Below are 57,011 nucleotides of genomic sequence, written 5' to 3'. Positions count from 1 at the left end.
GATTCGCTCGGTAGGCGGCCGATGTTGCTGGGGGCCATCGCTTTCGGTCTTGTCAGTGCCGTGGTGTTCGTGACTGCGGATTCACTGACGGCCCTGGTGATCGGGCGGGTGTTGTCCGGTCTCTCGGCCGGGATCTTCGTGGGTACCGCCACGGTGACCCTGCTCGAGTTGGTTCCCGACAGGTGGCGTGATCGGGCTCCGGCGATCGCCACTGCTGCCAACATCGGAGGTCTGGGTCTCGGACCGCTGGTGGCCGGTCTGCTGGCGGAATACCTGCCGCAGCCCTTGCGGCTGACGTTCTTCGTCGACATCGCCCTGTTGGTCGTCGCGGGTGTGGCGGTGTTCTTCGCGCCGGAGACCGTTCGGGTCGCCGCCGGAGCGCGTCCCCACATGCAGCGACTGTCCGTTCCGATCGAGGTCCGTGGCACTTTTCTGCGGGCTTCCATCGGTGGCTTCGCGGGGTTCGCGGTGCTCGGCCTCTTCACCGCGGTGTCACCGGGCTTCATCGGGGGTGTGCTGGAGATCGACAACCACGCGGTCACCGGGGCCGTGGTGTTCTCCGTCTTCGCTGCATCGGCCGTTGCCCAGATCGCCCTGCGCCGGGCCGATCCGGTGTCGGCGCAACGATGGGGCTGCCTCGTGTTGATGCTCGGGTTGGTGGTCCTGGCACTGTCTCTGCTCGTGGTCTCGCTGCCGGTTCTGGTGATCGCAGCCCTGCTGTGCGGAGTCGGGCAGGGCGTGACGTTCAGCAACGGGATGTCGACCATCGACGCCGGACTTCCGGCCGAACGTCGAGCAGAAGTGACCTCCACCTTCTTCGTGGTGCTGTACATCGCCATCTCGGTGCCGGTCATCGGGGCCGGGTCCGTGGCGAACGAATGGGGACTGGTGACCGCGGGAGTGGTGTTCTCCGTGATCATCGCGGCGCTCGCGGCGGTCGCGTTCGTACTGTTGACTCTCGACGGCAGGAAGGTCGGAGCGATCCGCCCGTCCTGAAGCGATTCGCCGTGCGCCGGAATCGATTCGCCGCGGTACTCGGTCGACCACCAAGTAACTCGAGGGCGCTGAGCGAGTCACCCGAGGTTTGTCGGTGGCCCGACGTAGGGTCTGAGACCGTGATCATCGTGAGTACGGACGGCTCGTGTCTGCGTAACCCCGGCGGAGCAATCGGGTGGGCGTGGGTAAATCACACGGGGCCGAGCAACTCCGGTGGTGAGCCCTCGGGCACCAATCAGGTAGCCGAACTCCGTGCCCTGCTCGAGGCAGTTCTGGCCCACCCCGGCCCCGAACCGTTGCTGATCGAGTCCGATTCTCAGTACGCAATCAAATGTGCGTCCGAGTGGCTCGCCGGCTGGAAGCGCAAGGGATGGAAGACGGCGAGCGGCACCCCGGTACGCAACCTCGAGCTCGTGCAGAACATCGAGCGGGCCATCACCGACCGTGAAGGGCCGGTCCGGTTCCGGTGGGTCCGCGGACACGTCGGCAATCACTTCAACGAAGCAGCCGACGCCTTGGCCGGCGAAGCTGCCCGGGCCATCGCAGCCGCAGGAGCCAACGCCGGATCCAGGCCTGCCGAGACCGCACCCACCGAGAAAGAGCCGGCTCGGAGCGCTGCGCCACAGTCCTCGGAGCCGGAGATCGCGACGCTGTTCTGACGGTTCTGCTCGGCAGTCAGCCGCGAGGTTTCATGCGGGCGTTCGGAAGTTCGGGCGCATGGAGCCGCGGGCCGGGGTAGCCCTCGACGGTGCCGAATTGGCCGTTCTCGGCCTCGTAGGCCGCGCGATACTCGACGACGTCGTCGTGACTGCGGCCGACGAAGTTCCACCACATCACGATCTGCTCGCCGAACGGCGGACCGCCCAGTAGCAGGAACCGAACCGGATCCTGCGTCGAATTGTGCAGGTGCAGTTCGTGTTCACCGGGTTCGACATAACCCAGTTCGGCAGGACTCAGCTCGGTGTCGGCCAGGGTCATCGATCCTCGGTCCACGATGATCCCGTGCTCGAACGTCGGGTCGACCTCGAGAGTCACCCGCGCACCGGCGTCGAGCACCATCTCTGCCCCGAGCAACGGGGTGAACGTCGACACCGGGGAGGTCTCGCCCAGCACGGTGCCGAGGAACACCCGGGCGGTGAGGCCGGGTGCAGTGACCGGCTCGGGCACATAGTGCTCGAATGTCGGCGCAACGAAACGGGACACGGCCGGAAGAGCGACCCACAACTGCATGCCGTGCAGGATGTCGGTCTGCGGTGTGGATACCTCGGAGTGACTGATGCCGCGACCGGCCGTCATCAGGTTCAGTTCGCCTGGCCGGACCATAGCGTGCGAACCGACACTGTCGCGGTGCTCGATCTCGCCCGAGAACAGCCAGCTGACCGTCTGCAATCCGGTGTGCGGGTGCGGTGCGACGTCCATACGCGAGCGTTCCGGGCCGTAGTGATCGGCGAAACACCATGCACCGATAAGGGATCGGTCCTTGTGGGGCAGGGTGCGACGAACTTTCATGGCGCGGGGACCGCCGAGTGGAACTTCGCGAGGGGTGAGGACCTGGATCATGTGTGCTCCCGATGTCTACTGGACGAGCGATGCGGTTCCGCTGAGCAACCGCACGTCGTAGGACTCGGCCACACCGTGCTGCTCGGAGGACCCGCCGTGCACGGTGTACAGCACTGCGTAGGAGGTGAAGGTGACGGATTGGCTGTCATCGGCGTCGATGGTGACGCGAGGCAACACGACCAGCAGGTGTGTCCGGTTGCCGTCCGAGAGGGTCTGCACGAGGGTGCGCACCTCGAACCCCAGATCGGAACGGGTGACGTCGGTCGATTCGAGCGTCTCACCACTGAGTACGAGTTGCGCCGCCCAGACTCCGGCGGATCTGTGGGCGTCGACGGTCCCGGCCATGTCGTCGCCACTGAAGTCGTAGTGGTTCGCTGCTGTGAAAGGCATGGTCACAGGCTATGCCCAGGCGGGCCGAAAAACTTCGAAAGAATTTCCCATCCGGACCCATCCACCCTGTGGAGGGCAGCGAATGCAAGGTGAGACACCCGCTGCTGCTGTCGCCCCCGACCGCCGTCAGTAGTGGGTGTCTCCCTTATTTTGCGAGGTGAGTGCCCACGGACCTCGGCGCGGATCCTCGCCCGCATTCGGCCAATGGGGACATGTCGATCCGAGCAATGTTCGTACCGCCGCCCGTCGAGGCGCTTCGCCCGATCTGTCGGCGTAACTCACCAGGTAACCGGCGATTTCTATGCCCAAACGACCAGTTTCGTCGCTGAACGAAACGCGGATCGGTAGGCTGCGTCAGCGGGGCCAATTCGTTTCACCAGGGGGAGCCCTCATGCGCAAAGACTTCCGACTGCCCGCCTCGCGGCACAATCCATCGCCGGTTGATCGAACCGATGGTTCTGTTCGGGTTCATGGCAAGACACGCAGTCGGCACCGCGCACGATCGATCTCGGCGTCGCGGCCGAGATCGATCTCTGGCCTCGTCACTCCTGCGCTCGGCCCCGAACCCAGCGCTGCACAAGTAGTTCGCCACTGGTTCGTCACTCCGCACGACTTCGACTGGGTCTTCGTGCACAAGTCGACCCGTCCCCTGCACCGTTTGCTCCGAGTCGTGTTCGCCGGCTGTGTCGCGCTGTATGCCGCCGTGTCGATTCTCATGTTGGGCTCGCCGAACGGTCCGACCGGTACGGGTCCCGTCGCCTACGTGATTTTCGTCCTGGTTCTGCAGGTCGCCGTGATCGTGTGGTTGCTGGTCGGCCCATTGCCCGACCGCAAGTGGCAGTTGGTCGCGTTCCTGGTGTTCGGCGATGTGGGCCTTGCGTCCGTGATCCTCCTCGATGTGCCCACGTCGGCGTTGATCGGCACGTTCCTCTTTGCGATGACCGGGTCGATGTGCACCTTCTTCCTCGGCCCGAAACTGCTTGTCGCGCATCTCGTATTCGCCAACTTGGTGATCCTCTACATCGGTGCGGCCGCGTACGTGCAGGGTCTATGGGGTCCGTGGGATGCGATCGCCGCCGTGCTGGTCGCGTCGGGTGCCACGTCGGGTGTCCCGATCTTCGCGCAGATCGCGTGGTCGTTGGTGTCCGAGGATGCACGACAATCCGAGGTCGATCCGCTGACCCGAGCGAAGAACAGACGCGGTCTGCAGAACGCGATCGAAGATCTGTGGGCCGTCGCTCATGGCAAGCAATTGGCGTTCGCTCTCGTTCTCGTGGACATCGATCGGTTCAAGGCCGTCAACGACCGTTACGGACACGACCAGGGCGACGCCGTCATCGTGTTGGTCGCCGAGAGACTCTGCAGCCACGTCGGAACGTCGGGGGTGGTAGCTCGAACAGGCGGTGAGGAGTTCGTTGCCGTCCTCGTCGGTGAGACGGAACAATTGTGCGCGCTGGCGCTCGAGGTCAGCGAGACCCTGACTCATCGGTCGGACCCGATACCGGTGACGGTGAGTGCGGGTGCAGTGGTGCTCCCTCCAGGTTCCGCTGCCTGGAAATCAGGGTTGAAAGTGGTCAATGCCGCTACGCGTGCGGCTGATTCGCACATGTACCGCGCGAAGTCGTCGGGCGGAAACCGAACGATGCTGGAGACGATGTAGACGGGGACCGTTGTGTGGACCATGTTCGGCCGTCGGACATCGAAGGACGTTGCGGCGCTGCGGCATCCGATCGCCGTCTACCTCGCGGGTGCCGGGAATTCACTGCGCGGGAACTCACTGGACACCGATCTCCCGTAGCCTCGCCGACCATGCGATTCGTGAGATACATGGCTGTGGCATGCGTTTCCGCTCTGGCTCTGACCGCGTGCGGAACCGAATCGACCACAGACCCGGCATTGCCGGAAAGTGGCTCGGCACCACTCGGCTCGTTCGACCTGCAGGCGCATCGCGGCGGCCTGGGCCTGGTCACCGAGAGCACGATCGAATCGTTCTCCAATGCACTGCAACTCGGAGTCAGCACCCTCGAACTGGACACTCAGATCACCGAGGACGGCGTCGCGATCGTCACGCACGACCGCAAGGTTTCCGACAAGAAGTGCATCGACACCGGTGCATCCACGCCGGGAGACCCGGACTTTCCGTACGTCGGAAAGTTCGTCAACACACTGACTCTCGCGCAGATCCGCACACTCGATTGCGGTGCGTTGCCGCTCGCGGACTACCCGGAGCAACGACGCGTGCCCGGTGCTCGCATGCCGACGCTCACCGAGGTGCTGGATCTGGTGAAGTCGGTCGACGCGCCGGACGTGAAGCTGAACGTCGAAACAAAGGTCGAGGCAGGCAGCCCGACCGAAACCGCTCCACGCGAACAGTTCGTCGACACCGTGCTGGGGACGATCGAGGAAGCAGGCATGCTGGACCGGATCACTGTGCAGAGCTTCGACTGGGGCGCACTGAAACTGGTTCGAGACGACGAGCCCGAGGTGCCGGTGGTCGCGCTGACCAATGGCGACTTCTTGCAGGTCGGCCAGGACGGTGCTTCACCCTGGCTCGGCGGACTGGACATCGACGATTTCGGTGGAGACGCGATCGCCGCGATCGATTCGTTCGGAGCGTCCGCCTACTCGCCGGTGCAGGGAAACCCGCAAAGCGGCAAGGTCGGCGACCCCGACTTCGATCTCTTTGTCACGCAGGCAATGGTCGACGCCGCCCACGAGCGCGGAATCCGAGTAATCCCCTGGACCGTCGACGACCCCGACACGATGCGTGCCTTGATGGACCTGGGCGTCGACGGGCTGATCACCGACTACCCCGACCGCGTGCGCACCGTCATGAGCGAGCGCGGACTTCCGCTGCCAGAACCCGCGCGGTGAGTGCGCGGCGGGAGACTTACAGCGGGTAGCCGACCCCGGTCAACTTCTCGCTGACGTCCCACAGCTTTGCCGCGAGAGCGGGATCCTGTGCCATGCGAGTCATCGACGCCGGGCCTGGCTTGCCCCGTGATTCGAACAGCGATGTGGGGCCGCTGTAGGTGCCGCCGCCCGCGACGTCGACGGCATAGATCGTCGGAAGTGATCCGGCACGGGCAGATTGCGAGATGAACTTCAATCCGATGGGTGCCAGTGCCCCCAGGATCTTGTTGCTGCCCAAGCCGTCCGGGCTCGTGTACAGCTCGGTCGAGGAGATACCGGGGTGCGCAGCATTGCTGGTCACTTTCGATCCGGCTTTGTCGATCCGGCGCTGTAGTTCCAGCGCGAACAGGATGTTCGCGAGCTTGGAGTTCGCGTACCCACGCTGAGCGTTGTAGCCCCGCTCGAGCTGGAGATTGTCGAAGTCCAGTTTAGGGCGCTGACGGTGCGCGACGGAGGCGATGGTGGTGATCTTCGCGTCGTCGGCGAGCTTGGGAAACAGCAGGCCGGTCAGGGCGAAGTGACCGAGGTGATTGGTGCCGAGCTGCAGCTCGAATCCGTCCTCGGTCTCGGTCCGAGAGGCCGGCATCATGACGCCTGCGTTGTTGATCAGTACGTCGATCGACTCGGGAGCCGAATCGGCATAGGTCCGCACCGAGGCCAGGTCGGCGAGATTCAGAGTTGCCGTGTCGACGGTTCCGTTCGGTGCCTCCGCTCGGATCTTCGCCGCTGCGGACTCGGCTTTCTCCTGGTTACGGCACGCCAGCGTCACATGGTCGCCACGTTTCGCGAACTCCAAGGCGGTGAAGTAGCCGATACCGGTGTTCGCTCCGGTGATGACAACGCGTCTCTGCTTGGTTTCAGGCACGGCGTCAGGCTACCGGTCTGCTCTAGGATCCGCCTGTGAGCACAGCAGAATCCGACGAACATCCGGACTTTCCGAAGGGGACCGGAAATCCTGCGTCCCGGGCGTTCCGTGCGGCCGGTTATCGGTGTCTCGACGACCTCGCAGGTGTGTCGGCGGCAGAGTTGAGAACACTGCACGGGGTAGGCCCGAAGGCGCTCGCGGTCGTCCAGGCAGCACTCGAGCAGACCGGTAGATCACTCGGCTGAGGGTCCGTCCCAGTGACTCGGACCGGTCAGGGATCGGGGCAGTCGAGTTGCTCGATCACCCCGTGCCGCATCGATCTGGAACTGGGTGGCATAGATGCTGCCGCGCAGGTCTGCGCCACGGAGGTCGGCACCCCGAAGGTCCGCGCCGATCACATCGGCGAGCCGCAGGTCGGCTCTGCGTAGGTCGGCTCCGATGAGATACGTGCCGCGTAAGCTCGCGCCGCGCAGATCGGCATCGGCCAGCTTTGCGCCGATCAGGTCGCGTCCACGGTAGTTCGGCTTCTTGCCCGATACCTCGGCGCGCACCAGATCGCTTGCGTCCAGCAGTACTTCGTTGATTCGTGAGCGCATGGCGGAGACGTCGACCGACATCAGGATGTCGGGAGTCGCCGACGTGAGCGAATCCAGTTCGTCGTACTCGCTGGTGAGCCGGGTATGCAGGCTGCCGGTCGACTGTCGGCTACGCGCATCCGCCAGATACCAGAGCAGTTCGTGCAGATCACGCATCACCGGGAAAACCGCGAACATCTCCGACGCGTTCGACGGCTGCTGCCGCCAGTCCCGTCCCTCGAACGTCGACTGCGACACTTTCTGGCCCGCACCGAAGCAGTCGTAGACCGTGCACCCGGGAAAACCCTTCTCCCGGAGCGACGAGTGAATGCCGCAACGCGAATCCTCGAGGAGGTTGCGGCACGGCTCCCCGGCGGCCTTGTCCATTGCGAAATCCGACGACTTCGAGAAGGGTAATGCGACGCAACAGAGCCCGAAACAACTGCCGCAATCGGCCAGCAAGTTCTCGGGCGCATGCATACGTCCACTCTGTCCCTCGACGCAAGGCCGGGTCAAACGAGATTCACTCGGGTGGATCGAGAAGCGCGATCAGTTTCTTCGGTGCCCTGGTGCAGTAACTCTCGGTGATCAGCTCGCCGAGTTCGACGCGGTCCACGGAGCCGTCGAGTTTCATGCCGATGATCTCCGGACCCCAACCTGGAGCGAAGAAGCCGTGTCGATTCGACAATGCGTCGAGTTCTGTTCCGCGGGAACGGAAAACGAGGACGGTGGCCGGGCCGTCGGTACCTGCGGCCTTCGCGAACGCCGGCGGACCACCGTCGCGAATCTCGAGCAGGTGGGCAAACGTCCGACCGCGTATCCGCCAGCGGGTACCGACCCAGGCTTGCTCTTCGTACGTCTCGGGCAGCGCCAGGCATATTCGACGGACTGTGAAATCCCAGTTCATCGACCTCTCCTCTCCTGCCACATACCGGGCTACAGTATTTCAACGGGGCAGCTGGGCGCACAGCAATCCAGGAGGTCGTCCGCGGTGGAACCAGGGTTCGACGAGGTGGTGTCCGCGTTGCGCGCTGCCGGGTGTGTGTTCGCCGAGGAGGAAGCCGAGGTCCTCGTCGAGTCCGCCTCGAACCCGGGAGAGCTCGTAGAAATGCTGAGGCGTCGCATCGCCGGTGAACCGCTGGAGCACGTCGTCGGGTGGGTGTGGTTCTGTGGTCGACGCATCGCCGTCGAACCGGGCGTGTTCGTTCCCCGTCGCCGCACCGAGTTCCTCGTCGAATGTGTTGCCGCACTGCATCCTTCGGCGCTCCTCGACCTGTGTTGTGGGTCCGGTGCGATCGGGCTGTCGGTCCCTGGCGTCATCGAGTTGCATGCGGCCGATGTCGACGCCGCGGCGGTGGAGTGCGCCGAACGAAACCTCGATGCCGTCGGAGGCACCGTGTACCGCGGCGACCTGTTCGACGCGCTGCCGCAGGAACTGCACCACAGATTCGACGCGATAGTCGTCAACGCCCCGTATGTCCCGACGGGCGAGATCGGGCTGATGCCGAGGGAGGCGCGACTCCACGAGCCGCACGTCGCGCTCGACGGCGGCGTGGACGGTGCTCATCTCCATCGCCGTGTTGCAGCGCAGGCCCATGTGTGGCTGGCTCCGCATGGCAGTTTGCTCATCGAAACCAGCGCGCTACTGGCGAATTCGACGATACAGGCATTTTCGGAGGCGGGGTTCGCGGCCAGTACCAGCCAATCCGAGACGTTCGATGCCGTCGTGGTGATCGGTTCGATCAGCGAATAGTGATCCAACTCGTGTTTCGATAGCGGGTCTTGGTGGCATTCCCGGCCCATGACTACATTGCTGTTCGCTGTAACCGCTGCCGACCACTGGACCCTGAACGACGGAAGCAAGCATCCCACCGGGTACTGGGCCGAAGAGCTCGTCGAATCTCACCGCACCTTCGTGGACGCAGGATGGGACATAACCGTGGCCACGCCGGGCGGTAAAGCACCGGTCGTCGACGAGGGCAGCCTGGCAGTCGACGCCAACGGCGGTGACGAGCAGAAGGTCGCGGATCAGAAGAGCTACCTCGCGTCGATCGAGTCGATCCTGTCCTCGCCCGCCGTGCTGGAGGATCAGAAGGCCTCGGACTTCGACGTCGTGTTCGTCCCCGGCGGCCACGGCCCGATGGAGGATCTCGCCGTGTCGACAAGCTTCGGCGCGCTCGTGGTCGACTTCCTCGACGCGAACAAGGTGGTCTCCGCGGTGTGCCACGCGCCCGCCGCCCTGCTGCCCGCCGTGCGCTCCGATGGATCCTGGGCCTTCGACGGGTACGAGCTCACCGGTTTCACCGACGAGGAAGAGACCCAGGCCGGCCTTGCCGACAAGGCTCCGTGGCTTCTCGAGACCCGGCTGCGGGACAACGGTGCCAAGTTCGAGAACGCCGATGCGTGGTCGCCGCACGTGGTCGTCGACCGGAACCTCTACACCGGACAGAACCCGGCCTCGACGCGGCCGCTCGCGGAAAAGCTGGTCAGCTCGCTGAAGTAGTCCTCCCGGCGGCCGGTGTTCTGCCCACGGAGAACACCGGTCAGCGGCGGGAACATCACTACTGCTTTCGAAGTTGAGTCCGGATAGCTCAATCTTTGGAGGAGAAGTGACCGAAACCGTTCGAGTCCCCGTACTGTTCCTGACCGATCCGATAGTCCTGCCTGGAATGGTGGTGCCCGTCGAACTCGACGAGGCCGCACGCGCCGCCGTCGACGCAGCGAAGGCAAGCAACGACGGGACTTTGCTAGTCGCGCCCCGACTCGAAGATCGTTACGCCGCCTACGGCGTTCTTGCCACCATCGTGCAGATGGGACGCCTGGCCGACGGAAGGCCGGCGGCCGTCATCAAGGCCACGCGCCGCGCACACATCGGCCACGGGGTCAGTGGTCCCGGTGCTGCCCTGTGGGTGGAGGCCGAGACCGTCGTAGACGAAGCCGCGAGTGAGGAACTCAAAGCCCTTGCGGCGGAATACAAGCAGCTGGTAGTCGCGATGCTGCAACGCCGTGACGCCTGGCAGGTGATCGACTCGGTCAACAAGCTCACCGATCCGAGCGCGATCGCCGATACCGCGGGTTATGCGTCGTACCTCACCGACGTTCAGAAGCGCGACCTTCTCGAAACACCGGACGTGGCAACTCGATTGACGTCGCTCATCGACTGGACCAAGGCCCATCTGGCCGAGGTCGAGGTGAACGACAAGATCTCCGGTGATGTCCGCGAGGGGATGGAGAAGACTCAGAAGGAGTTCTTGCTCCGCCAGCAATTGGCTGCCATTCGCAAGGAACTCGGCGAGGACGAGCCCGACGGTGCCGACGACTACCGAGGCCGCGTCGAGGCTGCCGACCTGCCAGAGAAGGTGCGCGAACAGGCCCTGCGCGAGGTCGGCAAGTTGGAGCGTGCCAGTGATCAAAGTCCGGAATCTGGCTGGATTCGAACCTGGCTCGACACCGTGCTCGACCTACCGTGGAGCAACACCACGACCGACAACACCGATATCGATTCTGCCCGTGCAGTTCTCGACGCGGATCATCACGGACTCGACGATGTGAAGGATCGCATCGTGGAGTATCTGGCCGTCCGTGCGCGCCGCTCCGAACGAGGTCTGCAGTCCGTCGGCGGCCGCGGATCCGGCGCTGTCATGGTGCTCGCGGGCCCGCCCGGGGTAGGTAAGACCTCGTTGGGCGAGTCCGTTGCACGCGCGCTCGGCCGCACCTTCGTGCGCGTCGCTCTCGGTGGTGTTCGTGACGAGGCCGAGATCCGTGGGCACCGCCGCACCTACGTCGGCGCACTGCCGGGCCGAATCGTACGGGCCATCGGCGAGGCGGGGTCGATGAATCCCGTTGTGTTGCTGGACGAAATCGACAAGGTCGGATCCGATTACCGCGGTGACCCCAGTGCCGCTCTGCTCGAGGTGCTGGACCCGGCGCAGAACCACACGTTCCGTGATCACTACCTCGACCTCGATCTCGACCTGTCCGACGTGGTGTTCCTCGCCACGGCCAACGTGATCGACCAGATTCCCGGCCCGTTGCTCGATCGTATGGAACTGGTGACCATCGACGGATACACCGAGGACGACAAGGTCGTCATCGCCCGGAACTATCTGCTTCCCCGTCAGATGGACAGGGCTGCGGTCACGTCCGAGGAGGTGACGGTGACCGACGCCGCACTGCGGAAGATCGCTGCCGACTACACCCGCGAGCCCGGCGTGCGGCAACTGGAGCGTTTGTTGGCAAAGGCCCTACGCAAGGTGGCTACGAAACTCGTGGGTACCGCCGACGTGCTGCAGATCGACGAGCCGGATCTGGTGACCTACCTCGGTCGTCCTCGCTTCACCCCCGAGGCACACGAGCGGACCGAAGTGCCCGGTGTGGCAACGGGTCTGGCGGTCACTGGACTCGGCGGTGATGTGCTGTTCATAGAGGCGGCCTCGACGGACGGCGATCCCGGGTTGAAGCTCACCGGTCAGCTGGGCGACGTGATGAAGGAATCTGCGCAGATCGCGTTGTCGTACGTGCGCTCGCACGCAGCACAATTCGGTGTCACACCCGAATCGCTCGATCGCAGCATCCACGTGCACGTTCCGGCGGGCGCGGTGCCGAAGGACGGTCCGTCGGCGGGCGTGACCATGGTGACGGCGCTGGTGTCGATGGCCACCGGACGGCCGGTGCGATCGGACGTCGGCATGACCGGTGAGGTCACGTTGAACGGCCGGGTGCTGCCGATCGGCGGGGTGAAGCAGAAGTTGCTCGCTGCGCAACGAGCGGGGCTGAAGACGGTGTTCATCCCGGCGCGCAACGAACCGGATCTGGACGATGTGCCCGCAGAAGTGCTGGAAGCGTTGGACGTCCGTCCGATGACCGATGTCGCCGACATCCTGGCGCTCGCGCTGGAGCCCGCGTCAGCAGCCGCGGCGGCGTGAGACTGCACTACCCGTGGCCGGCCCCGAGTGCGACTCGGGGCCGGCTGCACGCCCAGTCCTGGTAAGGGCACCCGGGCTTGACCTCGAGCTATGTCGAGGTTCTACGTTGACGATATGAGGGCGACGACATGAGGGCGAACATATGAGGGTGAAGACATGAGCATGGAGATGACCGCCTGGAACCAGATGTATCGGTCGATGAACAGGCCCGATACTCGGTCGTCGTTCTCGAAGGAGACGGCTCGCAGGATTCTGACGTTCGCAGCACCACATCGCCGCGCTCTCGGCGGGTTCCTGGTGCTCAGCGTGGCATCCGCCGTGCTCGCGGTGGCCACGCCGGTACTGGCCGGCCGGGTGGTGAACGCCATCGTCGACGGACGAGAGTTGCGCGTGGTGGTGCTGCTGGCGATCGCAATCGCGGCGATTGCTCTGGTGGACGCCGTGGTCGGTCTGATCAATCGGTGGCTCTCGGCGAACATCGGCGAAAGCTTGATCCTGGATCTGCGGACCGCAGTGTTCGACCATGTCCAACGCATGCCGATCGCCTTCTTCACGCGAACGCGTACCGGTGCGCTCGTGAGTCGGCTGAACAACGACGTGATCGGAGCGCAGCGCGCATTCAGCACCACGCTCTCGGGAGTCGTCAGCAACCTGGTGACGTTGGCGCTGACCCTGGTGGTGATGATCGGAATATCCTGGCAGATCACGCTTCTCGCGTTGATTCTGCTGCCGGTGTTCGTGCTTCCCGCTCGCCGGATGGGCCGACGCCTCGCACGGTTGCAACGTGAAGCGGCCGCGCACAATTCGGCGATGAGCACGCAGATGACCGAGCGTTTCTCGGCTCCCGGGGCGACGCTGGTCAAGCTGTTCGGTCATCCCGAGCAGGAATCGGTCGAGTTCGCGGTCCGCGCCCGGCGTGTGCGCGATATCGGCGTCCGAAGTGCCATGGTGCAAACAGTCTTCGTGACGGCGCTGACCTTGGTCTCGGCGCTCGCTCTGGCCGTGGTGTACGGCTTGGGCGGCTTCTATGCCCTCCGGGGGTCACTCGATCCGGGTTCGGTTGTAGCACTGTCGCTTCTGCTCGCGCGGCTCTACTCACCACTGACCGCGCTGGCGAGCGCACGCGTGGAGGTGATGAGCGCTCTGGTGAGTTTCGAGCGGGTTTTCGAGGTGCTCGATCTCGTCCCGCTCATCACCGACAAGCCCGATGCCAAGACTCTGCCTGCGGGTCCGGTGGCCGTCGAACTCGACGATGTTCGGTTCGCGTACCCCTCGGCGGACAAGGTCTCGCTTGCCTCGCTGGAAGAGGTGGCGACCTTGGATTCGCGCGGCGGAGAACAGGTTCTGCACGGTGTATCGTTCCGCGCCGAGCCGGGTCAGATGGTGGCGCTGGTCGGGTCCTCCGGTGCCGGCAAGTCCACGATTGCGCAGATGATCGCTCGTCTGTACGACGTCGACGGTGGTGCCGTCCGGCTCGGCGGTATCGACGTGCGCGATCTGACGGCCGAATCCGTCCGCGGCACAGTCGGAATGGTGACCCAAGACGGTCACCTGTTCCACGAGAGCATCCGGTCCAACCTGGTATTGCCGAGGCCCGGTGCGACCGACGACGAAGTGTGGGATGCCCTGTCCAGGGCCAGGCTCGCGGATCTCGTGCGTTCCCTGCCCGACGGCCTGGACACGGTCGTCGGAGAACGTGGATATCGGCTCTCCGGTGGTGAGCGTCAGCGCCTGACAATTGCGCGGTTGCTGATCGCGCAGCCACGGGTCGTCATTCTCGACGAGGCCACGGCGTCACTCGATTCCACCTCCGAGGCCGCGGTGCAGGCGGCGTTGGCCGAGGCGTTGGATGGGAAAACCTCGGTGGTGATCGCGCACCGATTGTCGACCATCAGGGCAGCAGATGTGATCCTGGTGATCGAGGACGGGCGAATCGCGGAGCGAGGCACGCACGACGAGCTCCTCGCGGCGGGAGGCCGCTACGAGGAGCTGCATCGGACGCAGTTCGCACAGTCGGGAAGGTCGGATCAGACCTTTCAGGGTGCCGGCACGACGGTGGACGGGTCGTCGTCGGTTGCCGCGGCGAGCATCGGGGTGAATCCGTCGATCGCGTAGTCCAGCGACAGCGGGCTCGAATAGCCCAGCGCCGAGGGTAGATCGGTGCTGAAGGAGCCGATGTAGACGGTTCGATCCTGCTTCACGACGTCGAGGGCCGCGATCAATGGGTTCGCCTGGAGTTGCTCGCGGCTCTGGCCGGCGATGACGAGGACGTCGGTGTCGAGACGCCCGAGGTTCTCGGGACTGATCGTCTCGGATGCGTCGGGAATCTCGAAGCCGAGGTCGGTGAAGAACAGCGCGCGGATGTCATCCTTGCCGAGCAGCAGGTAGCTGCCGTCGTCCATGACGAACGCGAGAGACAGTGACTTGCCGGTGAACTGGGGGTTGTCGGACTCGGTGGTGGCGAACTTCTGCTCGAGCGCGGCCGTCTGGTCCTGCGCTTCCTGACTCTTGCCGAGGGCTTCGCCGACGACCGCGAACTCCTCTTGCCAGGTTGCCGCGGGCACATTGTCGTAGCCGCCGATGTCGGCGATCGTCGGAGCCATTCCCGAAAGCTGGTCGTACTGGCCCTGATCGATGAACGAGTACGGCCCGAGGATCAGATCGGGTGCCTGCGCGGCGATCTGTTCGAGGTTGAGGTCGGTGCTGCCGACCTCGGGAATCTCGGTGCCGCCGAGCGCCTCCTGGGCCCACGGGCGCTGCCGGTAGTCGTAGCTCAGGTTGCCGCGCGTCGCGACGGGCTTGACCCCCAGCGCAAGCGCGAAGTCCTGCTCGTTGAACCCGATGGTCACCACGCGGGTGGGCTCGGCGTCGACGACCGTCTCACCGAACTTGTGCTCGATGGTGACGGGGAAACCCGCGTCGCTTCCGGAACCACCGGATGTGGCGGTCGTATTGTCCGACGAACAGCCGACCGCCAGTGCCAGAACTGAGGCACCGGCGGCGACGAGCTGTACTGACTTCTTCATGTGATCTCCTCGCACGGAAACTTAGCGAGGTTAGCCTAACCGATCCTTTTGGGTTGTGATCATGAGCCCGGGTCGGACTGGGCAATCAGCAGTTGGTCGTGGCAGGTACTCCTGCGAATCGCTGATCGATCCATTCGAGTGCCTGCGGTAATCCGAGTACTGCAGCGGTCAGGTGGTCGTTGCTCGGCACCTTCACCTCGGTTACCAGTACTCCGGCGCGGCAGTAACGGTCAATCGTGTTGTCGATGGCACTGACCGGGATCAATGCGTCGGAGGGGCTGTGCCACTCGAAGAACGGTGCCTTCGGAACGCCCGGGTACATCTCGACGCTGTTCTCGTTGACGGCGGCGAGCGCCTCCGGACTGTTGATCAGGTCCAGCGTTCCGGCGACCTCCATGGCGCTCTTGCCGGCACCCGCGGCGATGATGTCGTTGGTGCACCCGTTCTGCATCTTGCGCTCGATGTCCTTCCCCACCGCGTTCAGCTGAGAACTGATCGGGATGCGGCTGGGGTACTCGCGTTCGATGCCGAGTGCGGCGGCGAACGCCAGTCCGAACATCGGGTGTGGAGCGAAACCGAGATCACGTGCCATGCGCTCGAGGTTCATCGGCGCGCCACCGGCGGCGCTACCGACGATGTTCAGCTCCGGTGCGTAGTCGTTCTGCAACGCCGCGGCCCATGCCGTCGCCATGCCGCCACCGGAGTAGCCGGCCAGGGCAACTCGGCTGTCTCGAACCTGGATAGGATCGAAACGCTGCGTGGCACGAATGCTGTCGAGCACGATCTGACCGCCGAGCTTGGCGGCACCGTAGGCGCTTCTGGGTCCGAGGTGATCAGCGATAGCGACGGTCCAACCGCGCTGCAGTACAGCGTTCAGGGCCGGAGCTTCGCGAATCGCAAGGTTGGGGTCGTTGGTCCAGAGTGCTTGTGAAGGTGCACATTCGAGACCGAGCGCATTGATGATGTGTTGGTAAGAAAGCAACGGGCCATTGGGCGCTTTGTTGCGCGGAACCAGAATGGTGTTGATCGCCGCAATGGGATCACCCGCCGAATCGGTCGAGCGGAACTTGAGCTGCCACACGTCGACGTCGAAGAATCCGGGCGGGGGCGGCATCGGCCGACTGGAGATGACGTCGCCCGGTTGCAGAGCCGAAAGATCTGCGGGCGGTGCACCGAATCCGTCTGCGATAGGGGTCGGCATCAGCGGGTCGGCCGCGGCCTGACCTGCACCGACGAGCGATGAACACAACACGGCCACAGCCGTTATCGTGGCAGCGCCTGCCAATTTGAAAACCCGCATGTAGTAATCCCCTCCGTGCCTGAATCAGAACGACGTGCGCTCCGATGACCCGGCAAGCTCCCGAAGAGCCGGCCCGCAAATCGATATAGCTGACAAAGCGTGACGCGTTACGCTCCCCCCGGAAACGATAGAACGAACGGTACGCACTCGGCGATTCTATGGCAACAGAAGAACGGTCTCGGTGCCGGTTTTCTGGAAACATGCGAGAAGCTGTGCCGCGCGGATGTAGCACTACTCGAGAATTACGTCGTTCGGTGCCTTGTCCGGACGCAACCCGCGCCAACTCGGATGTCGTAGGTGCCCTGATTCGGTGGCTTCGTAGAACCGGACTTCGCCGACGAGAGTCGGTTCCACCCACACCGCACCCTTCCTGTCGGCGGTGGGCAGCACCGAGGAGAACGGACTCTCCGAACTTTCGAGAGGCGCGAGAAGGGCCGCAAGAGTGTCGAGTGCACGGTCGTCGAACCCAGTGCCGACGCGACCCACGTAGCGAAGGCGTTTCCCGTCGGGGATTCCCATCAACAACGAGCCGAATCCGCCCGCGCGACGACCTTGGCCCCGACGCCACCCACCGATCACGACTTCCTGCGTCCGCCAGTTTTTGTGTTTGATCCACGTGTGGGCGCGCTTGCCGGGTTGATAGACGGAGTCGGTTCGCTTGGCGACGACGCCTTCCCACCCACGTTCTCGGCTTTCGGCAATGGCGTCTTCGGCGGAGCCGATCAGTCGCGGGGGCACCAGCACCGAGTCGAGTCCGGTGGTGAGGAGTTCGAGGAGCCGTCGACGATCGGAGTACTTCTTGCGCAGCAGTGAGGTGCCGTCGAGGTAGAGCAGGTCGAAGGCGATGAATCGGATGTCGTCACGGTTCGCGTTCTGCAGCATCTCGAAGCTGCTGATGCCGTTGTCGTCGAACACGACGACCTCTCCGTCGACGACGGCGTCGTGATCGGCAAGGTCGTCCGCCAGAGACTGGAGCGCACCGAACTGCTCGGTGTAATCGTTACCGCTGCGGGTGCGAAGCGTCATGGACCCGTGCATGAGTTCTGCGACGATGCGGAACCCGTCCCACTTGCCCTCGAACGACCACTCTTCGCCGTCCAGATTCAGGATGTCGCCGGCGGTGGCGAGCATCGGCGAGATGTTCTTGGGTGGGGGATTGTCGCTGGCCGCATCTTCGGTCGTTGCGCTGGTGTCGGGTGCGTCCTTCATCAGATGCATGAGCCATTGATTGCCCTTGGTGCGAATCAGAGCGAACCTGCCGCGAGCCTTCGATCCACTCAGGACGACTATGACTTCGTCGTCGCGCCACTTCTCCAGCTCGTACATTCCGCTGTCCCAGATGGAGACGTCGCCACCGCCGTACTCGCCCTTCGGTATCCGACCGGAGAACGTCGCGTACTCGAGTGGATGGTCCTCGGTGTGAACCGCCAGACGATTCTGCTTCGGGTCGTCCGGGATGTTCTTGGGGACGGCCCACGAGACCAGGACGCCGTCGTGTTCGAGTCGGAAGTCGTAGTGCAGGCGTCGGGCATGATGCTCTTGGATGACGAAGGTGTCGTTGTTTCCCTGCGGCTCGGCGGTCGCGGGCACCGGCTCGGGTGTCCGGTCCGCGCTTCGCATGCTGCGGTACTTGGCGAGTTTGTCTGTGCTGGAGCCGCTTTCGGATCTCTTTTTCTCTACGTGCAGGGCGGGATCGAGGTCGGCAAGGTGGTCGCCGGTGTCGGTCAGTCGCTCGAGGACTTCCTCGAACCGAAGCTGTTGCAGTCCCGAGGATTCGAGCTCCTCCCAAGTGCGCGGTGCCGCAACTGTGGGAAGTGTTCGTCCCCGGAGCGAATACGGGGCGACCGTCGTCTTCTTGCCGTTGTTCTGGCTCCAGTCGACGAACACTCGGCCGGTGCGCTTCGCCTTGGCCATGGTGGCGGTCACCCGATCCGGTGAGCGCTCTTCGAGAAGTGTGGCAACACGTTTGGCGACGGTGGACGCGCCCGACGTCGACAACGGCTTCTCGAGCGGAACGTACAGGTGAATTCCCTTACTGCCGCTGGTGACGGGATATGCCGTCATGCCGATATCGCCGATCAGGTCTCTTATCTCGCAGGCGACTTCGGCGCATCGGGCGAGGTCGACGTCATCACCGGGATCGAGATCGAAGACCATGCGGGTGGCGGGGCCGGGCTCGGTGCCGTCGAATCGCCACTGCGGCACATGTGCTTCGATGGCTGCCTGTTGGCCCAGCCACGCCAGATCTGCTGCGGTGGAGAAGAGCGGATAGGTGACAACGCGATCGGAATGCTGCATCGACCGGCGATCGAGCCAGTCGGGTGCAGACGCGGCGAGGTTCTTCTCGAAGAACGACGACTGGTCGACACCGTTCGGCCAACGTTTGCGAGTGACGGCACGGCCGACGAGGTGCGGCAACATCGCATGCGCAACGGCGACGTAGTACTCGATGATGTCGCCCTTGGTGGTGCCGGTTTCGGGGAACAGCACCTTGTCGAGGTTGGTGACGGAGACCTTCCGGCCTTCGATCTCGAGCGTGGCCATCGTCTCAGGTTAGTGGTCGCCGTCTGAACCTGCGAGCAAGTTGTGACAGGCTCGATCCTATGGCGACGATCAGTGTCTCGGTACAGATGCCCGAGAGTCCGCAGGGCGCGTGGGACAAGGCTTCCGCGCTCGACCGGTTCGACGAGTGGATGACCATCCACGGCGGGTGGTGCAGCCCACCACCCAAGAAGGTCGGCAAGGGCACCGAAGTGGAGTCGCTGGTAAAGGTCAAGGGCTTCAAGAACACGATCAAATGGACCTTCACGCAATACGAAGAGCCCAAGCTGATCGAGATGTCCGGCCGCGGCAAGGGCGGAGTGAGAATCTCGCTCACCGTTCACGTGCGTGAGGCGGAGGGTGGTTCGGAGCTGACGCTCGACGCGAAATTCGGTGGGGGTGTGCTCTTCGGTCCGGTGGGATCGGTGGTGGCACGGGCTCTCGACACCGATGTCAAGAAATCCGTTGCGAACCTGGCGGCGTTGAAGTGAGTTATCTCTTGCTGAAGTAGTTGCACGACAATCTTTTCCAGCCCCGCACCGTGTTCTCGGTGCGGGGCTGGATTGTTTTACGTGGGCTCAAGCGATGTGGGGGCCGGCTCGGGCGTGGGATTGTCGGGGTTGTCGGTACGGGTCGACGGTGGCCGGCGGGATGAACCACGGGTGGTTGTCGGTACCGATGAAGACTTCCCAGTCGCTGTGGTGGATGAGGCGGTGGTGGAATCCGCAGAGCAGCACGAGGTTGTTCATGTCGGTGGGTCCGCCGTCGGTCCAATGCCAGATGTGGTGGCCTTCGGTCCAGGCGGCGGGTTTGCCGCAGCCGGGGAACGCGCAGCCATGATCGCGGGCAGTGAGGGCGCGTTTCTGTTTCGCGTTGACGGTGCGGGCGGTGCGGGCGAGGTTGATCGGGGAGCCGTTCTCGTCCATGACGATGGCGGTGAGGATGCAGTCGCAGGCGAGTTGGCGGGAGGTCTCGCGGGACAGCGGTCCCATCCAGGGGAGCCATCCGACGGTGGTGCCGTCGCCGAACAAGTCGCGATACGCGCCACGATCCGCTGAGGGGCCAGTCGAACTGCCGCCATCATCGCCGCTGCCGCTGCCGCAATCATCGCTGCTGCTGCCGTCGCCATCATCATCATCATCATCATCACCGCCGCCGCTGCAGTCGGATTCGGTTGCGGTGCTGCCGTTCTCGTAGCTCGTTGTGTCAGTGTCAGTGTCAGAGTCGCTGCCGCTGTCGGCGTTCATGGTGCGGCGCAGGTTGGTGAGATCACGCAACGTGATGTGGAGGTTGACGTGCGGTTTTTCTCCGCCTTCGGTGGGTCGGTTGCTGGAGGCGAGGTAGCGGTCGAGGATGTGTGCGAAGGCGTCGGCTCGGCGTTTGGCGGGGCTTCGTTCGTCTTGGGTGCCGTCGGCGGCGGGTTGGGGTTCGGTCAACGGTGAGAGGGCGGTGAGGAGCTTTTCTCCGGTGACGGCATCGAAATCCATCTTCGCCACGAGGCGTCCGTTGAGGGTTGTGGAGGCGAAGAGTTCGTTGCGGTCGGTGTCGTCGGGTGGTTTCTTGTCGCCGTAGGTGTCGTGGAGTGTGGTGATCGCGGCGCGCAGTGGTCCGGTGCGGGCTTCGGGTCCGGTGGCGGCGGTCAGCAGTGCTGCTCGGGCGAGGTCCTGGCCTTCTTGGGGGAGGTTTTTCGGTGGGGTTTCGGCGAAGGTGAGGATCAGGGCGGCGTGGTCGATGGAGATGCTGCCGGTGTTGACGGCGTCGGCGATGTCGGGGAAGTTCGTCAGTCCGCGGGCGAGGGCGACGATCTTGGTGGCGTTGCTGGGGCTGAGCAGGGTGGTGGAGGTGAGCCAGCCGGCGGGTCCGGGGAAGCCGAGTTTCTCCCGGCTGACGCGGGTGTCGATTTCGGCGACGAGGGCGATGCGGCGGGCTTCGAGCAACTGTATGTGGTGGGAGACATCAGCAGCGTCGGCGAGGAGTTGCGCCTCGCTCAGTTGCCAGATCTCCGTCGTCATGGATCAAGTGTATCGAACGCGTGTTCGATACACAATGATCGTAGAATCGAAAACTATTGTCCTGCATAAGGATTCAGGAGGGCAGGCCTGTCGGTGGCCTGTGGTAGGGCTCTTGGCACAGCGTTTCAGGCCCCGTCGGGGTGTAACGGAAGTCGACCTCGGAGACGCATAGTGGCGTCGCAGTAGAGATCAATATCAACGTCGAAGCCGAGGTGTTCCGCGGATGCACCGAGCCGGGTTTCGAGGTCTGTGGGCCGTTGGTGGTCTCGAGTGCGTCAGCTGGCCGTCGCACTGCACGCTCCGCGAGCTTGGGTCGCGCGCTGCTAGGGAAGAGAACAAGTGATCAGTCGACGGTCAGGCTTACTGCTGTCGAGTCTTTCGCAGCCACCACAGTCCCGCGATGGGGAGCACCACTGGGATGAAGACGTATCCGGATCCGAAGTGCGACCACACCGTCGGCTCCGGGAAGTCCTGGGGCTGGATGTAGCTGAGTGTGCCGATGCCGATGACTCCGACGAGTTCGATGATGCAGGACACCGTCACCACGCGCCGGGATGCTTCGGTTGCCCTTGCCAGTCCCACCGTCGCGATGATGTAGACCACCGCAGCGAAGGCCGATAGGAGATACGCCACTGGGGCGTTGTCGAATCGGGTGGTGAGCTGCACGATCGAGCGTGATGTGGCGGCGACGGCGAACACCGCGTAGACGGCGATGAGGAAGCGCCCGAAGCCGGTGCGCGTCGCTTGCTGGAGGTTGTCAGGCATATCCGGCCCAAATCTGGCTCAGGCGCAGCACCATGGCTGCGAGGGTGAGGACGGCGACTAGCAGTACCGCTGTGCCGCCGCGGGAACGGTCGCCCAGGGACCACCACGTTCCCAAAGGAAGCAGGAACAGCAGTCCGACGAGATACGAGCCGAACGTCAAGCGGTGTATCTCGCGATCCGTGGTGAACATCATGACGAACCCGATCACGGCCTGAAGCGCTACGACGGCCTCGGTGGCGGCGATCGTCCAGAACAGTGCTCGGTCGGCCTTGTTCTTGAGCAGAACGGGTCGGTTCGTGGCGAGCTTCACGAGCACCCAGATGCCCACTACCAGGGACAACGCGTACAACAAGCCGGTGACGGCGCCGATCATCGTGTTCCTCGTCCTGCTCGCAATGGATGGGTGGACCGGCCTTCACAGTAGCCGCGTAACACCACGTCAACACTGTGAGGCCCTCGAAACACGGCGTTGTTCCGAGCGTGACCAACCGGAAATGGATGGGGCTTGTACTTGTTCCATGGCCGAAGAGGATCTGCTCTCTCGCCGGACATGACCTCTCTTCCTCAGGTGGCCATAGACGCCCACCGCATCCAGCCCGCTCTGCGAACCTCAGGAGACACCAGTGTCAGAACTCGACCAGTCCATCGCCGAGAACATCAAGAAGTCCCTCGAAGAGATCCCGCACCCTTCACTTCCCAAGGGCAGCAACATCTACGGCTCCACCAAGATCTTCCCCGACTACAAGGCCGAGAACGGCGAAAGCTACTTCACGCTGGTGCACGGTATCGCCCACGAATCCTCGGTCTCGTTCGTCGCGGTACTCCAGGCGACGCGTGCCCTGCGCAAGGGCTTCGAGTCGGCCATGTACTTCTACGGCCCCGGTGCCATCAATTGCCTTGCTACTCGCGGCTTCCCGACCACCGGTGACTCCGGATTCCCGGGCGAGCAGAACATCAACGACTCCCTTGCGACGTTCATCGCCGAAGGTGGCACCGTGTTCTGCTGCCGCTTCGGGCTCGCGCTGCACGGTGGCCGTGAAGAGGACCTCATCGAAGGTGTCATCCCGGCCCACCCCCTCGACGTGCAGGACGCGCTGATCCACTACGCGCGCAAGGGTGCCATCATCAACTCGACCTACATGGTCTAGGAGTTCGTCATGTCGGTCAGTACGCGTGTAGATCTGGCGTTGCTCGGAATCCGAGGATCCACGCCGGTCTCGAGAACGGCAGGCGCCGGGCCGAGCGACGACGGGCATGTCACCATCGATGGCCTCGGCGCAGCCATCCCCCGCAACCCGCTCAGCCCGTACGTGCTCGAAGAAGGCCGAGTATTGTTCGACGGCAACGACATCGGCCTCGATGTTCAGGCCGTCGACCGTCCGAAGTTCTACGACCTCGCCACCGCCGACGGAATCGGCTACGAGAAGATAGCGAAGCTCCACGGTTCCAGCGTTCTCGCGACGACCGTGGTGCAGACCTGCATCCGTTACGACGCTGATCAACGCTGCCGCTTCTGCTCCATCGAGGCCTCGCTCGAGGCCGGCGACACCATTGCCGTCAAGACCCCGGCGCAACTGGCCGAGGTGGCAGAGGCGGCGGTACGGCTCGACGGCGTCACCCAAATGGTCATGACAACAGGCACTTCGGCCGCGAAGGACCGCGGTGCCCGTCATCTGGCCCGATGTGTGCGCGCCATCAAGGCCGTCGTTCCTGACCTGCCGATTCAGGTGCAGTGCGAACCTCCGGGTGATCTGCAGACGATTCAGGATCTGTACGACGCCGGAGCCGAATCCATCGGCATCCACGTCGAATCTCTCGACGACGAGGTTCGACGCCGGTGGATGCCGGGCAAGGCGTCGGTATCGATGGACGAGTACCGCGCCGCCTGGAAAGAGGCAGTCCGGATTTTCGGACGCAACCAGGTCTCGACCTACATTCTGGTCGGCCTCGGTGAGAATCCGGACGAGTTGGTTTCCGGTGCTGCCGAACTCATCGATATGGGCGTGTATCCCTTCGTCGTTCCGTTCCGTCCACTTGCCGGCACTTTGGCAGTGGATGTCGATCGTGCGACGGCCCCCAGCCCAGACGTACTGGAAAGCGTCACCCGACGCGTCGCCAAGGAACTCCAGGCAGCAGCGATGCTCGGCTCCGATCAGAAGGCAGGCTGCGCGGCATGCGGTGCGTGCAGCGTCCTGCAGAATGCGGGAGGCTGAGATGTACAGGGTGGACGCGCAGGATCTTGCCGGATTGTCTGGCGCTGCAACCACTGTCGTGGAGCCCGAGTTCATGGTCCAACCGTGCGACAGCCCGGCGCAACTGAGCGCGTACCGAGTGCTACGCAGGGCGACGTTCGTTGCCGAACAGGGCCTGTTCTCGGGCACCGATCAGGACGATATCGATGACGACCATCGCACTGTCGTTCTGATCGCCACCGATCGAGACGGCACCGTACTCGGGGGCGTACGACTGGCACCCTGCACGGCAACGGATCTGGGCTGGTGGGCCGGTAGTCGACTGGTGGTGGGGGCTTCGGCGCGCACCTCCGGCGTCGGGCCTGCACTGGTTCGCGCAGCCTGTGCGCATGCCGAGAGCCGGGGCGTACTTCGTTTTGATGCCACCGTGCAGAAGCGCAACGAGAAATTGTTCACCGGTCTCGGGTGGATCAGACGCGGCGACGTCGAAGTGGCAGGTGCCCCACATGTGGCCATGTATTGGCCCATCGACCGAATCGAACGGCTGGTGTCGTCGACGAAAGCCATGCTCGCCGGGGTGCTCGCACCCTTGAAGGCGCAGCCACTCGGGCTCGGGGCGAGAGGCTTTCGAGGCGACGACGGGGTACCGGTGCCGGGCAGCGACATGATCGCGGCCTGCGATGCAATCATTCCGTCGATGGTCGATCGCGACCCGGAATGGGCGGGGTGGTGCGCGGCCCTGGTCAATCTGAACGACCTGTCTGCCATGGGAGCCCGTGCAGTCGGGATGCTCGATTCCGTCGGTGCCCCTACACAGTCCCGGTTGACTCGTATCATTCGCGGACTCGCCAATGCCTCTGCGGCATGGCAAGTCCCGGTGCTCGGTGGCCACACCCAGGCCGGGGTGCCGTCCTCGCTGTCGGTCACTGCTCTGGGACGCACAGCGAGCCCGGTGCGGGCCGGCGGCGGCAACGTCGGCGACCGGCTGACGCTCACCGCGGATATCGAAGGCGAATGGCGACGCGGATACTCCGGTCAGCAATGGGATTCGTCTTCGCGACGCAACACCGACGAGCTGATGGCAATGGCGTCGTTCGTCGCCCGCACCGCGCCCAAAGCAGCCAAGGACGTCTCGATGGCCGGCCTGGCCGGCACTACCGGGATGCTGGCCGAGGCAAGCGGAACCGGTGCAGTACTGGACATCTCCTCGATCCCGAAGCCCGGCACCGCGTCGATGGGCGAGTGGATCACGTGTTTTCCTGGGTTCGCGATGATCACCGCGGACCGTCCCGGTGCACATATTGCACCGTCCGGACCTGCACTGTCCGCAGTCTGCGGAGAGCTCACCGATATTCCGGGCGTCGCGTTGCGATGGCCCGACGGAATCACCACTCGCGCGGTCACGTCCACCGTGACCGGATTGGGAGAAGCATGAACAACATCACCATATCCGTCGCTGCAGCCGAATTCGGACGAGACATGGAACAGGCCTACGCCACCATCGCCGCATTGCTCGAGGAAGCGCGTAATCGTGGCAGTCAACTGCTCGTCCTGCCCGAGGCGTGCCTCGGCGGCTACCTGCCGAGCCTCGGTGGAGGCGACGAGACCGAGGAATCGCGACAGCGTCGACTGAAAGCACTGCCTCCGGCCCTCGAACTCGACGGACCCGAGATCAGGCGCGTCATCGACATGGCGGGTGACACCGTCGTCACCTTCGGCTTCTGCGAGAAGGACGGCGACACCCGCTACAACGCGGCAGTGACGGTCGACGGCAGCGGAATCCTCGGCTCGTACCGCAAGGTGCACCAGCCGCTCGGTGAAAACCTCTGCTACGACGCGGGAGACAGCTATTCGGCCTTCGATACTCCTGTCGGCCGAATGGGCATGCAGATCTGCTACGACAAGGGATTCCCCGAGGCGGCCCGCGAACTCGCCCTCGACGGTGCCGAGATCGTCGCCTCCATCTCGGCATGGCCGACTGCACGTACCGCGACGACCCCGAACATGGAGGAGGACCGCTGGAAGCAGCGCTTCGACATCTACGATCGCGCACGTGCGCTCGAGAACCAGATCATCTGGGTCGCGGCCAATCAGGCCGGCACCTTCGGATCCTTACGATTCGTCTGCAGCGCCAAGATCGTCGGGCCCGGTGGGGAAATTCTCGCCGGCACCGGCGTCGAACCGGGCCTGGCGACGGCCACCGTCGACGTCGATGCGCTCATCGGGGCGGCGCGTGGCGGCGGTATGTACAACCTGCGTGATCGTCGGCCGTCGGTCTATCGGACCATCACCAAGGAGCCGGTCCATGCCTGAGATGTCGTTTGTCGTTCGCTGGCCCGACGGACGCGAACAGTCCTGCTATTCACCCTCACTGGTGATGCACGACTATCTGACGCCCGGTGCGGAGTACCCGGTCGCGGAGTTCGTCGAGCGCACATCCGAGGCGCTGACGGTGGCGAGTGACCGAGTTCTCGCGAAGTTCGGTATGCGGTGCACGTCGGCCGCACAACAGATGGAAGAGATTCACGGTGTCAGTGCCTCGTATCAGGTCGGTGCCGTTCGCGTACTGAGTATGTCGGGGGCTGAATTGCTATGACCGATAATCGCAGTGCAGTAGAACACCACTCCGTGATCGTCATCGGCGGCGGGCAAGCGGGCCTCTCGATCAGTTGGCATCTGACGCAACGCGGCATCGAACATGTTGTGTTGGAGCGCGATAGGATCGCGCACGAGTGGAAGGACTCCCGCTGGGACAACTTCACTCTGGTGACGCCGAACTGGCAGTGCGCACTTCCCGGATACTCGTACGACGGTGACGATCCCGACGGATTCATGCAGCGCGACGAGGTGTACGCCTTTGTGCGCCGTTACGCCGAGAGCTTCGATGCACCGGTGCGAGAGCATGTTTCGGTGAATCAGGCCTTGCAATCAGCGGCGGGTGGCTTCGATCTGCAGACCTCTGCCGGAGCGATGCATGCCGACCAGATCGTCGTTGCAGTCGGCGGATACCACATCCCCACTATCCCGCGATTCGCCGAGAAGTTGCCCCGTGACATCGTCCAGATCCACTCCTCCGAATACCGCGGGTCGCATCAGTTCCCCGACGGCGACGTATTGGTCGTCGGCACCGGCCAGTCCGGCGCGCAGATTGCTGAGGATCTGCACCTCGACGGACGCCGCGTTCACCTGGTCGCCGGCACCGCTCCCCGTGTCGCGCGTTTCTACCGCGGCCGCGACTGTGTCGCCTGGCTGCACGACATGGGCGTCTACGATGTCTCCATCGAAGATCAACCCGGTGGCGTCGGCAAACGCGAGAACACGAACCACTACGTCACCGGACGTGACGGTGGTCGAGACATCGACCTGCGTGCATTCGCCACCGAAGGGATGCGGCTCTACGGTCGCTTGCTCGGAGTCGAGGACGGCGTGTTGCAGTTCGCGCCCACGCTCGAGGCGTCCCTCGATGCTGCGGACCGCGTTGCCGAAAGCATCAAGGACAACATCGACGCCTACATCGAGCGCGAGGGCATCAGTGCGCCCACCGAGGAGCGCTACGTACCGGTGTGGCGTCCCGACGCCGAGGCGACCGAACTGGATCTTGCTACCACCGACATCACAGCGGTGGTGTGGTCGGTCGGCTTCCGTACCGACTATCGCTGGCTGAAGGTAGGGGCGTTCGACGGCGAGGGGCACCCGACGCACAACCGCGGCGTCACATCCGTTCCCGGCCTGTATTTCCTTGGCCTGCCCTGGCAGCACACGTGGGGTTCGGGGCGTTTCGCCTCGGTGGCCCGGGATGCTGCATTCCTGGCCGATCAGATCGGCCTCGAGATCAGCGCCGCGAAGTCGCAGACATCGGTGCAACCCCAGAGCCAGATGGCCTGATCGGTCGTGGCCCCCATCAAGATCGGAGCGCTGGCAGCGCATTTCGGCAGAGATGTCGACCGGGCCGTACTGAAGATCACCACGATCATCTCCAGTGCGGCCCGAGAGGGTATCGATCTCCTGGTGCTGCCCGACGCCTCCCTCGGGGGCTACATCGACAGTCTGAGCAATCCGGATCCCGCAGAGTTGCCGCCGACGCTCGATCCGGATGGTCCTGAGCTGGCCGCGATCATGGCCGCGGCAGGGGACATGACCGTCTGCATCGGCTACACCGAGTTGTCGAAAGGCCTGCGGTACAACGCTGCTGCATGCCTGACGGGAGACGGGATTCTCGGTAGTCACCGCAAGGTGCATCAGCCACTCGGAGAGTCCTTGGCCTATGCGGCCGGTGACCGGTTCGAGGCCTTCGATACTCCGGTCGGGCGGATGGGCATGCTGATCGACTACGACAAGACGTTTCCGGAATCGGCGCGGGCATTGGCGCTCGACGGCGCGAGAATCATTGCTGCACTGTCGGCATGGCCTGCCAGCGTCACCGATCGGGCGTCCTCACTCCCGAACGACCGGCAGTCTCGCCTGTTCGATCTGTACGACGCCGCCAGGGCCGCGGAGAATCAGGTGGTGCTGGTGTCGTCGAACCAGACCGGGGTGATGGGGTCGCTACGCTTCCTGGGTCAAGCGAAGATCGTCGGACCCGGTGGTGACGTACTCGCAAAAACGTGGTCCAAAGGCGGCCTGGCCGTGCACGAGATCGATGTCGACGCCGAAGTGGATCGAGCCCGCCGAGGGCTGCACCACCTCGCCGAACGTCGCGTCGACGCCTACCCCAATTTGTTGCAGGAGAAGCCGGATCAGTGAAGATCGCCCTGTTGACCTACTCGTCCAAACCCCGCGGTGGTGTTGTGCACACACTGGCCTTGGCCGAGGCGCTGGCGCGCTCAGGGCAGGACGTGTCGGTGTGGTCCCTCGGCCGCGGCGGCGACAGTGAGTTCTTTCGTACGGTCGACTCGGCCGTCACGGTGCGGATGGTGCCGTTCTCTCATCGGGAGAACGAGAGTGTCGGTCAGCGGATCCTGCGGTCGATAGACGTTCTGCGACAGGCGTTCACACCGGAAGAATACGATATCGTCCACGCTCAGGACTGCATCTCCGCAAACGCTGTCGGCCGGTGTATCAGGACCATCCATCATCTCGACGAGTTCACCACCCCCGAGCTGGCAGCGTGTCACGAACGCGCGATCACCGCGCCCTACGCGCGAATCTGTGTATCGGCAGCGGTGGCGAGCGATGTTCATCGAGGATGGGGACTCGAACCCACGGTCATCCCCAACGGCGTCGCAGCCGAGAGGTTCACTGCCGCAGCGCAGTCCGGTCGAACTCACTGGCGTGACGAACTCGGCCGATACGTGCTGGCCGTCGGCGGTATCGAACCACGCAAGGGCAGTCTCGATCTGCTCGACGCATTCGCAGGTCTGCCCGAGCGCAACGTGAAACTGGTATTCGCGGGCGGCGAGACGCTGTTCGACTATCGCGACTATCGGGCCGAATTCGATCGTCGCGCAGCAGAACTTGGTATCGAGCCGGTGATACTCGGAACCGTCGACGATGACGAGCTGCCGCACCTCGTGGCGCAGGCCGCTGTGCTGCCGTTCTTCTCCACGAAGGAAGGCTTCGGCCTCGCTGCCATGGAGGCGCTGGCCGCGTCGATTCCGGTGGTGGCGCGTGATCTGCCGGTACTGCGTGAAGTGTTCGGAGACAGCGTGATCTACGCGTCGTCCGTGGCGGCCATGTCGAGGGAGCTGGAACGTGCCCTGCGCGAACCGCTGGATCCACTACCGGGACTGGCGCTGGCGCACAGCCTCACCTGGGACGAGGCTGCGCGTCGACACATCGAGTTCTACTCCTCGGTCTTGTGACGGCCTCGTTTGTTGCGTTCGAGTCGATGAGGCTTGAGCTTGTGAAAACCCTTGACCCTCAGTGAGCGAACCGATTTCAGGTAGAACTCGGAATCGGGGCGCAGCTCCTCCGTCATGACCGTGTCGACCAGCGTCGTTCCGGGATAGGCAGAACTGGTCAGCCGCGCGGCCATATTCACCACCGAGCCGTACAGATCGCCGTACCGGGCCAGAACCGGGCCCCAGGCCAGCCCGACCCGCAGGTCCGGCATGTCTTCCTGTTCGTTGAACGCGTCCTGGAGGTCGAGCGCGATGTGGGCGGCGTCCTCGGGGGTCTGCGCGCTGAACATCACCTCGTCACCGACGTTCTTGATCACCGAACCACGGCCGCGCGCAATGATATTGGTGGCCAGAGACTCGAACTCCTCGAGCAGCGTCGTCAACTCGCCGATGTCGAGCCGACGTGTCAGGCTGGTGTAGCCCACCATGTCGGCGAACCCGACCGCCATCGTGGGGCTTTCGGTGGCGTCGTCGGGCGCGGCAATGGATCGACCGGCGGCAGCGGCGAGGTGGCGCCGCCAGGTGTATCCCTGGAGAGCTTCGAGGGTGGGGACGGTCTCTGCGGCGATGGCTCGGGCATTGCGCCGGATCGCATCGATGTCGTTCCGGTCGTCGTCGCTGTCTATGATCCGTTCGAGTATGTGAGAGTTCACAACGCCCACTTGCCATTCCGCGAGCCTGGACATGGATTGGCCGAGCGTCCGTGCGATCGCGACCTCCATCTCGGGCTTGATCACCTTCTGCGCGGTGAGCGCAGTGATCAGCTTCAGAGCTTCCAGATCGGCGTCGGTGTAGACGAGTGCCTCGGTGTCGGTTTGGACAGGGAAACCCATGCCGATCCACAGGGCGATGACCCGCTCGAGTGGAATGCCGGACTTCTCGACGATGTCCGCACGGGTGTACTTGGGCTCGCCGCCCAGAAGATTCCGTTCGATCTCCGTCTGTACCACCGAGTTGATCTGGTTCTCAGGCATATCCCAACGTTCTGTCGAAATAGGAACGAACATCGTCCACGTACTCGTCGATCTTGTCGGGCTCCCAGTCCGTGGTGGGGATGGGCTCGCCGACGGTGACCTTGACCGTACCGGAGTGGACGGTGAAATCCTTTTTCCACATCACGTCACCCGCATTGTGGATGACGATGGGCACGATGGGCACACCCGCCTGCATAGCCAGGTGGAAGCCGCCCTTCTTGAATCGGCCGAGACGTGACGTCGGCATACGCGTCCCCTCGGGTGCGATGGCGACGGAGATACCGCTGTGGAGTTTGTCGATTGCGGGACGCATCGCCTCGCGCGCTTGTGAGGGATCACCACGATCGACGTAGGCGACGTCGAAGATCCTGCCCAGCAGTGCAAATCGTGGGTCGCGCTCGAGCTCGCGCTTCGCCACGGCGGTGATGTCTCGCCGCAGGATGGACGTGACGATGATCGAGTCGGCGGTGCTCTGGTGGTTGAACATGAAGACGGCCGGCCGGGCCGACCACGCATTTTCGGTACCGGTGACGTCGAGCTTCACGCCGGCGATGGTCAGTGCGATATCCGGAGCGATGGTGCTGGTGATGTTCGCGCCGTTGCGCCTGCTCCGGGTCAGAATGCCCAGCCCCAGTCCGATGGACGCGCTCGCCAGTACCGAACCCAGAGCGGCAGTGCTCCGGACGGCCGACGTCAGGTCGGTACCGCGCTTGGGCTGGTCCAACGTCAGCGACGGCCATTTCTTCTTGGCGGCATAGCGCGCGAGATCGGGGTCGGGGTTGAGGGCGACGGGTCGTCCCACGGCCTCGAGCAGCGGGACGTCCTCACCGCCATTGGAGTAGGCGAAGCAGCCCGCCAGGGCGATGCCCTCGCGTTCGGCGTAGTCGATCGCTGCCTGAGCTTTGCGCGGACCCCACAGTGAATCGCCGACGAGTTCGCCGGTGAGAATGCCGTCGGTGACCACCGGCGTCGTGCACAGCAACTCCTCGAACATCATGTCCTGCTGCACCGGCAAGGCCTGGTACGGCGTGGCCGAGGTAGCCATCACCAGGCGGTGCCCGGCATGCCGGTGCGCCTCGACGAGAGCGCGGGCCTGAGGGTAGATCATCGGCGCAATCTCGTTGCGGAACAGCGTGTATGCCTGTTCCATCAGATCGTCCTCCCGACGGCCCTCCAGGCCACGGACGGCCTTGCCCATCAGGTTGTCGACGGGGGAGTTACGCATCCGCATCTCGACGACGGCACTGGAGATCTCCCACAGCTCCTTCACCGTCACGTCGAGGGTCTTGAGACGTTCGAGAAAGACTGCGCGGGCCGAGAATCCGTTGATCAGGGTGCCATCGAGATCGAAGAATGCCACGGTGTCTCGGCCCGGTGGTGCGGCGGCGATCGCGATCAATCGATCGTCGAACTCGGTCATGAATTGTTCTCCTCGGGGGCCGAGATCGGTTCAACCGCTCGCAGCATCTGGTGGGCCATGTCTCGGATGGTGCGAACCTTGCGGGCCCACTCGTCGATCTCGAGTGCGAAGTCTCTGCGCCGGCGTGCGACACCGTCGGCGCTCGAGTCGACGAGATCCCGGTTCTCGGCCAATTGCAGTGCAGTGTCGAACAATTCGCCGGAAATGGCCTCGCTGTGATCGAGTTGCTGACGCAATCGCCTGGCCTGAGCGGCACCGAGGCATTCCGCGATGAACTTGGGCTTGTCGAACTCGCCGCTCTGCGGCAGCAGCATCAGCTGATCTGCCACCACCTGGTACGCCTCGAAGATCGGCTGCAATACGCGGTGCGCCAGATGCAGATCCTGTGACTGCAGTTGGTGCGCAGCATAATCGGGGTCACTGATCTTGGTTCGCCAGTCCGGGTCGATCAGGTCGACCTCGGACTCCAGTCGTTGCCCGAAGTCCTTCTTGTCGCCGAAGAAGAACTCGAACTTGAGCAGATCGCGCAATTGGAGCGCCGACTGCCACAGCGACTCCTCCGTCAGAGGTGCCGAGTCGCCGCTGGTCGGTAGTACCACCAGTTCTCCGATGGCACGCATGACGAAGAAGTGAATCGCGTTGTTGCGGAAGAACGCTGCGACGAGATGCTTGTCCTGTGCCAGATAGAACAGTGGCTCGGGACCATCGTCGAAACGCTTCACCACGTTGGCGTTGACCTGAGCGACGACGGCCGAACGCACCACGTCGACGTCGGCGATGTCGACGCCGCCCGCGGTGGGCAGGTTGCGACGCTTGATGTAACGGGCGAGCGGGGCGATGATGGCCCACATCTCGTTGACGTTGAGTGCGCGATCTTCGATGCCCAGCAGTGCCATCGTGACCAGGGCAGCCGGGGTCACCGGGGTGGCGTCGTTGATCGCATGAGAAACGCCGAGTGCGATCTTCTGGACCGCGACGCGCTTGTCGGGGTTCTCGGCGACGATCGACGCCACCGACATCGGTTCGCCGAAGTTCAGATACACGTTGCCGCGCAACGTGCCCTGCGCACGGATGTACCCGATGGCCATCCGAATGCCCTCGGCCTGCTTCTTCGCCCCGTGCGATTCCTCGGCCATCGCGCCGACCTCGTGCAGACGGTCGTAGGTGATCGACGTCGGAACCAGATAGACGTCCTCTGCGTCGCTCGACTCGAGGGCGTCGACCAGATAGGTGAGCAGTCCGAACCTCGGGGGACGCAGCTTGCCGGTGCGGCTGCGTCCGCCTTCGATGTACCACTCGAGGTTGAACCGCTTGCTCAGCAGAAAACTCATGTACTGACGCAGCGTCCACTTGTAGATCGCGTCGGAGAACTTGCGCTGAATGAGTACGACGCCACTGCGTTTGGCGATCGGACCCAGCGGCCAGAAGCCGACGTTGATACCGCCCATGACGTGATTGAGCGGCAGGCCCTCGGCCAGCAGCGCCGGGCGTAGCACGAGTGGGTCGAGGTAGGAACGGTGATTGGGGAGGAACACCAACGGATAGTTCTTGTTGAGTTCACGGACTTTCTGCAACTGATCGCGATCGACGTCCACCTTGTACGCCCGCGAGAAATATGCCCCGAGGGTGCCCCACATCTCCACTGCTCTGCGGGTCTCGGTTGCGACCATCTCGCCGAGAATGTCGTTGACGCGCTTGTCGACTGCATCGCGGTCCTGGCCGACCTCGTCCGCTAGCGCGGTGATGCCGTCGCGGAACTTCTTCTGCTCCGTCATGTCCTCGACGACGAACCGCGGAATCTTGTACTCGGAGCCGATGACGCCACGCTCGGCCTTGTCCAACGCCAGACTGGCCTGGCGCAGGATGAACGACGAGAGCGAGGTGCCGCCGCCCCGTTCGAAGCGATCCTGCAGATCGCGGAGAGTCGCGGGTTCGCCGACCAACACCGCCGAATGGTCGGGATCGTCGTTCGCCACCCACCGCTGCCATACCTGGGTGGGCTTAGACCGACCACGCGGAGCGAAGATGCGGTGCAGAATGCCGTTCTTACGATCGGACAACGTCACGCGCAACGGTATGAGGAGTGGATCGTCGGCGTATCCGCGAACGCTTTCCGCCAGTGAGGTTCTCGCTTCACCGGACAATACGACCGACGGCGGCCTGGGCTCGCCGTCGGGGGTGGTCGCATCGATCCACTGATTCAGAGCCTGAACCTCGAGGGTGGATTTGGCGTCGAGCAAATACACGTGCGGACCGTCGCTGACCGACTGTTCGTCCGCGTCGAGGTGGTACATCGAGGCTCCTGTTCCGTGCCCGCAGTAGAAGGCACGGTCGCCAGGCTACGCGGGAGATACCGGCCGCGAGGGTGGTTCGGTGAGGTCGTAGCGGGACCGAATTTCGACGGTGTCGCGCACGGCTACCTGCCGGTAGTGAATGTGACGTTCGGTGGCCTTTCGGGGAGTGAATGTCACGTCGAGTGGACTCGGCGGGCGCTCGAAAGAGCCGTCGTATAAAGTTGCGTGCATCGGCCTTCTCGGCCACCCCAATCTAAGTGTTAATCCAAGTAACAGTTACTTGCGGTTACAGTTACTTGGATTAACAGACACTCTTCCGCTCCTCGCGCCTGGTCGATGACATCGGGCGAGTATCTGTGCGACAGTATTCGCAAACACTTTCGAGAGAGGCCGGTAGTCGATGCCACCCCGTGGGCGCGCCGTGAACGATTCGTTGACCCCAGAGAATCTGACGACGCTGGCTGCGGCGCTCGCCGAGGGGCGTCGGGCCACCGTCTATCTCCGCGAACCGAACCCCAGCCTCGGACTGCCCGACGGTACGTCGGCGAAGGTGGTGTCGATCGACGGCAACACAGTCACGATCAGCCCCAAGGGCGTCAACGACGAACTGCCCTACGAGGCAGAGGAATTACGCATCACCCGCACCGCTGCGTCCCCGCCGGCACCGGCCAAGCGCGTCCCTGCGAAGAAGGTGGCGCCGCCCTCGGCGGCCGGCCCGGCCCGCACGGAAGCGGCACCGGCAAAGCCGATAACAGCGCCGGTACCTGCGAAGTCCGTGGTGGATCAACCGAAGGCCGTGGTGGAACAAACCAGGGCGCAGCCGCAACAGCAGGCGGCTCGTCGCGCCAAGAAGGCTCCAGGTGGGGTCAGCGTCACTATTCACGCCGGAGCCGAGAACGATTGGTCGGTCACGGTCACCCAGGGCGCGAAGCGGCCCACCAAGGCGCAACCGGTGAGTCCGGAGTCGGTGAGCAGGGCCGTGCGAGAGTTGGGCGACCCCATTGCGCGCGATGCAGTCGAGGCCGTCATCTCCCACGCGCGCGAGGAGGCTGCTCGACGTGTCGCAGAACTGAGCCGTCAACTAGAGGAAGCGCGCACGACGCTTGCAGCCCTCGAGCAGGACGTATGAACCACTCACTCGTGTTCGTACACCTGTTGTTGCTAGGGTTCTGCCGACACCGCTGAGAGGGAGTACATGTTCAAGAAATTCATGCTCGTCGTCGTGGGGGCGGCTGCAATCGTAGCCAGCGTCGGCGTGGGGACCGCATCCGCGGCCACTCCAGCAGCTCTCGGCGGCGGCTCGGGAATCATCGTCGGAGGTCAGGCCGAGTGCACGCTGACCACGATCGGTAACGACCGCAACGGAAATCTCGTCGGCTTCACCGCCGGCCACTGTGGCCAAGCGGGTGCCTCGATCGTCCCCGAGTACGACACCTCTCTCGGCGAGGTCGGCCGCATCGCGTTCTCCAACCCGGAGTACGACTACGCCGTCATCGAATTCCAGCGTGACAAAGTTGCACCGATCAACCGCGTCGGCAACGTGACCATCTCTCAGGTCGGCCCGCCGACGGCGTTCCCGAACATCGTCTGCAAGGAAGGCCGTACCACCGGCAACACCTGCGGCCTCGCGTACGGCGACATTCTGCAGTCGCAGGAGACCTGGGCTCAGCTGTGCGTCGTCGAAGGTGACTCGGGCAGCCCGGTCGTCGTCGGCAATACCCTCGTCGGAATGGTCAACGCCTACCTGGGCGTGGCGTGCTTCGGCCCCGAGGTCGGCACCAACTTCGACGCGATCCTTCGCAACGTCGACCAGGGCAACGGACTCGGCGCAGGATTCGTCCCCGCTCCCTGACAGTCCCCAGTTCGCACCGAGTGTCCCGCCCGAGCAATACGTTGCTCGGGCGGGACATTGGTCGTTTCGAAGGTGTCGGAGTTGTCAGCGGGCGCGTGCTGACGAGTCGAACGCCCGAACGTCGGCGACGATTCGTTCCGCATCGTCCGGGGCGATCCCCAGCAGAACAAGGCTCGACGTCGTGGCGGCCCCAGCCGGGTCGCTGAGCAGTCCGGCGTTGGTGGCGTCGAGGATCGACAGCGCAATCGCCTCGATGTTGAGGATGAGTACCTCTGCGGCCTGATACGAGGAGAACACGCCCTCGCGCTGGCCGCGCCGGATGACGGCGGCGGCCGCTTCGCGCATCGGCCCGAGAAGGTTGTGAATACCGTTGTGGCCCAAATCTGTTCGTGCAACAGCGAGGAGCAGGCGGTATTGGTCACCCACGCGTGTGAGGGCCAACGTCTGCCGGACGAAGACCGTCACGGCCGATTCGTCGGCGGCGGGAACGCGGCCGAGAGCCGCCGAGATACTGTCGGCCGCCTCCAGGGCAATACCGTCGATCAGGGCTTCGCGAGACGCGAAGTGGGCGTATACGGTTCGCCGAACCACCCCTGCCGCGGCGGCGACGTCGTTGATGGTTGCGTCCGGATTGTCCGCCAACACCCGTTGTGCCACATCGAGAATTCTCGCTCGGTTCGACCGGGCGTCACGGCGCTGCACGGGCGGCGCTGCGGCACCCCGTGCAGTCGATCTCGACTCCGTCGTCTTACGCACAGGTCAACAACTAGCACGATCGTGTGCGGAGAGTGTGGCTGCCGCCACAAAAGATTGCCGATCTTAGACGATTCTTCTTAAGCTGCACAGCACTGTGCAAGGTGTGTCGGCACTTTGCCAACGGGGGGGAACACAATGACGTTGCTTGCGATGACGCCTGTCCAAGATATGCACAAACCGTATCCACGACGCTGGTCGGCACTGGTGGTCTTGTGCCTGAGCCTGCTGATCGTGGTCATGGCCAACACATCTCTGTTGGTCGCGGCACCGTCGATGACTCTCGACCTGAGTCTGACGAGCAGCGACCTGCAATGGGTGATAGACGGATACACCGTTCCCTATGCGTCGCTGATGCTTCTGTGCGGCGTGATCGGCGATCGCTACAGCCGCCGTGGGGCACTGATTCTGGGGTTGATCATTTTCGTAGCGGGTTCGATCGCCGGGGCACTGACCGATGCCACCCTCGGCGTCATCCTGGCGCGCATCGTCATGGGAGTCGCCGCGGCGATCGTCATGCCCGCCACCCTGTCGTTGTTGGTCGCCACGTTCCCGAAGCGGGAGCGAGCGACCGCCGTCACCGTATGGGCGGCTACCTCGGGACTCGCCATCGCAGCCGGACCACTGCTGGCGGGTTGGCTCCTCGAGAGCTTCACCTGGCATTCGACTTTCCTGATCAATGTTCCTATTGCGTTGGCGGCCATCGTCGGAGCGGTCATCCTGGTTCCGCCGTCGCGGGCCGTCGAGCCCGGCGCGATCGACTGGGTCGGTGGACTGCTGTCCGTTCTGGCCGTGTCGACAGTCGTCTACGCCATCATCGAGGGCATGCACTTCGGCTGGACCGTCGGGCCGCTGTACTTCGGTCTCGTCGGTCTGCTGTCGATCGTCGGCTTCGTGGGATGGGAACTGCGCCATCCCAATCCGTTGCTCGACGTCCGAATGTTCTCCTCACGCATCCTCGGCGGCGCGACCCTTGCAGTGCTGGTGTTCTTCCTGGTCACGTTCGGTGCGATCTACTTCGTCGCCCAGTACCTCCAGTTCGCCCTGGGGTACGGCCCGGTCTCCACCGGCGTGCACCTCTTGCCGTTGGCCGGCGCAGTCTTCGTCGGATCCGGAATCACGATGTGGCTCACGCCCAAGTTCGGACCCCGCATCACCGTGACCGCAGGCATGATCGTGGGGACGCTGTCGGTGATCTCGCTGATCGGAATCGATCCGACTGCAACGTATTCCGACTTCCTGCCCGTACTGACTCTGCTCGGCCTGGCGATCGGCTTGTCGGTGTCGCCGTGCACCGACGCCATCATGGGAGAGTTTCCGGACAGCAAGCTCGGGGTGGGCGGCGGACTCAACGACACAGCGCTCGAACTCGGCGGTTCACTCGGAATCGCTGTACTCGGTTCGGTGCTCGCCGCGTCCTATCGCCAGGGAATCGAAGGCTTTCTGCAGACCTTCCCCGGTAAGCAACCGAACGGCCAGTACACCGGACAGGCAGCGGAAGGGCTTGCTGCGTCACAGGATTCGCTTGCCGGAGCAGTGATCGTATCCGACATCATCCGCGCCCAGAACGCGTTTCTCAGCGGGTTTGCAGACAATCTGCAGGCCAACGCGGTCGCCGCGTTCAGCGAGGCAGTGGCGCACACCAGCCTCGTTGCCGCCGTGGTGTTCGGCGTCGGCACGGTCATCGTGGCGGTGCTCATCCCGTCGAGAAGCGCAGCGCTGGCGACATCGTCGGAGAGGATCGCGTTCGAGCCGATCGTGCCGTTCGTCGCACCGCCGGCCAGGGATGGAGCGGCCGACCGCGAGGTGGCCGAACTCGAGCAGCTCTTGGAGCGGCCGTCGGCCGAGGAGATCGACAAGTCCAGTGCTCGGCACGCGCTACGTACCGCCGAGGAAGACGCACCGAAGGTCGGCCCGAAGACTGTGCCGGGCCGCACGGTGGCCGAGCCTGCTCTGGTGGACGCAGAACTCGAACGTCCCAGCATCTACCAACTGGCCTCGAAGGTGTACGAGCTCGATGTTTCGGTTGCCCGACAAGCCAAGGCGGACGCCAAGTCCGGCGACAGGGTGACCATCCATCAGCTCGCCGTGTCGAATCTGGCGCGCACTCGACGCGTAGAGGCGGAGGAAGCCCTCGATGCCGCACTCGAATTGAGCGATCTTCCGGTTGCGCCTACGCCGGAGCCGGTCCAGCCCGCTGCTCCGTTGCAGACCTTCTACCAGAGGGCGAGCAAGCAACACGCGAACTGCACCGAATTCAAGGAACGCTCGAGCTCGATGTGGGCAATGCCGCTGTAGCTCTCCCTGCTCGCCCCCAACCCCACCCGCCCCCAACCCCACCCGCCCCCGCCCCCACTTCGGATCAATGCGCCTTTGTTGCACTCTGACCGACTGAAATCCACATTGATCCCAATCCCGGGACCGGATAGTCGGAGGGGAAGGGGCGGAGGGGAGGGCGGCGGGCGAAGGGCGGGTGACCGGGGGCTGGGAGCAGAAATGGGTGCTAGATCAGCACCGCACCGTTCGAGGCCGATCCCACGAGCTTCGAGTACTTCGCCAGCACACCACGGGTGTAGCGCGGGGGCAGCGGAGCCCAGCCCTCTGCGCGGGACTCGAGTTCGGCTGCGTCGACCAACAGATCGAGGTTGCCCTTGCCGACGTCGAGTCGGATCTGGTCGCCGTCGCGGACGAAAGCGATGGGACCGCCGTCGACGGCCTCGGGGGCAACGTGTCCGACGCACAGGCCGGTGGTGCCGCCGGAGAACCGTCCGTCGGTGAGCAGCAGGACATCTTTGCCGAGGCCCGCGCCCTTGATCGCTCCGGTGATGGCGAGCATCTCCCGCATTCCCGGCCCGCCCTTGGGGCCTTCGTAGCGGATGACCACAACGTCGCCCGCCGCGATGGTGCCGTCTTCCAGAGCATCCATTGCTGCGCGTTCACGCTCGAAAACTCGTGCGGTACCGACGAATACGTCGGAATCGAAGCCTGCAGACTTGACGACGGCTCCGCCCGGAGCGAGTGAGCCCTCGAGGATGGTGATGCCGCCGGTCGGGTGGATCGGCTTGTCGAGTGCGCGCAGCACCTTGCCGTCGGGGTCGGGCGGTGCGATGTGAGCAAGGTTCTCCGCCACGGTCTTTCCGGTGACCGTCATGCAGTCGCCGTGCATCAGGCCGGCGTCGAGCAGAGCCTTCATCACGACGGGTACTCCGCCGATGGCGTCGACGTCGGTCATGACGTGCTTGCCGAACGGCTTGACGTCCGCCAGGTGGGGAACGTTTGCGCCGACGCGGGTGAAGTCGGCGAGGGTCAGCTCCACCTGCGCTTCGTGGGCGATGGCCAGCAGGTGCAGGACGGCGTTGGTGGAGCCGCCGAAGGCCATGACGACGGCGATGGCGTTCTCGAAGGCTTCCTTGGTGAGGATGTCGCTGGTGCGAATGCCGCGTCGGAGAAGGTCGACGACGGCCTCGCCGCTGGCGTGTGCGAATCCGTCGCGTCGACGGTCGGGGGCGGGCGGAGAGGCGCTGCCGGGCAGCGACATTCCCATTGCTTCGGCTGCGCTGGCCATCGTGTTGGCGGTGTACATTCCGCCGCAGGCACCTTCGCCGGGGCAGATGGCGCGTTCGATGGTGTCGACGTCGGCGCGCGACATCAATCCCCGTGAACAGGCGCCGACTGCCTCGAAGGCGTCGATGATCGTCACCTGGTGCTCGCTGCCGTCGGACAGGGTAGCGAAGCCGGGCAGCGTGGAACCGGCGTAGAGGAACACGCTCGCCAGGTCCAGACGTGCTGCGGCCATGAGCATTCCGGGCAGTGACTTGTCGCAGCCGGCGAGCAGGACCGAACCGTCGAGCCGCTCCGCGCTGATGACGGTTTCGACGCTGTCGGCGATGACCTCACGGGAGACGAGCGAGAAGTGCATGCCCTCGTGGCCCATCGAGATGCCGTCGGATACCGAGATGGTGCCGAATTCGAGCGGATAACCGCCGGCGGCGTGGACGCCCTTCTTGACGGCCTTCGCGAGGCGCTCGAGCGAGAGGTTGCACGGGGTGATCTCGTTCCACGACGACGCCACGCCGATCTGGGATTTGCCCCAGTCGTCGTCGCCCATACCGACGGCGCGGAGCATGCCGCGCGCTGCCGTCTTCTCCAGTCCGTCGGTGACGTCGCGGCTGCGCGGTTTGACGTCGATGTCTTCGGGGGGATTGTGCGGGGTCGTCATGACTCTCCTGAGCGGTCGGCGGACGTGGATCCTGGTTCGCGTTCTCAGGTTCCGCTCCTGAGTCGCATTCTTCGTCAACAGTAAACCTGTGGTTGCCGCCGTCGATCGGCCTGCACCCAACTCCTCTGTCTTTAGTGCCCTCCATCGAGTGACGAACGGCCCTGTCGAGCACCACGTGCTCGGGGCGACAGTGGTCTGGAGTCAACCGCATCGCGGTGGAGGTCGAGGAGAGACGATGAGTGATCAGCCGGATACGGCCGTGGTGGAGATGCTGGTCGAGCTTGCGTGTCGGGCACCGTCGGTGCACAACAGTCAGCCGTGGCGGTGGACCTACTCCGCACGTGGCCTCGATCTGTACACCGACAGTTCGCGGGTGCTCGGGGTGATAGACCCGACCGAGCGACAGATGGTGTTGAGCTGTGGGGCAGCGTTGGACCACCTCGACAAGGCCGCGGCGGCGTTCCGGTGGACGACCGAGATCGATCTGTTGCCCACACCGGGTGCGCCCGATCATCTCGCGCACGTTCGCTTCGTCCACGACGCGCATCCTCGCTCGCACGAGTTCGATCTGTTGGCTGCGATCAACCGCCGCCACTCGGATCGACGGGCCTTCGGACCGGTTCCCAGCAATCGTATTTTGACGCGGTACCTCGGTCGGGCGCAGTACGGCACGGAGATGACCGTTCTGTCGGCCGAGTCGAAACAGACGTTGGCGAAGGCCTCGACACTGAGCGCGGGCGTGAGAAAGTACGACGCGACCTATCAGGCGGAGATCAGATGGTGGGCCGGGCACTCCTTCCGCTCGGGAGGAATTCCGCCGGAGGCACTGACGAACCGGGCTGAGGCATCGAGGGTGCAGGTCGGGAGAGAATTTCCCGAACCGCATCGGGTTGCCAGAACGGTCACGACCGAGCCGGTCGAGGACGAGTCCACGGTGGTGTTGCTCGGCACGGCATCGGACGAACGCATGGATTGGCTGCAATGCGGCCGAGCTATGTCCGCATTCCTCTTGGCAGCGACCGCGGACGGGCTGGCGACATGCCCCTTGACGCACATGACGGAACAGTCGGGGAGCAGGCGCCTGGTCGAGTCCCTGGCTCCGCGAAACGGTCTGGCGCAGGTGCTGATTCGAGTCGGCACCCCCATGATCGGCTCGCCGCCACCCCGAACTCCGCGACACGCCGTGGCGTCGGTACTGACTGCGCCGGCCCGCACACCGAACAGGAGACGATCGTGATTCTTGCAGCTCATCAGAAAATTGTTGTGGGCGTGGATGGTTCGCCCAACAGTGTCAGCGCCGCTCTCTGGGCGGCGACCATCGCGGAGAGGCTGGATTCTCCGATGCACATCGCCGAGGCCGTGCAGCAGCCTGCGCTCTACTCGGGTGAGCCCGCATCGGTGATACCGAGGGAAGTGTGGGACGAGCAGCGTCGCAAGGCCGAACTCGTCGTCGCCGACGTTGCTACTGCTGTGCTGGCCCGGCATCCGAACAGTGCAGTGACCACCTCGGTGGAGGAGACGTCCGCCTGCGCAATGATGGTCGAACTCTCACGTACCGCGCGCATGCTCGTCGTCGGTAATCCCGCGTCGGGGCCGATCGTGTCCGCATTGTTCGGGAGTACGGCGCAGGAGGTCTCGAACGCAGCCCAGTGCCCGGTGATCGTGTGGCGGGAGGGATCCCACGCCGTCGACGCGCCGATTCTCGTCGGTATCGACGGCAGTGCGACCAGTGAGGTGGCCGTCGGGCAAGCCTTCGATCTGGCCTCGTCGTTCGGCGTACCGATGATCGCCGCGCTGGCCTGGAACTCGCTGTCGCACGGAGCTGCGCTGTCACTGCCCGGATCACCCGATGGAACGGAGATCGAGCGTGAGCAGCGGTTGCTGATGTCCGAATGTCTGGCCGGGTGGGCCGAGAAATATCCGGATGTCAGTGTCGAACATGTTGTGCACCAGGGAAACCCGGCACACCTACTGGTCGACCTGTCCAAACGGGCCGGTCTGGTGGTGGTCGGCAGTCACGGTCGAGGAGTGGTGGCCAGGGCACTGTTCGGGTCGACCAGTAGCAATCTCACACGGCACGCTCATTGCCCGGTGATGATCTGCAGAGACCGATGACGAACCGCACCGTACCGAACAGCGTGCGCGGTAGCGACGAGCGTCGACGAATTCTGGACTCGGCCTCTGCGCATCGCCTCGCACGACGAGCGACAGTTGCTCGCTTGGTCGGCCACGACCACTTCGGGCCGACCATCGATGTCGTGTCCATCGTCTGGATCGGGACTCGGGTGTACTTCTACGCCGACGGGCGATCACGGTTGGGACGCAGTGTGCTCGATTCCTCGATCTTCTTGGAGGTCGATGCCGAGGATGACGCTGGCATGACCGACTCGACTGTGGTGATACACGGAATCGCCCGTGCAGTCGTGGATGCGCGACTCGATGTCCTCGAACAGCTTCTGCCGCGGCCACATTCGGACGGCCCACCGATGTACAGAATCGTCGAAGTGAGGCCGACATCGATTTCGGGGGTCGAACTGGCGCGCAGTCGGGTCGCGAACGACAAGGATCGCCACGTAGCCATCGAGACAGGAAGATCACATGAGTAATTCCACCGCCCGCACGCTGCCCATCGTCGTCGGTATCGACGGCTCGGCCGAAGCCGAGGCTGCAGCTCGGTGGGCTGCGAGGTACGCAGACAAGGTCCACGCGACCGTACGGCTCGTTCACGCTGTGCCGGTGGGGGACTGGTACGGGTCGGCGGCATTCGTCGACGGCGGCGCACTGGAGCGAGATCTTCGAGCCATGGGCCGTGCGCAGTTGGTCCGGGCGGAGGCGGCGATTCACGACGTAGCACCCGCGGTCACCGTTCAGACCGCCGCCGTGGACGGCACCATCGCGTCGTACGTGGCCGACGTCGGTGCAGAAGTGGTCGTGCTGGGATCGCGGAAGTCGAACGCGATCCGCGATCTGACTCTCGGCAGCAACTCGCTGCGTGTCGTGACGCACGCGCACTGCCCGGTATTGCTGCTTCGTGGCGAGAACGAGAGGGAAGAAGCAGTCCGCCCGATCGTCGTCGGGATCGACGGCAGCGAGCAGTCCGATCGAGCACTCGGCATCGCGTTCGAGATGGCCGACAACCTGGGCGCGCCGGTGGTCGCGGTCAACTATTGGGGATTTCCCGCTCAGCCGGGGCTCGGAACGGGATTCGAAGGCATCGACTGGGCGGGCATTCGCGAACACGAAAAGCGTTGGCTCGATACGCATGTGGAGAAGATGCACGAGAAGCATCCCGGGGTGACACTGACGACCGTGAGCGCCCAATCGAGCCCGACGCGCGGTTTACGCGCGATGTCGGCGACGGCGTCGATGCTCGTGGTGGGCTCTCGTGGCCGAGGTGCACTCCGCGGTGCGATTCTGGGGTCGGTCGGTCAGAATCTCGTGCACCACGCGGACTGCTCGGTGATGATCGTGCGCTGAGTCAGTCGCTTCGGCGTGGAGCCATCGGTGGTGAGGCCATGTCGCAGTGAGGCGGACAGTCTGCCGTAGGTGCGTTTCCGCCTCGGATCAGTACCGCAGCGATGACGGCACCGAGTAGCAACAGTCCGGCACACAGGAGCATCGCTGTGTGGAAGCCCGCCGAGAACACCTCCGGTGCAGAGTAATCGGAGCCGGCGATACCTGCCAGGGCAGGCAGTGCAGCCACGGCCAGAAGTTGGCTGGTGCGGGCCACGGCGTTGTTGACCCCCGACGCGATGCCGGCTCGGTCGGTGGACACCGCGCCCAGTACGGCTGCGGTCAGTGGGGCGACCAGCGCGGACAGGCCGAGACCGAATACGACAACCGCAGGCAGAATGTCTGTGAGATAAGTGGATCCAGGACCGATGCGCAGCATCAGCAGCAATCCGAGAGCCGACAGCAGCGGCCCGATCGTCATCGGAATTCGTGGTCCGATGCGCCCGGCCAGTCTGCCCGCGCGGGCCGACAATACGAGCATCAGCGCGGTGATCGGCAGGGTCGAAACTCCGGCCGCGATGGGCGAGTAGCCCACGGCGAACTGCAATTGCAACACCAGCAGGAAGAACACTCCGCCTAGGGCCGCATAGACCGTGAACGTGACGAGGTTGGCCGCCAGGAACACCCGGGAAGCGAACAGTGCCGGCGATACCAGGGGATCGTGCGAGCGGCGCTCGATCAGCACGAACACCCCGACAGCAACGACCCCGAGTATCAACGCCACGGTGTGCGACTCGATCAACCCGTACGTGAGCAGACCCAGCGCCGCCGCGACCGTCACCGCGCCTGGCACGTCGAGGCGACCGGACGCGTGCGGATCCCGGCTCTCCGGAACATGTTTCGCGGCGACCAGCACGACCACGATCGCGAGTGGGATGTTGATCAGGAACACTGCTCGCCAGCCGACGGCGTCGACCAACCAGCCGCCGAGCAGTGGACCGATCGCCGACGCGACGCCGCCCAGGCCCGACCACAGCCCGATCGCCGCGCCCCGATCCTCGGCCTTGATGGACGCCGAGATCAGCGCCAGCGAGCCGGGAGTCAGCAACGCCGCGCCGACGCCTTGCAGCAGCCGCGCCGCGATCAGCACCTCGATGTTGGGGGCGAGGCCGCACAGCACCGACGCGGCCGCGAACCAGACGGTGCCCCAGACGAACACCCGTCTGCGCCCGAGACGGTCGCCGAGCGAACCGCCCAACAGAATCAGCGATGCCAGGGCGAGGGTGTAGCCGCTCAGAGTCCATTGCAGACCGGTGACTCCGGCACCGAGGTCGCGGCCGATCGCGGGCAACGCGATATTGACCACGGTGGCGTCGAGCATCGCCAGAGCAGAACCGAGCACGGTGGCCGCAACGATCCACCGCCCCCTGGCACTGGAGAGTGCGATGCCCTCAGCGGTCACAACCGTTCGACGCAGACGACGAAGTTACGGGTCTCTTTCTCGTAGCCGTAGAGAGCCGGGTCGGGGCAGTCGTCGACCGAGGAGGTGCCCTGCAGGATCGTCACGACGCGGCGAGTATCGGCACCGGGCGTCGCGCAGTCGACGCGTTGGGCGAACTCACCGACGATGTCCATGCATCCGTCGACGATCCAGTCGATGTCGAGGCACAGGGCTCCCTGTTCGATGTCGAAGTAGGTCTCGTAGTAGTACTGATCGGCGTCCGCGGGGCACTCGGCCGATGTCGGTGTCTTGGCGAAGACGATGTAGTTGGACTCGGGCGATCCACAGGCGGCGTTTGCGATGGTGGCCTCGTCGACCGTTCCGCCGAGGTTCACGCATTCGCCGATCTCCACATCGATGTCGACGCTGCCGCCGTCTTCGATGTCGGGGGTTGGAGCAGCGGTGGTGCGAGGGGCACTGGTGGTGGTGGTGGGCGCGATGGTGGCACCCGAGATGGCGACGGCGGTACCGGATACTTCCGAGGCGCACCCGGCGAGTACCAGGGCCGTGCACGCCGTCAGCGCGAGAACGAGAGCGCGGACCGAACGGTGGGATGACGCCATGGTGAGTCCTGCCCTCGTGAATTCGACCGTGCTGTGTGCATCGATCGTCTGTAGGTAGAAAATATCGGACTCGGTTGTCGGTCGCATGAGGCAGGATGATCTGCGTGGATCTTCCTCTTTCCGTGCCGGTCGCGCCGATGCTCGCCAAAGCCGCAAAAGTGGTGCCGGCCCAGCCCGAGGACGGGCCACCGTTGTGGTCCTACGAGCCGAAATGGGACGGTTTCCGCGCGATCGTCTTCCGCGACGGCGACGAGGTGGTGCTCGGTTCACGCGGGGGCAAGGACCTGGCCCGCTACTTCCCGGAGTTGGTCGAGGCGGTCAAGGCCGAGTTGCCGGAGAAAATCGTCGTCGACGGCGAAATCGTCGTTCCCCGGGAGAAGAACGGTTCCACTCGCCTGGATTGGGAGTCGCTGTCGGAGCGCATTCATCCCGCGGCGAGTCGGGTGACGATGCTGGCGGAGAAGACACCGGCGCAGTTCATCGGATTCGATCTGTTGGCCGTCGGCGACGAGGACCTGACGAGCGAGCCGTTCTCGACGCGCCGGGCGCGATTGCTCGACGCGGTGGGCACCGGCGGCCCGAGCTGCTTCGTCACCTCGGCCACCGATGATGCTGCGGTGGCCGAGGATTGGTTCGAGCGGTTCGAAGGTGCCGGGCTCGACGGGGTGGTGGCCAAGAAGCTCGACGGGGTCTATCTGCCCAACAAGCGCGAGATGATCAAGATCAAACATGCCCGCACCGCAGACTGCGTGTTGATCGGGTATCGGATTCACAAGTCCGGCAACGGTATCGGATCGCTACTGCTCGGTCTCTACGACGGTGACGATCTCAGGATGATCGGCGGCGCGTCGGCGTTCACCGACAAGCGGCGGCTGGAACTGCTCGAAGAACTCGAACCGCTCCGACTCGGCGAGGACGTCACCTACGACGGGGAGGCGACGCGCTGGAACTCGTCGAACGACCGCAACTGGATTCCGGTGCGCATCGAGCGGGTCATCGAAGTGGCCTACGACCAGATGGAAGGGGCACGGCTGCGGCATGTGGCCCGGTTCCTGCGCTGGCGACCGGATCGTGATCCGCGTTCCTGTGCGTACGACCAGCTCGAGGTTCCGGTTCGCTACGACGTTGCCGATGTCATTGCCGGGGGACGATAGCCATGGCCGCGAAAACACCACCGGCATTCGTGCAGGTCGGCGAGCGCGAAGTGCGAGTGTCGAGCCCCGATCGGGTGATCTACGAGGCGACCGAGCGCACTCCGGAGATCACCAAACTGCAGGTGTGCGAGTACTTCGCCGCCGTCGGCGAGCCGCTGATGCGGGCCATCGGCGACCGCCCGACCGCGATGGAGCGGTGGCCCGACGGCTATCGCGAGGGCATGCGGTTGGCGCTCGGACCACAGGACAAGGAGGGTGACGGCTTCTATCAGAAGCGCTTGCCCAAGGGTGCGCCCGAGTGGATCGAGACGGTGAAGATCGCGTTCCCCAGCAAGCGGACTGCCGAGGAGTTGTGTCCCTCGGAGCCGGCTGCGCTGGTGTGGGCGGCTCAGATGGGCACGCTGACCTTCCATCCGTGGCCGGTGCGGAGACCGGAGGTGGATCATCCCGACGAGCTACGTCTCGATCTCGATCCGCAGCCGGGCACTACGTTCGCGGACGCACTGCGAGTCGCCGACGTGACGCGGGAGCTGTTGGAGGAGTTGGGTTTACGCGGCTACCCCAAGACGAGCGGTAATCGGGGCATTCACATCTACGTGCGCATCGAGCCCGAGTACACCTTCGAGCAGGTGCGCCACGCGGCCATCGGTCTGGGGCGTGAACTCGAGCGTCGTGACGACGGGGTGACTGTCAACTGGTGGAAAGAGGAACGCGGAGAACGCATCTTCATCGACTACAACCAGAACAACCGTGACCGGACGATCGCCAGCGCATGGAGTCTGCGGGCTCGACCGGGAGCGCCCGTCAGTACTCCGATGACATGGTCGCAGTTGGCCGATGTCACCGATCCGCGCGAATTCAACCTCGTCACAGTGCCGGAACTGGTGCAGGACGGCGACCCGTGGGCCGACATGGATTCCCAGGCCTACTCGCTCGAACCCCTTCTCCACCTGTGGGAAACGCTGCCGGGCGGAGAGTTGAACTTCCCACCCGACTATCCCAAGATGCCCGGCGAGCCGCCGCGTGTGCAACCGTCGAAAAAAGTCGCCGAGCACTGGGATGCGGAGGGAAACCGCACCGAGTCCTGACGAGGTCGGGCAGGGTTGCACACTACGAGGCCGTATCGACGGGATCCGGTCGATACGGACGCGTCGAGTGCAACCCTGCCCACGCTCACATGGATTCGAGTTCCCGGATCAGCGTCGCCGCGTCGTATGGTCCGACGTGGCGGGTCAGGTTCTTGTCACCGCGACCCAGGTAGAACGTCGGAGTGCCGCCCACGTCGGAGGAGGTGGCGTCGAGTTCGTCGTCCTCGACGCGGACCACGTAGTCGCCGGTGCGGATGTCGTCCTCGAAACGGTCCATGTCGAGGCCGAGTTCTCGTGCGTAACCGTCGATGTCGTCGGGCTCGAGTGCGTCGCTGTTGCGGAACAGTACGTCGGCCATCTCCCAGAACTTGCCCTGCGCTGCAGCAGCCTCGCTGGCGTACGCGGCGTAGCGGGCATGCGGGTGATAGTCGTCCAGTGGCAGGTGGCGGTAGACGTACCGGAGGTCGTCACCGAAGTGCTTGCGTACTTCGGCGACGCTGCCGGTTGCCTTGCTGCAGAACGGGCACTCGAAATCGGCGTACTCCACGATCGTCAACGGAGCGTCGACGGGCCCGCGGATGTGATCGCGCTTGGCGCTGACCGGACGCAGAATACGCAGCGATGCTTCGGCTTTCGGCGGGTGAATCTTTGCGTCGATACGGAACAGAATCCAGCCGAGCAGTGCGGCGATCACCGAGGCCGCCAACACGCCGACGCGCGCCTCGTCGGCCAGTAACGGATCGTCGAGCGCGAGGTCGATGATGAACAGCGAGATAGTGAACCCGATTCCGGACATTGCCGCACCGCCGGCGATGTGCGACAGCGTCAGTCCGGGAGCCAGAGCCGACGGCCTCAATTTCGCGAAAACAGCCGAGGCAGTCGTGATTCCGACGAGCTTGCCCAGCACAAGTCCGGCGATGATGCCCCAGGTGAGCGTCGACGTCGATGCAGCCTTCAGGGTGTCGGAACTCAGCACCACCCCGGCATTGGCAAGCGCGAAGATCGGCACGATGATGAAGGCCGTGTACGGCTGATAGAGCCGCATCAACCTCTCGTTGACCGAGACTGCTTGATCCAGGCCGAGTCTCGCGGCTCGCGCGTATTCGGGATTCGGTGATTGACGGAAGGCGCGGGTGAGGTCCGATGCTCGCTCCACCTCGGAGCGGCGCGGCGGGTAGACCGGGAGAATCAGCGCGATCATCACGCCGGCGAGGGTGGGGTGCACTCCCGACTCGTACATCGCGACCCACGTGAACAGTGCGACGACGAAGTACCCGACGCCGCGCCACACCTCGAGCCTGCGCAGCAGGAAGATCAGTCCGAGCCCGATGAACGCCAACACCAACGGCACCACGTCGAGGTCGTCGGTGTAGAAGAACGCGATGATCGCCAGCGCGCCCACGTCGTCGGCCACGGCGAGCGTGAGCAGAAAGATCCGCAACCGCGCGGCCTTCTTCGGGCCGAGCACCGCGAGTGCCCCGAGCAGGAACGCGGTGTCGGTGGAAATGACGACACCCCACGCCTGCGCTGCCGGGCCGGAGGGATTGAAGGCGAGGAACAGCAGCGCGGGTGCGGCCAGTCCGGCGAGTGCGGCCACGATCGGGATGGCGGCGCGTGATCGGTCGGTGAGCTCACCCATCGCGAACTCACGCTTGACCTCGAGACCGACGACGAAGAAGAACAGCGCCATGAGCCCGTCGTTGACCCAGTGGGCCAGATCGAGAGAGATGCCGTGCTCGCCGATGGTGACCGAGAGTTCGGTGTGCCAGAACGACTGATACGTGTCACCGAGTGGTGAGTTCGCCCAGATCAGGGCTATCAACGTGGCAGCCAACAGGAAGCCCGCAGCCAAGGTTTCGCTGTTCTTCTCGCCGCGAGCCCGCGAAATCCGTTCGACGAATCGCGCCATCGGGCGGTCCGTCGGCGTGATCTGATCTGCCATCTGCAGTCCGAGTCCTTCTTCGAGGAGTGTTGTGAAGCAGTCTGTACCAACACCGTCGTCGGCGCTTTCCTTCCGCCTACTCGAGTAGGGTTGTCGGGCCGCGAGCCAGCGACGGGAGAGATGTGCACGACATATTCGGGAAAAGGCATTAGTCCGCGGATAAACGGGAATACGAGCCCGACTCACCCCTGCCACGAAGGAACATCCATGCGTGATTTCATCTGCCGCAAATGCGGACAGAAGCTGTCGTTCGAGAACTCACTGTGTCTGAGCTGCTCGAGCGCACTCGGCTTCCATCTGCCGAGCAGGGCGCTGCTGGTGCTCCCGGACAAGGCCGACGACGGCGTCGCCGAAGCAGAGGTGGACGGCACGACGTGGAAGATGTGCGCCAACCTCAACACCGCGCGATGCAACTGGTTGGTCGACACCGCCGACGCCGACGAGCTGTGTGTGTCCTGCCGACTGACCCGAACCCGGCCGGCCGACGACGATGTCGACGCGATGGCCGCCTATGCCGACGCCGAGACGAACAAGCGTCGCGTCGTTCTCGAACTCACCGAGCTCGGCCTGCCGATCGTGGGACGGGACGAGGACCCATCGACAGGTCTGGTGTTCGATCTACTCTCCAGCGCCGACCAGCAGGTGATGACCGGCCACGACAACGGTCTGATCACTCTCGACCTGGCCGAGGGCGACGACGTGCACCGTGAGCAGTTGCGGGTGGCGATGTCCGAGCCGTACCGCACTCTGGTCGGGCACTTCCGGCACGAGATCGGCCATTACTACCAGATGGTGCTGGTCGGAGACGGTGAGCATCGCGCAGCGTTCGAGGAACTGTTCGGCGATCCGGATTCGAGCTACCAGGATGCACTCGATCGCCATTACAGCGAGGGTGCGCCCGACGGCTGGGAGGACAATTACGTCTCGTCGTACGCCACCATGCACCCCGCAGAGGATTGGGCCGAGACCTTCGCGCACTACTTGCACATCCGCGACACCCTGGACACGGCGGCGGCCTTCGGGATGGCACCGGCCGGTTCGACGCTGGAGAGTCCGCTGCCCGGTGACGTCGGCTTCGATCAGATCATCGACTGGTGGCTGCCCCTGTCCTGGGCCTTGAACCAGATCAACCGTTCGATGGGTCACCAGGATCTGTACCCGTTCGTGCTGCCGGCGACCGTGGTGAAGAAGATCGGGTTCGTACACTCTCTGATCGCGCCCAGCACACTCTGACGCCCCGCTAACGGTTCGTGACCTTTGTTGCCCGGGGCGTACCCTATGTTGTCGGCATGCCGCCGATACGGGGTACGTCCCGTGTGCAGCAGTAGGACGAGGTGACCACCATCAGCGAGCAGACACTGAACTCGTCGGGGGCAATCCCGCGGGTTACCGACTTCGACCTCAGTCGACGGCTGGCAGAGGTGGCAGAGAAACTGCGGCGTCAGCATTCGGATCCCGATCGGGTTCTGGCCGTCATCACCGAGTCGGCGGTGGCCAACGTCCCCGCTGCGGAATTCGCCTCCATCACCACCGTGCTGCAGGGAAAGTTCGTGCACAGTGCGGCAGTCTCGGGCGAGCCTGCCGGGCATTGCGACAGGATTCAGGAGCAGCTGGGCGAGGGCCCCTGCCTCGAATCGGCCGTCGAACAGACGACCATCAGAATCGACGACATGGACAGCGACGCCCGCTGGCCACTGTTCGCAGACGCCGCGTCCGCGCTCGGGGTCAAGAGCATGATCTGCTTCCAGCTCTACGTCGAGGGCATCAACTTCGGCGCGTTGAACCTGCACTCCACCCGAACCGACGCATTCTCGGACGAGGCCGAATCCATCGGCTCATTGTTCGCTGCCCATGCCGCTATCGCGTTCTCCACCGCACGCGAGGAGCAGCAGATCCGGGCCGCGCTGACGAGCCGCGACCTGATCGGTCAGGCCAAGGGCATGTTGATGGAACGGTACAACCTGAACTCGCAGGCAGCATTCGCGTTGTTGGCCAAGCTTTCTCAGGACACCAATGTCAAACTTGCCGACCTCGCCGAACAACTGGTGATCGACGCGGCGAAATCCACCGACTGAGCAGTCAGCGAACGTCCAGGCCGTCCGTACTCGCGACCGACACCGCGGGACCGTCCGAGACGACGAAGACCTCGATGCGGACATCCTCGTCGAGGTAGCGGCTCAGCAGTGCCAATCCTGATGTTGCGGCGATGATCTCGTGCACTCGATCGCCTGAGATCGGATAGTCGTCCACGTCGTGACGCCAATGCGCAGCCACCAGCGTTCCGCCGGTCTCCAGATGATCGACGACGCGATTCATCGCCGACGCCAGATCGGCGGTATCGAGGTAGTACCCGACCTCGCTGATGACGATCAGGTCGAAGGGCACCTCGGCGTCGGGCAGGGTCGACCAGTCGTCCGTCAGAGACCACAGTGCGAATTCGACCGCAGCAGAGTTCGATACGCGTGCCCGAGCAGAATCGAGGGCACTGCGCACCACGTCGGTCGAGACCACGTGGTCGCACCGGGTGGCCAACTGTTCGGTGAGTACACCGATCGAACAACCGGGCTCCAATGCCCGCCGATACTGCGGCTTGGGTAGCGACGCCATGGTGAGCGCGTACTTGCGCTGCTCGTACCACTTGCTGTCGAGCATGAACGGATCATCCTTTACCGCATAGACATTGCGGAAGTAGTCGGCGCCCAGGCTCGTTCGAGAATTGGGGCTCGTTCCAGAACTCCGGGTCATGCGAACACCACCTCGAACGGTCGCCGATAGCGGGCCAGGATGTGCGGCGGCAACACGGCTCGATCCGCGGGGTGATCGGACAGCGGCCGGATCTGAGAGTCGAACTGCTCGATGGATGCTCGTTTGGCCTCGCGGGTGTGCGGAGGAAGGTCGATGCGACGGCACCGTGTCCACGGCACCGCCGGATGCTCTGGAGTTGCCCAGTGCCACATCCAGATCGGGTATTCCACCACCGGTATACCTACTGCGTTCGCCGCCGTGAGACAGGCTCTCGCGGTGGCTTCGTGATCGGGATGGCCGTCCCCGCGCCACGGCGTCAGGCACCAGGTACCCGGGGCGGCATCGAGCAAGGGCATCAACGCGTCGGCCACTGCACCTTCGTGGTGTTCGACGGCGCCGTCGGTGATGTGCAGACGCGTCGGAGAGTGGTCGATCCCCAGCTCGGCAAGTGCGCGTTCGGATTCGACGGGGCGTCGCACACGCAGGTCCTCGGCCGTCACCGTCGGGGAACCGGGATGCGAGCCGTCACCGTCGGTCACCGCGACCACCCGCACGTCGACGCCTGCCGCGGCTGCCAACGACAGCAAGCCACCGACACCGAGAATTTCGTCGTCCGGGTGCGGGGCGACGACGACCATGGTGACGACGTCCTTCCACTCGAGACCGGGGACGGACCAATCGGCGGTCATCCAGTCCGATTCAGCGGTGCCGACATCGACTTCGGCGTCGAATGCGTTCTCTACCATGGGTTGTCTTCCTCGGCGATGTCGCGGCCGAGAGCCTCGAGGTCGCGCTCGGCATGGCTTTGCCGCAGGTAGACGGTCAGGTCGGCGACGCGTCCGGCATGCTCGCCGTCGCTGCACAGGGGGCCGGCACCGAGAGCCCGACCGACGCGGTCGATGCACTGCGTGGCCGCATCCTCGACGACAGCGCGCACGATCCGGGCTCGCGTTCGAGCGCGACCGGTGCGGTCGAACGGATCTGCGTCCACCTCGGCCGCCGCGGTGGTCAGCGCGCTCGATGCCGCGCCGAGTGCCGCCGCGATGGCACCGAGATGGGCCGCACGATGTGGATCCGGCCGCTCTCGCACTGCAGCGTGCAGGGTGTCTGCGACAGCGCATGCGCTGCCGAACCACGCCGCCGACACCCCGATTGCCCCGTGCCAGAAGCCCGGTCGAGTCAGGTAGTCCCTCGGACCTCCGACGGTGACGGCGGGGACAGCGTCGAATGCGACCGAACCCGAATCACTGTCGCTCATGCCCACGGCATGCCAGGTGTTCGGTACCGGGGCGACGCCCGGATGTGTCAGATCGACGGCGAACAACCGGGGACTTCCGTCCACGCGGGCGGTCACCAGCGCGTGCGTGCACAGCGATGCGCCGGAGCACCACGGCTTGGTTCCGGTCAGAACCCAGCCCGAATCCTGCTGTGCCGCTTCGAGGATCGGAGCCGGTGGTTCCGCGGCCCACACGCCCCAGATCTGCCCGCGCTCCGGCGTCGGGCCGTCGAGTTCGTGCAGGATCGCGATCGCGTCGGTGTGCGCTTCCGACCACCTGCCGAGAACGGTGTTGTGCCGGCTGAGGGCGGCGAGCGATTGCCATCGCAGGTCTGTGTAGCCCGACCCGGGCAGCGCCAGGTCGAGACGCCCATCGGCTTCGAAAGCCAGGAAGGCTGCGCGCAACCCGGTGTTCTGTGTCGGGGGGTCGAGCGAATCTCGGATATATGTATCGATCATGCGGAAGGCTCCAGAGAACGAAGGAATTCGGCCATACCGTCGGGCGCTCTGCCGCGGAGACGCCCCGACGTGGTGACCGAGATGTCGCACACCCGACGGCACGCGATGCCGCCGAGTTCGAGGCGTCGGACCAGATCGTGATCCTCGCCGGTGGCCAGCGGCGCGAATCCGCCGACGGAGAGGTAGTCCGTCGCTCGGATGCCCAGATTGGCGCCGTGTACGTGTGGATGGCCGAGTTCGTGTCGGTAATGCGCGTCGTATGTCGTTTGCAGCCGGACGTCTTCTTCGACGCGGCCCTCGAACTCGACGGACACCGTTCCCGCCACCGCCCGTGCGCCGTCGGTGGCGTGCCTGAGATGACCCAGCAACCAGTCCTCGCCCACCTGGGTGTCGGCGTCGGTGGTAGCGAACCAGGTGGTGGCTGCGAATTCTGCCGTGTGCTTCGAGAATCCTGCTGCCCGGGCAGCGCCGACGTTGCGGTGCGCGACCGTCACGGTCGACACCGAGGGGTGACGAGCAGCGATCGAGGCGGAGTCGTCGGTGCACGCATCGAGCACGACGATCGTCGATACGGTCACCGGAGCCGCTTCGACGACGCGACGCGTTGCCCGCGACAGGGCCGTCAGGCAGGCGTCGAGCAGATTCTGTTCGTTGTGGGCCGGAACGACGACGACGATGTGGCTGACGGGGTCACGGCTGGGGAGATGGGGAGAAACTTCGACGACCACGGTCCACCCTTTTCGGACACCGGACTCTTCAACAGTCCGCAAACGCGACGCCGCCGGTGTCTGGACGGATGAGGTTCTTTCTCTAGTACCCGTTCCCGGCCCATCGACACCTGCCCTCTGGCCTGCGCAGACAGTGTCCGGGTCGGGTTGGCGCAAGCTACTCGTACCCGGGGTTTCTTTCGGCCGTTTCGGAAATATCCGATTAGCAAATGTCCGAGTGGTATGTGTTAATGGGCGTTGCCCCGCGGCAGCACTGCTGATGGGCATCACGACGCAGTACGAAGGATGGTCGGGTCACATGGCAACACAGGTTCGCACTCGCAGATTCGCCCGTATCGGGGCAGTCGTCGCAGGTACAGCCCTTGCTGCATCTGCAGCATTCGGATCGGCGCAGGCCGCACCGCTGTGGCCGGGTGGCCCGGACGTCTCCATTCCCGGCTTGCCCGGATCCTCTGACCCCGCAGCCCCGGCACCGCAGCAACTGGTTCCGCAGGTCGCACCCGCCAACTTCGCCGATCCGAGCATCAGCCCGTCCGGCGGCGAGGTCGTCGGAGTTGCGCAGCCCATCGCCATCCGCTTCGACGAGGCCATCGGCGATCGTGACGCTGCACTGCGGGCCATACGCGTCACGACGAACCCGTCCGTCGACGGCCACTTCTACTGGATCAACGACACCCAGGTGCGGTGGCT

The 57,011-nt window shown here is 64.4% G+C and carries 53 protein-coding genes (2 of these 53 running past the window's edge); 30 read left to right on the top strand and 23 right to left on the bottom strand.

Annotated elements, in window-relative coordinates:
- A protein-coding gene (locus tag AC5WEY_RS03050) for an MFS transporter (RefSeq protein ID WP_082520898.1) crosses the window boundary here: on the top strand, positions 1-996 show its 3' portion. The gene continues 198 nt to the left of window position 1, outside the view; 996 of the gene's 1,194 nt are visible here — the last part of the coding sequence; the start codon falls outside the window, past its left edge; it ends in the stop codon at positions 994-996.
- A 119-nt stretch (positions 997-1,115) separates the two neighbouring features.
- Entirely contained in the window at positions 1,116-1,655 is a 540-nt protein-coding gene (locus tag AC5WEY_RS03045; RefSeq protein ID WP_057476849.1) for a ribonuclease H family protein, read from the top strand.
- A 16-nt stretch (positions 1,656-1,671) separates the two neighbouring features.
- On the opposite strand, the gene AC5WEY_RS03040 is transcribed toward AC5WEY_RS03045, so the two are convergent.
- Together AC5WEY_RS03040 and AC5WEY_RS03035 are read right to left on the bottom strand one after the other, a co-directional pair.
- On the bottom strand, positions 1,672-2,556 hold the full coding sequence (locus tag AC5WEY_RS03040) for a pirin family protein (protein WP_057476850.1): 885 nt from the start codon (positions 2,554-2,556) through the stop codon (positions 1,672-1,674).
- A gap of 15 nt (positions 2,557-2,571) precedes the next feature.
- Entirely contained in the window at positions 2,572-2,946 is a 375-nt protein-coding gene (locus AC5WEY_RS03035; RefSeq protein WP_057476851.1) for a hypothetical protein, read from the bottom strand.
- 628 nt (positions 2,947-3,574) lie between these two features.
- On the opposite strand from AC5WEY_RS03035, the gene AC5WEY_RS03030 reads away from it, so the two are divergent.
- Both AC5WEY_RS03030 and AC5WEY_RS03025 read left to right on the top strand, forming a co-directional pair.
- The gene (locus AC5WEY_RS03030) at positions 3,575-4,606 is read left to right on the top strand and encodes a GGDEF domain-containing protein (protein WP_495644631.1); all 1,032 of its coding nucleotides are present in this window, start codon (positions 3,575-3,577) and stop codon (positions 4,604-4,606) included.
- Between the two features lie 149 nt (positions 4,607-4,755).
- The gene (locus tag AC5WEY_RS03025) at positions 4,756-5,820 is read left to right on the top strand and encodes a glycerophosphodiester phosphodiesterase family protein (protein WP_495644630.1); all 1,065 of its coding nucleotides are present in this window, start codon (positions 4,756-4,758) and stop codon (positions 5,818-5,820) included.
- A 16-nt stretch (positions 5,821-5,836) separates the two neighbouring features.
- On the opposite strand, the gene AC5WEY_RS03020 is transcribed toward AC5WEY_RS03025, so the two are convergent.
- Positions 5,837-6,724, bottom strand: a complete 888-nt coding sequence (locus tag AC5WEY_RS03020) for an oxidoreductase (protein WP_495644629.1) — start codon at positions 6,722-6,724, stop codon at positions 5,837-5,839.
- 35 nt (positions 6,725-6,759) lie between these two features.
- Here AC5WEY_RS03020 and AC5WEY_RS03015 point away from each other — a divergent pair, with 35 nt between their 5' ends.
- On the top strand, positions 6,760-6,969 hold the full coding sequence (locus AC5WEY_RS03015; protein WP_057476855.1) for a helix-hairpin-helix domain-containing protein: 210 nt from the start codon (positions 6,760-6,762) through the stop codon (positions 6,967-6,969).
- On the opposite strand, the gene AC5WEY_RS03010 is transcribed toward AC5WEY_RS03015, so the two are convergent.
- Positions 6,958-7,779 (bottom strand): pentapeptide repeat-containing protein, encoded by an 822-nt coding sequence (locus tag AC5WEY_RS03010; protein ID WP_495644628.1) that lies wholly within the window; start codon positions 7,777-7,779, stop codon positions 6,958-6,960. The two genes, AC5WEY_RS03015 and AC5WEY_RS03010, sit on opposite strands and share 12 nt — an antisense overlap.
- A gap of 43 nt (positions 7,780-7,822) precedes the next feature.
- Positions 7,823-8,206 carry an MmcQ/YjbR family DNA-binding protein gene (locus tag AC5WEY_RS03005; protein ID WP_495644627.1) on the bottom strand — a complete coding sequence of 128 codons (384 nt, stop codon included), beginning with the start codon at positions 8,204-8,206 and terminating at the stop codon, positions 7,823-7,825.
- Between the two features lie 84 nt (positions 8,207-8,290).
- Here AC5WEY_RS03005 and AC5WEY_RS03000 point away from each other — a divergent pair, with 84 nt between their 5' ends.
- The 4 genes from AC5WEY_RS03000 (at position 8,291) to AC5WEY_RS02985 (ending at position 14,339) form a co-directional block, all read left to right on the top strand.
- Positions 8,291-9,052: a putative protein N(5)-glutamine methyltransferase gene (locus AC5WEY_RS03000; RefSeq protein ID WP_495644626.1), complete on the top strand. Its 762-nt coding sequence runs from the start codon at positions 8,291-8,293 to the stop codon at positions 9,050-9,052.
- A gap of 48 nt (positions 9,053-9,100) precedes the next feature.
- On the top strand, positions 9,101-9,802 hold the full coding sequence (locus AC5WEY_RS02995; RefSeq protein ID WP_495644625.1) for a type 1 glutamine amidotransferase domain-containing protein: 702 nt from the start codon (positions 9,101-9,103) through the stop codon (positions 9,800-9,802).
- A 106-nt stretch (positions 9,803-9,908) separates the two neighbouring features.
- Positions 9,909-12,224 (top strand): endopeptidase La, encoded by a 2,316-nt coding sequence (gene lon / locus AC5WEY_RS02990; protein ID WP_495644624.1) that lies wholly within the window; start codon positions 9,909-9,911, stop codon positions 12,222-12,224.
- A 156-nt stretch (positions 12,225-12,380) separates the two neighbouring features.
- Positions 12,381-14,339: an ABC transporter ATP-binding protein gene (locus AC5WEY_RS02985; protein ID WP_495644623.1), complete on the top strand. Its 1,959-nt coding sequence runs from the start codon at positions 12,381-12,383 to the stop codon at positions 14,337-14,339.
- Here AC5WEY_RS02985 and AC5WEY_RS02980 read toward each other — a convergent pair.
- The 3 genes from AC5WEY_RS02980 to AC5WEY_RS02970 form a co-directional block, all read right to left on the bottom strand.
- Entirely contained in the window at positions 14,261-15,250 is a 990-nt protein-coding gene (locus AC5WEY_RS02980; RefSeq protein ID WP_495644622.1) for an iron-siderophore ABC transporter substrate-binding protein, read from the bottom strand. The two genes, AC5WEY_RS02985 and AC5WEY_RS02980, sit on opposite strands and share 79 nt — an antisense overlap.
- 85 nt (positions 15,251-15,335) lie before the next feature.
- Positions 15,336-16,550, bottom strand: coding sequence for a lipase family protein (locus AC5WEY_RS02975; RefSeq protein ID WP_495644621.1), 1,215 nt, complete (start codon positions 16,548-16,550; stop codon positions 15,336-15,338).
- 231 nt (positions 16,551-16,781) lie between these two features.
- Positions 16,782-19,094, bottom strand: coding sequence for an ATP-dependent DNA ligase (locus tag AC5WEY_RS02970; RefSeq protein ID WP_495644620.1), 2,313 nt, complete (start codon positions 19,092-19,094; stop codon positions 16,782-16,784).
- Between the two features lie 59 nt (positions 19,095-19,153).
- Here AC5WEY_RS02970 and AC5WEY_RS02965 point away from each other — a divergent pair, with 59 nt between their 5' ends.
- A complete protein-coding gene (locus tag AC5WEY_RS02965) occupies positions 19,154-19,582 on the top strand; it encodes a type II toxin-antitoxin system Rv0910 family toxin (protein WP_057476863.1) in 429 nt (142 codons plus the stop codon).
- An 87-nt stretch (positions 19,583-19,669) separates the two neighbouring features.
- Here the strand turns inward: AC5WEY_RS02965 and AC5WEY_RS02960 are convergent, their stop codons facing one another.
- The 3 genes from AC5WEY_RS02960 to AC5WEY_RS02950 form a co-directional block, all read right to left on the bottom strand.
- Positions 19,670-21,103, bottom strand: a complete 1,434-nt coding sequence (locus AC5WEY_RS02960; protein WP_495644619.1) for an HNH endonuclease signature motif containing protein — start codon at positions 21,101-21,103, stop codon at positions 19,670-19,672.
- A 360-nt stretch (positions 21,104-21,463) separates the two neighbouring features.
- The gene (locus tag AC5WEY_RS02955; RefSeq protein WP_094674066.1) at positions 21,464-21,868 is read right to left on the bottom strand and encodes a hypothetical protein; all 405 of its coding nucleotides are present in this window, start codon (positions 21,866-21,868) and stop codon (positions 21,464-21,466) included.
- The gene (locus tag AC5WEY_RS02950; protein WP_495644618.1) at positions 21,861-22,241 is read right to left on the bottom strand and encodes a hypothetical protein; all 381 of its coding nucleotides are present in this window, start codon (positions 22,239-22,241) and stop codon (positions 21,861-21,863) included. Before AC5WEY_RS02950 ends, AC5WEY_RS02955 begins: the two co-directional genes overlap by 8 nt.
- A 250-nt stretch (positions 22,242-22,491) precedes the next feature.
- On the opposite strand from AC5WEY_RS02950, the gene AC5WEY_RS02945 reads away from it, so the two are divergent.
- The 8 genes from AC5WEY_RS02945 to AC5WEY_RS02910 are packed head-to-tail and all read left to right on the top strand — an operon-like array spanning position 22,492 to position 29,861.
- Positions 22,492-23,016, top strand: coding sequence for an MSMEG_0572/Sll0783 family nitrogen starvation response protein (locus tag AC5WEY_RS02945; RefSeq protein ID WP_057476867.1), 525 nt, complete (start codon positions 22,492-22,494; stop codon positions 23,014-23,016).
- A gap of 9 nt (positions 23,017-23,025) precedes the next feature.
- Positions 23,026-24,081, top strand: coding sequence for an MSMEG_0568 family radical SAM protein (locus tag AC5WEY_RS02940; protein ID WP_495644617.1), 1,056 nt, complete (start codon positions 23,026-23,028; stop codon positions 24,079-24,081).
- 1 nt (position 24,082) lies between these two features.
- Entirely contained in the window at positions 24,083-25,495 is a 1,413-nt protein-coding gene (locus tag AC5WEY_RS02935; RefSeq protein ID WP_495644616.1) for an MSMEG_0567/sll0787 family protein, read from the top strand.
- On the top strand, positions 25,492-26,373 hold the full coding sequence (locus AC5WEY_RS02930; protein ID WP_495644615.1) for a carbon-nitrogen hydrolase family protein: 882 nt from the start codon (positions 25,492-25,494) through the stop codon (positions 26,371-26,373). Before AC5WEY_RS02935 ends, AC5WEY_RS02930 begins: the two co-directional genes overlap by 4 nt.
- Positions 26,366-26,656: an MSMEG_0570 family nitrogen starvation response protein gene (locus tag AC5WEY_RS02925; RefSeq protein ID WP_057476870.1), complete on the top strand. Its 291-nt coding sequence runs from the start codon at positions 26,366-26,368 to the stop codon at positions 26,654-26,656. Before AC5WEY_RS02930 ends, AC5WEY_RS02925 begins: the two co-directional genes overlap by 8 nt.
- Complete coding sequence (locus AC5WEY_RS02920; protein ID WP_495644614.1) at positions 26,653-27,945, top strand: MSMEG_0569 family flavin-dependent oxidoreductase; 1,293 nt, start codon at positions 26,653-26,655, stop codon at positions 27,943-27,945. The genes AC5WEY_RS02925 and AC5WEY_RS02920 overlap by 4 nt, the downstream gene beginning before the upstream one ends.
- 6 nt (positions 27,946-27,951) lie before the next feature.
- Positions 27,952-28,803 (top strand): carbon-nitrogen hydrolase family protein, encoded by an 852-nt coding sequence (locus AC5WEY_RS02915; protein WP_057476872.1) that lies wholly within the window; start codon positions 27,952-27,954, stop codon positions 28,801-28,803.
- Positions 28,800-29,861, top strand: coding sequence for an MSMEG_0565 family glycosyltransferase (locus tag AC5WEY_RS02910; RefSeq protein WP_495644613.1), 1,062 nt, complete (start codon positions 28,800-28,802; stop codon positions 29,859-29,861). Before AC5WEY_RS02915 ends, AC5WEY_RS02910 begins: the two co-directional genes overlap by 4 nt.
- Here AC5WEY_RS02910 and AC5WEY_RS02905 read toward each other — a convergent pair.
- Genes AC5WEY_RS02905 through AC5WEY_RS02895 form a run of 3 tightly spaced genes read right to left on the bottom strand, consistent with a single transcriptional unit; the run spans position 29,843 to position 34,588 of the window.
- The gene (locus tag AC5WEY_RS02905) at positions 29,843-30,874 is read right to left on the bottom strand and encodes an adenylate/guanylate cyclase domain-containing protein (RefSeq protein ID WP_057476874.1); all 1,032 of its coding nucleotides are present in this window, start codon (positions 30,872-30,874) and stop codon (positions 29,843-29,845) included. The genes AC5WEY_RS02910 and AC5WEY_RS02905 overlap by 19 nt on opposite strands.
- The gene (locus AC5WEY_RS02900) at positions 30,867-32,294 is read right to left on the bottom strand and encodes an HAD-IB family hydrolase (RefSeq protein ID WP_495644612.1); all 1,428 of its coding nucleotides are present in this window, start codon (positions 32,292-32,294) and stop codon (positions 30,867-30,869) included. The genes AC5WEY_RS02905 and AC5WEY_RS02900 overlap by 8 nt, the downstream gene beginning before the upstream one ends.
- Complete coding sequence (locus tag AC5WEY_RS02895; RefSeq protein WP_495644611.1) at positions 32,291-34,588, bottom strand: glycerol-3-phosphate 1-O-acyltransferase; 2,298 nt, start codon at positions 34,586-34,588, stop codon at positions 32,291-32,293. The genes AC5WEY_RS02900 and AC5WEY_RS02895 overlap by 4 nt, the downstream gene beginning before the upstream one ends.
- Positions 34,589-34,988: 400 nt before the next feature.
- Between AC5WEY_RS02895 and AC5WEY_RS02890 the strand changes: the two genes are divergently transcribed.
- Both AC5WEY_RS02890 and AC5WEY_RS02885 read left to right on the top strand, forming a co-directional pair.
- Positions 34,989-35,717: a DUF6319 family protein gene (locus AC5WEY_RS02890; RefSeq protein ID WP_057476877.1), complete on the top strand. Its 729-nt coding sequence runs from the start codon at positions 34,989-34,991 to the stop codon at positions 35,715-35,717.
- Positions 35,718-35,783: 66 nt separating this feature from the next.
- Positions 35,784-36,440, top strand: a complete 657-nt coding sequence (locus tag AC5WEY_RS02885; protein WP_057476878.1) for a chymotrypsin family serine protease — start codon at positions 35,784-35,786, stop codon at positions 36,438-36,440.
- Positions 36,441-36,524: 84 nt separating this feature from the next.
- On the opposite strand, the gene AC5WEY_RS02880 is transcribed toward AC5WEY_RS02885, so the two are convergent.
- Positions 36,525-37,097 (bottom strand): TetR family transcriptional regulator, encoded by a 573-nt coding sequence (locus AC5WEY_RS02880; protein ID WP_162248326.1) that lies wholly within the window; start codon positions 37,095-37,097, stop codon positions 36,525-36,527.
- 234 nt (positions 37,098-37,331) lie between these two features.
- Between AC5WEY_RS02880 and AC5WEY_RS02875 the strand changes: the two genes are divergently transcribed.
- Positions 37,332-39,491, top strand: a complete 2,160-nt coding sequence (locus tag AC5WEY_RS02875; protein ID WP_495644610.1) for an MFS transporter — start codon at positions 37,332-37,334, stop codon at positions 39,489-39,491.
- Between the two features lie 205 nt (positions 39,492-39,696).
- On the opposite strand, the gene ilvD is transcribed toward AC5WEY_RS02875, so the two are convergent.
- A complete protein-coding gene (ilvD, locus tag AC5WEY_RS02870) occupies positions 39,697-41,412 on the bottom strand; it encodes a dihydroxy-acid dehydratase (RefSeq protein ID WP_495644609.1) in 1,716 nt (571 codons plus the stop codon).
- A 235-nt stretch (positions 41,413-41,647) separates the two neighbouring features.
- Between ilvD and AC5WEY_RS02865 the strand changes: the two genes are divergently transcribed.
- Genes AC5WEY_RS02865 through AC5WEY_RS02850 form a run of 4 tightly spaced genes read left to right on the top strand, consistent with a single transcriptional unit; the run spans position 41,648 to position 44,889 of the window.
- Complete coding sequence (locus AC5WEY_RS02865) at positions 41,648-42,649, top strand: Acg family FMN-binding oxidoreductase (protein ID WP_495644608.1); 1,002 nt, start codon at positions 41,648-41,650, stop codon at positions 42,647-42,649.
- Complete coding sequence (locus AC5WEY_RS02860; RefSeq protein ID WP_495644607.1) at positions 42,646-43,527, top strand: universal stress protein; 882 nt, start codon at positions 42,646-42,648, stop codon at positions 43,525-43,527. Before AC5WEY_RS02865 ends, AC5WEY_RS02860 begins: the two co-directional genes overlap by 4 nt.
- Entirely contained in the window at positions 43,524-44,018 is a 495-nt protein-coding gene (locus tag AC5WEY_RS02855) for a hypothetical protein (RefSeq protein ID WP_495644606.1), read from the top strand. The genes AC5WEY_RS02860 and AC5WEY_RS02855 overlap by 4 nt, the downstream gene beginning before the upstream one ends.
- Positions 44,011-44,889: a universal stress protein gene (locus AC5WEY_RS02850; RefSeq protein WP_495644605.1), complete on the top strand. Its 879-nt coding sequence runs from the start codon at positions 44,011-44,013 to the stop codon at positions 44,887-44,889. The genes AC5WEY_RS02855 and AC5WEY_RS02850 overlap by 8 nt, the downstream gene beginning before the upstream one ends.
- 1 nt (position 44,890) lies before the next feature.
- Here the strand turns inward: AC5WEY_RS02850 and AC5WEY_RS02845 are convergent, their stop codons facing one another.
- Complete coding sequence (locus tag AC5WEY_RS02845) at positions 44,891-46,327, bottom strand: DHA2 family efflux MFS transporter permease subunit (RefSeq protein ID WP_495644604.1); 1,437 nt, start codon at positions 46,325-46,327, stop codon at positions 44,891-44,893.
- Entirely contained in the window at positions 46,324-46,929 is a 606-nt protein-coding gene (gene lppU, locus AC5WEY_RS02840; RefSeq protein ID WP_495644603.1) for an LppU family putative lipoprotein, read from the bottom strand. Before lppU ends, AC5WEY_RS02845 begins: the two co-directional genes overlap by 4 nt.
- 104 nt (positions 46,930-47,033) lie before the next feature.
- On the opposite strand from lppU, the gene AC5WEY_RS02835 reads away from it, so the two are divergent.
- Both AC5WEY_RS02835 and AC5WEY_RS02830 read left to right on the top strand, forming a co-directional pair.
- Entirely contained in the window at positions 47,034-48,083 is a 1,050-nt protein-coding gene (locus AC5WEY_RS02835; protein WP_057476924.1) for an ATP-dependent DNA ligase, read from the top strand.
- A 2-nt stretch (positions 48,084-48,085) separates the two neighbouring features.
- Complete coding sequence (locus tag AC5WEY_RS02830) at positions 48,086-49,171, top strand: DNA polymerase domain-containing protein (RefSeq protein WP_495644602.1); 1,086 nt, start codon at positions 48,086-48,088, stop codon at positions 49,169-49,171.
- Between the two features lie 85 nt (positions 49,172-49,256).
- On the opposite strand, the gene nhaA is transcribed toward AC5WEY_RS02830, so the two are convergent.
- A complete protein-coding gene (nhaA, locus tag AC5WEY_RS02825; protein ID WP_495644601.1) occupies positions 49,257-51,113 on the bottom strand; it encodes a Na+/H+ antiporter NhaA in 1,857 nt (618 codons plus the stop codon).
- A gap of 207 nt (positions 51,114-51,320) precedes the next feature.
- Between nhaA and AC5WEY_RS02820 the strand changes: the two genes are divergently transcribed.
- Both AC5WEY_RS02820 and AC5WEY_RS02815 read left to right on the top strand, forming a co-directional pair.
- Positions 51,321-52,346, top strand: coding sequence for a zinc-binding metallopeptidase family protein (locus tag AC5WEY_RS02820; protein ID WP_057476889.1), 1,026 nt, complete (start codon positions 51,321-51,323; stop codon positions 52,344-52,346).
- Between the two features lie 101 nt (positions 52,347-52,447).
- Entirely contained in the window at positions 52,448-53,188 is a 741-nt protein-coding gene (locus AC5WEY_RS02815; RefSeq protein WP_200936540.1) for a GAF and ANTAR domain-containing protein, read from the top strand.
- Between the two features lie 4 nt (positions 53,189-53,192).
- Here AC5WEY_RS02815 and AC5WEY_RS02810 read toward each other — a convergent pair whose 3' ends face one another.
- Genes AC5WEY_RS02810 through AC5WEY_RS02795 form a run of 4 tightly spaced genes read right to left on the bottom strand, consistent with a single transcriptional unit; the run spans position 53,193 to position 56,321 of the window.
- Positions 53,193-53,858: a class I SAM-dependent DNA methyltransferase gene (locus tag AC5WEY_RS02810; protein ID WP_495644600.1), complete on the bottom strand. Its 666-nt coding sequence runs from the start codon at positions 53,856-53,858 to the stop codon at positions 53,193-53,195.
- On the bottom strand, positions 53,855-54,604 hold the full coding sequence (locus AC5WEY_RS02805) for a PIG-L deacetylase family protein (RefSeq protein WP_495644599.1): 750 nt from the start codon (positions 54,602-54,604) through the stop codon (positions 53,855-53,857). Before AC5WEY_RS02805 ends, AC5WEY_RS02810 begins: the two co-directional genes overlap by 4 nt.
- Positions 54,598-55,593, bottom strand: coding sequence for an acyl-CoA dehydrogenase family protein (locus AC5WEY_RS02800; protein WP_495644598.1), 996 nt, complete (start codon positions 55,591-55,593; stop codon positions 54,598-54,600). Before AC5WEY_RS02800 ends, AC5WEY_RS02805 begins: the two co-directional genes overlap by 7 nt.
- Positions 55,590-56,321 (bottom strand): glycosyltransferase family 2 protein, encoded by a 732-nt coding sequence (locus tag AC5WEY_RS02795; protein ID WP_057476892.1) that lies wholly within the window; start codon positions 56,319-56,321, stop codon positions 55,590-55,592. The genes AC5WEY_RS02800 and AC5WEY_RS02795 overlap by 4 nt, the downstream gene beginning before the upstream one ends.
- A 298-nt stretch (positions 56,322-56,619) precedes the next feature.
- Here AC5WEY_RS02795 and AC5WEY_RS02790 point away from each other — a divergent pair, with 298 nt between their 5' ends.
- Positions 56,620-57,011: the beginning of a L,D-transpeptidase gene (locus AC5WEY_RS02790; protein WP_057476893.1), read on the top strand. Its footprint extends 517 nt past the window's final position; only the first 392 of its 909 coding nucleotides appear in the window; the start codon lies at positions 56,620-56,622; its stop codon lies off the right edge, out of view.

Source organism: Rhodococcoides sp. S146-33, from assembly GCF_059489205.1.
This window is presented reverse-complemented; position numbering and strand designations above follow the sequence as displayed.

Bases quoted from the DNA above. Each gene is read 5' to 3' on its own strand.
- AC5WEY_RS02935 (WP_495644616.1), top strand. From the start codon at position 24,083: ATGTACAGGGTGGACGCGCAGGATCTTGCCGGATTGTCTGGCGCTGCA.
- AC5WEY_RS02920 (WP_495644614.1), top strand. From the start codon at position 26,653: ATGACCGATAATCGCAGTGCAGTAGAACACCACTCCGTGATCGTCATC.
- AC5WEY_RS02800 (WP_495644598.1), bottom strand. From the start codon at position 55,593: ATGATCGATACATATATCCGAGATTCGCTCGACCCCCCGACACAGAAC.
- AC5WEY_RS03035 (WP_057476851.1), bottom strand. From the start codon at position 2,946: ATGCCTTTCACAGCAGCGAACCACTACGACTTCAGTGGCGACGACATG.
- AC5WEY_RS02995 (WP_495644625.1), top strand. From the start codon at position 9,101: ATGACTACATTGCTGTTCGCTGTAACCGCTGCCGACCACTGGACCCTG.
- ilvD (WP_495644609.1), bottom strand. From the start codon at position 41,412: ATGACGACCCCGCACAATCCCCCCGAAGACATCGACGTCAAACCGCGC.
- AC5WEY_RS02970 (WP_495644620.1), bottom strand. From the start codon at position 19,094: ATGGCCACGCTCGAGATCGAAGGCCGGAAGGTCTCCGTCACCAACCTC.
- AC5WEY_RS02975 (WP_495644621.1), bottom strand. From the start codon at position 16,550: ATGCGGGTTTTCAAATTGGCAGGCGCTGCCACGATAACGGCTGTGGCC.
- AC5WEY_RS02950 (WP_495644618.1), bottom strand. From the start codon at position 22,241: ATGATCGGCGCCGTCACCGGCTTGTTGTACGCGTTGTCCCTGGTAGTG.
- AC5WEY_RS02805 (WP_495644599.1), bottom strand. From the start codon at position 54,604: ATGGTAGAGAACGCATTCGACGCCGAAGTCGATGTCGGCACCGCTGAA.
- AC5WEY_RS02890 (WP_057476877.1), top strand. From the start codon at position 34,989: ATGCCACCCCGTGGGCGCGCCGTGAACGATTCGTTGACCCCAGAGAAT.
- AC5WEY_RS03025 (WP_495644630.1), top strand. From the start codon at position 4,756: ATGCGATTCGTGAGATACATGGCTGTGGCATGCGTTTCCGCTCTGGCT.
- AC5WEY_RS03005 (WP_495644627.1), bottom strand. From the start codon at position 8,206: ATGAACTGGGATTTCACAGTCCGTCGAATATGCCTGGCGCTGCCCGAG.
- AC5WEY_RS02955 (WP_094674066.1), bottom strand. From the start codon at position 21,868: ATGCCTGACAACCTCCAGCAAGCGACGCGCACCGGCTTCGGGCGCTTC.
- AC5WEY_RS02865 (WP_495644608.1), top strand. From the start codon at position 41,648: ATGAGTGATCAGCCGGATACGGCCGTGGTGGAGATGCTGGTCGAGCTT.
- AC5WEY_RS03010 (WP_495644628.1), bottom strand. From the start codon at position 7,779: ATGCATGCGCCCGAGAACTTGCTGGCCGATTGCGGCAGTTGTTTCGGG.
- AC5WEY_RS02905 (WP_057476874.1), bottom strand. From the start codon at position 30,874: ATGCCTGAGAACCAGATCAACTCGGTGGTACAGACGGAGATCGAACGG.
- AC5WEY_RS02820 (WP_057476889.1), top strand. From the start codon at position 51,321: ATGCGTGATTTCATCTGCCGCAAATGCGGACAGAAGCTGTCGTTCGAG.
- AC5WEY_RS02960 (WP_495644619.1), bottom strand. From the start codon at position 21,103: ATGACGACGGAGATCTGGCAACTGAGCGAGGCGCAACTCCTCGCCGAC.
- AC5WEY_RS02985 (WP_495644623.1), top strand. From the start codon at position 12,381: ATGAGCATGGAGATGACCGCCTGGAACCAGATGTATCGGTCGATGAAC.
- AC5WEY_RS02900 (WP_495644612.1), bottom strand. From the start codon at position 32,294: ATGACCGAGTTCGACGATCGATTGATCGCGATCGCCGCCGCACCACCG.
- nhaA (WP_495644601.1), bottom strand. From the start codon at position 51,113: ATGGCAGATCAGATCACGCCGACGGACCGCCCGATGGCGCGATTCGTC.
- AC5WEY_RS02930 (WP_495644615.1), top strand. From the start codon at position 25,492: ATGAACAACATCACCATATCCGTCGCTGCAGCCGAATTCGGACGAGAC.
- AC5WEY_RS02980 (WP_495644622.1), bottom strand. From the start codon at position 15,250: ATGAAGAAGTCAGTACAGCTCGTCGCCGCCGGTGCCTCAGTTCTGGCA.
- AC5WEY_RS02810 (WP_495644600.1), bottom strand. From the start codon at position 53,858: ATGACCCGGAGTTCTGGAACGAGCCCCAATTCTCGAACGAGCCTGGGC.
- AC5WEY_RS03040 (WP_057476850.1), bottom strand. From the start codon at position 2,556: ATGATCCAGGTCCTCACCCCTCGCGAAGTTCCACTCGGCGGTCCCCGC.
- AC5WEY_RS02925 (WP_057476870.1), top strand. From the start codon at position 26,366: ATGCCTGAGATGTCGTTTGTCGTTCGCTGGCCCGACGGACGCGAACAG.
- AC5WEY_RS02885 (WP_057476878.1), top strand. From the start codon at position 35,784: ATGTTCAAGAAATTCATGCTCGTCGTCGTGGGGGCGGCTGCAATCGTA.
- lppU (WP_495644603.1), bottom strand. From the start codon at position 46,929: ATGGCGTCATCCCACCGTTCGGTCCGCGCTCTCGTTCTCGCGCTGACG.
- AC5WEY_RS02895 (WP_495644611.1), bottom strand. From the start codon at position 34,588: ATGTACCACCTCGACGCGGACGAACAGTCGGTCAGCGACGGTCCGCAC.
- AC5WEY_RS02830 (WP_495644602.1), top strand. From the start codon at position 48,086: ATGGCCGCGAAAACACCACCGGCATTCGTGCAGGTCGGCGAGCGCGAA.
- AC5WEY_RS02965 (WP_057476863.1), top strand. From the start codon at position 19,154: ATGGCGACGATCAGTGTCTCGGTACAGATGCCCGAGAGTCCGCAGGGC.
- AC5WEY_RS02850 (WP_495644605.1), top strand. From the start codon at position 44,011: ATGAGTAATTCCACCGCCCGCACGCTGCCCATCGTCGTCGGTATCGAC.
- AC5WEY_RS02875 (WP_495644610.1), top strand. From the start codon at position 37,332: ATGACGTTGCTTGCGATGACGCCTGTCCAAGATATGCACAAACCGTAT.
- AC5WEY_RS02855 (WP_495644606.1), top strand. From the start codon at position 43,524: ATGACGAACCGCACCGTACCGAACAGCGTGCGCGGTAGCGACGAGCGT.
- AC5WEY_RS02940 (WP_495644617.1), top strand. From the start codon at position 23,026: ATGTCGGTCAGTACGCGTGTAGATCTGGCGTTGCTCGGAATCCGAGGA.